Below are 52,706 nucleotides of genomic sequence, written 5' to 3' on the forward strand. Positions count from 1 at the left end.
AGCACGCCCAGCGGCACCCACACCAGCGAGGCCAGTGCAATCAGCAGCATGACGCGCAGCAGGGTGATGGCGCCCAGCACGAAGACGTGGCCGACCTCGGGCAGGCCCACGCCGGTACTTGCAAAAGCGACCACCCGATACAGCAGGTACAGGGTGGCAAGCAGAATGCACAGCACCCAGGCCACGTCGGCCAGTTTCGACGGCGGGCGCGTCTCTGCGGCTGCGGCGGGCGCGCGCCCATGGCGGCCGCCGGCAGCCGCCATGGGCAGGCGGGCCAGCGCGGCCAGCACCCCGCCCAGGGGCTTTAGCAGCAGGGTGATCAGGCGCGTGCGCCGCACCAGATCCAGCAGCCACGATTCGGGGGAACTGGCCGACACGGTGTTTTCCATGCGGAACTTGTCGGCCCAGGCCACCAGCGGGCGGAACAGCAACTGGTCGTAGGCCAGGATGACCAGCGCCATGGTCAGGATGACGTAGCCCACCGCTGGCAGGTCGCGGTGCTGAATGGCCGTGGCCAGATAGGAGCCGACCCCGGGCAGCGTGATGGTCTGGTTGCCCACCGTGATGGCCTCGGAGGCGACCACGAAGAACCAGCCGCCCGACATCGACATCATCATGTTCCAGACCAGGCCGGGCATGGCGTAGGGCACCTCCAGCTTCCAGAAGCGCTGCCAGGGGCTGAGCCGGAAGTTGCGGGCGACTTCCAGCAGGTCGCGCGGCACCGAGCGCATGGACTGGTAGAAGCTGAAGGCCATGTTCCAGGCCTGGCTGGTGAAAATGGCGAAGATGGCGGCACATTCGGCACCGACCACACGACCCGGGAACAGTGCCAGGAAGAAGGTGACGGTGAATGAGATGTAACCCAGCACCGGCACCGACTGCAGGATGTCGAGGATGGGCACCAGCACTTTTTCGGCGCGGCGGCTCTTGGCGGCCAGCGTGCCATAGACCAGGGTGAAGAGCAGCGAGGCGCACATGGCCGCCAGCATGCGCAGGGTGGTGCGCAGGGCATAGTCGGGCAGCGCCGCGGGCGACAGCGAGATCGCCTGGGTCTGCAGCACCGAGATGGGCGCCATGGTCTGGTGGTAGCCCACCACCCCCATGGCGATCAAGCAGATGATCAGCGGAAAGGCGATGAAATCCCAGCGATTGGGCAGTAGCCGCGACGCGGAGGCGCTGAACGCCGGACTGAGAATATTCAAACGCATGGGACGGCTGCGGCGCGGAGTTGCGGGCCAGCGAAATGGAATGACGAGAGTGGCGGTATTGTCGCCGAAGCCGCGACCGTCGTGGGTGAATATCCGGAAAAAATTCGTGAAAGCCGGAACGGCTTCGGTAAAACCGGAGCTGTTCGGGTAAAACCGCCATGTTTTAAAAAAACGGGGCCAGCTTACACGAGAACTGTTACGGTTCTTGTGTAACCCGGCCCCGCTTCAGCGGAAACCAGCCGCAGCGCGGCGGCGCCGCGGGCAAACGCGGCTGATAAGCTATTTCTGCACCAGGTGCAGCGCCTTGACGACCGGGCCGTAGCGCTGCGCCTCCTCGTCTATCATCTTGTGGAACTGCTCCGGCGTGCCGGGCAGCGCCTGGAACGACAGCTCGTGGAAGCGCTGCAGCACTTCGGGGTCGTGCAGCGCCGCGTTGATCGCCTGGTTCAGCCGATCCACGATTTTCTGCGGCGTGCCCTTGGGCACCGCGATTCCCGCCCAGCTGCCGCTGTCGAAACCCTGGTAGCCGAGCTCGGAGATAGTAGGCACGTCGGGCAGCGAAGGTGCGCGCTCCTTGCCGGTGACCGCCATGGCGCGGATCTTGCCGGACTGGATGAAGGGCAGCGCCGGCGCCACGGCGACGATGCCCACGCCGATCTGGCCTCCGGCCAGGTCATTGAGCATATTGCTGCCGCCGCGATAGGGGATCTGCGTGGCCTGGAAGCCGAAGTGCTTGCGAACTTCCTCAAAAGTCAGGTGCATGGAAGTGCCCACGCCCGGGCTGCCGTAGCTGAGTTTGCCCGGATTGGCCTTGGCATAGGCCACCATGTCCTTGAACGTCTTGGCCGGCAGGGACTTGCTGGCCAGGATCACGTGCGGCGCGATGCTGATCGCGCCGACCGGCTCCAGGTCGGCCACCGGGTCATAGGAAAGACCAGGCGACAGGTACTTGGCGATGGCGAAATTGCCGCCGTATTCCAGCAGGGTATAGCCGTCGGGCTTGGAGGCTGCCACCTTGGCGCCGCCCACGTTGCCGCCGGCGCCACCGACGTTTTCCACGATGATGCTCTGGCCGAGATTCTTGCTCATGGGCTTGGCCACCAGGCGGGCCAGGAAGTCGAACTGGCCGCCGGCGCTGAAGGGCACGATCAGGTGGATGGGCCTGGAGGGGAAGGCGTCGTCCGCGGCCAGGGCGGGCGCCGCCGCGCACAGGCCGAGCAGGCCGCACAGCGCCAGTCGCGGGGCGAGGGTTGCGATTTTCATATCAAGGGTCTCCTGTGATGTGGATGCGCATCGACCCGGAGTGTGGATCCGGTGTGGGGTTCGAGCGTACGGCCTCATTTGTAGCCCAGCCGGGCCGTGTGCCTGATTCCGCAACAACCCGACCCGATAACCGCAGGGCATGAGGGGAAAGGTGATAACGGCGGGGCATAGGAATCGCCGAAAGCGTTATCCCGCCCGGCGCGGCCAGGCCGCACCATTGCATCCACATTCCCTAGCTTCGAGGCCTGACTCCATGAATCAAGGACGCTTCATCAGCCGCAATGCGCGGTACTGGCGCGATCACACCGCCATCATCTTCAACGACATACGCATCAGCTACAGCCAGCTCGACACCCGCACGAACCGGCTGGCCAGCGCCTTGCTGGGCCTGGGGCTGGCCAAGGGCGACCGCGTCGCCGTCCAGGCCTGGAACCGGCCCGAGATCATCGAGCTGGAATGCGCGCTGTACAAGGCCGGGCTGGTCAAGGTGGGGCTCAATGCCCGGCTCGCGCCGGCCGAGCTGGTCGAGACCGTGAACAATGCGGATGCGCGGGTGCTGCTGGTGGATCGGGCGCACTGGGACAGCGTGATGGCCGTGGCTGCCGATTTGCCGGGCGTCGAGCATATCGTCGCCATCGGCGCATCATACGGCCAGGAGGACGCCGGTGCGCGATCCCCCGCGCATCCCGCGGGCGGCCGCGCATACTCGTACGAAGGCCTGCTGGCCGCGGCCGCCGACCACAACCCCGATGCCGAGATGCAGGCCAGCGACCTGGCCGTGCTGCATTTCACGTCGGGCTCGACCGGCAAGCTCAAGGCCGCCATGCAGACCGTGGGCAACCGCATGGCCTCGCTGCGCAAGGTGGTCATGGGCCGCATGCGGGCCGACCCGGGCGACGTGCTGGCCCTGGCCGGCCCCATCACCCATGCCAGCGGCATGTTCATGCAGCCCTTCCTGTTCCAGGGGGGCACCATACTGCTGCACGAGCGCTTCGACCCCGAGCGCTTCCTGGCCGCCGCGCAGCAGTACCGCGCCAAGTTCACGTTCATGGTGCCGACCATGGTCAATATGCTGATCACGCACCCATCGCTGCACCGCTACGACCTGAGCGCGCTGCGCCAGATATCTTACGGCGGGGCGCCGATGGCGCCGGCGCGCATCCGCGAGGCCTGGGAAGTGCTGGGGCCGGTGCTGGCCCAGGGCTACGGCGCGGGCGAGACCACCGGCGGCATGATCATGCTAAGTACTGCTGATCACGGCCGCGCCATGCAGGCCAGGCCCGAACTGCTGCTGTCCTGCGGGCGGCCCTTCGGCGAAACCGAGGTGCGCCTGCTGGACGACCAGGGTGTGCCGGTGCCCGCCGGCGAGATCGGCGAGATCGCCGTGCGCGGGCCCGACGTGTTCGCCGGCTATTGGCGCGAACCCGAGCTGAGCGCCAAGGCGCTGCACGGCGAGTGGTGCCACACGGGCGACCTGGCTCGCGCCGACGAGGAAGGCTATATGTACATCGTCGACCGCAAGAAGGACATGATCATTTCGGGCGGCTTCAATGTCTATCCCACGGAAGTCGAGCAGGTCTTGTACCAGCATCCCGAGGTCTTCGAGGCCTGCGTGTTCGGCGTGCCGGACGATCTCTGGGGCGAGTCGGTCAAGGCGGCCGTGGTGCTCAAGCCCGGCGCGGCGGTCGACGCGGCCGCCCTGGCGGCCCATTGCAAGGCGCTGCTGGCAGACTTCAAGAAGCCCCGCTCCATCGAGATTCTGAACGAACTGCCGAAGAATCCGAACGGCAAGATCTCCCGGAAGATGCTCAAGGATCCGTACTGGGCCGGGCAGGATCGGCGCGTGGGCTGAGGCCCGCGCCGTTTACAGCGCGGGCTTGTTCTGGTGCAGCATCTCGATGAAGCGCAGCGCCAGCGGCGACAGGTACGAGCCGCGGCGCGTGGTTATGCCCATGCGCCGCGGCCAAGACGCCTCGCGCAGCGGAATCGCACGCAGCCCGCGGCTTTCGGGGCGCTTCATGGACGATTCGGTGGCCACGGTCAGCATGTCGGTGGCGCGCACCATGCTGACCATCGAGAAGCTGGTCGAGCTGGATTCCACCACCACGTTGGGCGGGGGCAGGCCGTTTTCGGTGAAGCGGGCGTCGATGGTGCGACGCGCCACCACCTTGCGCCCGGGCAGCAGCCACGCGGCCTGCGCCAGGTCGGCCAGTTGCAGCCGCGGCTTCAGGAACAGCGGATGGCCCTCGCGCGCGATCACGTGCAAATTATCCGAGAACAGCGCCTGCTGGTCGAAGTCGGGGGCGGACGGCGTTTGCTGGGCACTGATGCACAAGTCCAGGTCGCCCACGCGCAGGGCCGCGAACAGCCGGTCGTTCAGGCCTATCGTCACCTGCACGCGGGCTGCCGGACGCTGCTGCAGCAGCAGGGCGCAGGTGGTGCCGAAGTAATCGGCGTAATTGGGCGGCACGCCCACCCGCAGCATGCCGACCTTGCCCAGGTGCAGGTCGTTGGCTTCCCTGACCGCCTGATCCATGGCGAACCTGACCTCGCGCGCCCGCTCGAAAAAGGCCTGCCCCACCGTGGTAAGCACCATGCCCTTGGGCGTGCGCTCGAACAACTGCAGGTTCAGTTCCCGTTCCAGCCGCTGCACGCCCTTGGTAAGGGCCGGCTGGGTCTGGCCGAGCTGTTCCGAGGCGCGCCCCACGTGCCCGGTTTCGGCGACGGCCAGAAAATAGTTCAGGTCTTCCAGGCGCACGGCATTCCTCTGCGTTATCGAAATCTTCGCAAGGATAATCCGCCCATCCCGCCGGCGCTGTCAACATGAGGCTGTTCGTACCGATCAATGTCCGAGGCGACTCATGAACCCTACACACGCGGCCGCAAGTGCGGAACTGCAGTCCATCCGGGAAAGACTGCACCAGTACATCACCGAAGAACTCATTCCTTTTGAACGCGCCAGCGGCTTCACCTACGAAGACCGCTACTCCAAGGAAACCGTGCGCGCGGTCTGGCAGCGCTGCCGCGAACTGGGATTCTATGGCCTGCAGGTGCCTCCGGCGCTGGGCGGCAAAGGCCTGGGGGTGCAGGATCTGTGCGTGCTCAAGGACGACGTGGCGGCCTCGGGCGCCATACTCTTTCCGCACATATTGGGCGACTGGGGCGGCCCGTCGCGCATCGGCAATCTCATCAAATACGCCACGCCCGAGCAGGTCGAGCGCTTCATCCTGCCCGTGGTGCGCGGCGAGATGGGCACTTGCTTTGCCATGACCGAACCCGAGTCGGGCTCGGACGCCGGCAGTATCCGCACCCGCGCCGTGCGCGACGGCGACGACTATGTGATCACCGGCCGCAAGCATTACATCAGCGCCTCGGCCTTTGCTGACTATGCAATCACCATGTGCGTGACCGATCCCGACAAGGGCACCGACGGCATATCGGCCATCCTGGTCGAGCTGGATCGGCCCGGCGTGTCGCTGACCTACGATTGCCTGCCCATGACCGGGCAGCACGTCGACGCCGACATCGAGTTCGATCACGTGCGCGTGCCGCGCGCCAATCTGCTAGGCACGGAGGGCGCAGGCTTCAAGACGGCGATGGGCCGCATCAGCGTCAACCGCCTGCTGCATTGCCCCACCATGACCGGGCTGGCGCGCCAGGCCTACGAGATGGCGCTGGACTACGCGGGGCGCCGCCGCCAGTTCGGTGGCCCGATCAGCCGCTTCCAGGCCATCCAGCACATGCTGGCCGACATGGCCACCGGCCTGTATGCCTGCACCAGCATGATCATGGACGCGGCCCGCAAGGCCGATGCGGGACAGGACATCCGCAAGGAAGCCTCGATGTGCAAGCTGTTCGTATCGGAAAAATGCTTCGAGATCGCCGACAAGGCCATGCAGATACACGGCAACGTCGGCGTGACCAAGAACCACCCGGTGGAATTCATCTTCCGCCGCCTGCGGCTATACCGCATCGTGACCGGAACCAGCGAGATCCAGCGCAACACCATCGCCAAGGCGGTGCTGGGGCGGGCATAGTCAGGAGCCGGCGCACGTAGGGGCCGCCTCGATGGGTGGCCGGTATGCGCCAAACCAGGGGTATGCGAGATCGCTGGCTGGTATCCAGCGCGCCGCGATTGCCGGCCCGTTATCAGTTCATGCTATAGCTGCTGTCAGAATTCTCTAATTCCGCGATGGGTACTCGGGCAATAGAATTGATGCATGTATTCGAAAGCAACGCTGCACGCTTGCACTATTGATCTACTTCAGTGCGTTGCGGCGGCGTGTATCAATGGCCTCGGGGGCTGGCGCCACCTTTTTGCTTTGAGCTTCGCGCTGTCGCCGCCGGCATATTCCCATGGAATCGTCCTGGCCCGGCCGGCTGTCACTTTCCGAAGAAAAGGAGCAGGCGATGGATAGACGGACTGTTCTGCAGGGAGGTCTATGCGGATGCGTGGCAGCCATGCTGTCGCACAGTACATGGGCTGCGGCCGCAGATAGCTACCCCGCCCGGTCGGTACACGTGATTCTGCCGTTCCCTCCTGGCGGCGCTATCGATCGAATGGCACGTGTTGCCTCGCAAATGCTCAGCACGCAACTGCATCAATCCTATATTGTCGAAAGCATGCCGGGGGCTGGTGGCACAATTGGCACCTCGTTCGTCGTGCGAGCGCCCGCTGATGGCTATACATTGTTGGCGGCGTCCGCGTCGGCGATTACCATCGCCCCCTATATGCACAAGGTTCTGCCTTATGACCCAGTTACCGACCTGCAGCCCATCGTCATGCTGGGTGACAGCCCGATCGCCGTGGTGGTGCGGCAGGAATCGCCTATCAAGACGCTCCAGCAGTTGATCGACATGGCGAAGGCCGAGCCCGGCAAGCTGTCGTTCGGTTCGGCGGGCTATGGTACCGCCGCCCATCTCGGAGGGGTGCTGTTTGAGTGGCGGGCCGAAGTGAGCCTGCTGCACGTGCCCTACCAGGGTGTTTCTCCGGCGCTGGTCGATCTGCTGGGCGGCCGCGTCGATATGATGTTCGTGAACTATACCGTTGTGGATCCTCAAGTGCGGGCCGGAAAGCTAAGGGTGCTGGCAATCGCCGCCGATGCCCGTATGACTGGCCAGCCGCAATTCCCCACCGCGGAAGAACTTGGCATCCATGGCTATATCGCCGGAAACTGGAACGGATTGATGGCGCCGGCTAAAACCCCGCGCGCGATCGTCGACAAGATCAACAAAGTCGTAGTCCAGGGCTTTAAGGATCCAAAACTGTTGGCGAGGATGTCCGACATGGGTATGATCCCTGTGACCGGCACGCCCGACGACTTTGCTGCCCGTATCCGCAAAGAGGCCGCGCAAATGAAGGAATTGGTTGCCAAGGCCGGCATCAAGCCGATGTGATTGTTCCAGAACCCGCGGTATTACTTCGCTTTGGACTGCGGCACGAGCCGGGGGCGGCAAAAATCGTGCATGGCACCGCGCTCTGCGTCCCGGCAAGATACTTCAGATGATGCCACTGTATTCGGCTTGCTCGAATATTTCTTAGGGAAATCTCCAATACTGTCGCGACTTCCCTGCCTCATACGATGGCCGCTGGAGACGACGCGTGCGGAATAAACCGTTGCGCTCGCACCTCTTTCAAGGCGGCCATCATGATAGATCTAAGGCAATTTCGATATTTCGTACAGATTGTCGAAAGTGGAAGTCTGGCCAAAGCTTCGCGTCAGTTATCCATTGTCCAGCCTGCTCTCAGCCAGCAAATCGCCAAACTGGAGGAGGACATCGGCCGGCCCTTGTTGGTGCGTTCGTCCCGAGGCGTTACACCCACTCCGAACGGCACCGCGCTGTACCATCATGCCAAGTTCGTGCTGAGGCAGGTCGACCAGGCCGTCGTCATTGCCCGAAAAGAAAAATCTGCGTTAAGCGGATGTGTGAAGCTCGGGCTTGCTCCCACCACGAACTGCCAGCTAGGGCTGCCATTGATGCGGCACATCCGGCAATGCATGCCGGGCGTGTCTATCAATGTGATCGAGGGCATGAGCGTCCATTTGCAGCATATGGCCCAGATTGGTGAGCTCGATCTCGCCATCCTGTTCCACCCGAAGGCCGCAAGCGAGATGGAATTCGAGCCGCTGCTGGAAGAGGACTTGTTCGTTATCCTGCCGGCAGACAGCCCGCTGGTGCCGCCCATGAAAAAGTCGTTGTCTCTTGAGGAAATAGCCAGCCTTCCCCTCATCGTCCCCAGTACCGACCGCGGCTTGCGCCGCTGTATCACGGCTGAATTCAGCCATGCGAATGTGCCGCTGAACGCAGTTGCCGAGATCGACTCGCTTCCGCTGCTTATGCGATGCCTGGCCGACGGCATGGGCGTCACAATCAAACCCATGGCTGCCATTCATTCGTGGCGAGAGCCGGAATATTGGCGTGTGTTGCCGATTGCCGATGCGCAGATGAAGCGAACCAGCCTGCTGTACTCCTTACCCGAAAAGAAATTGTCGCCATGCGCTTCGGTGGTGAGAGACGAGTTGTACTTGCTGATACGTGAGCTCATCGGCTCGGGGAGCTGGCAGGGCGCCCGCTTGCTCGGGCCGGAGCCGGCATTCGTGCAGTCTCCGCACTTGGAAGCCGACGAGGTCAACTGATTTCCTGGCGCTGTGTTTCGCCGCGGCCGCTCATATAGCGTCGTACGAGCGCAGCTTGTATGAGCGCACTGCCAGTGCGCTATCAGTTTCCGCTATAGCAGGCGTCAGAATTCTCTAATTTCGCGATATGGGCCAGGACAATAGAATGGTCGCATCCTAATCACTGCGGCAGTCTCTTCCATGTCCAACGGAAACCTGAGGGTAATTCTGGTCGTGCCGGCTAACAACACGACGATGGAGCCCGAAATCCGGGCCTACTGTCCCGCCATTACGGAATTGACCGTCGTGCGCGTTCCGCGCCCGCCCCGGCCGCTCGAAGTCAGCGACCTGCCGCAGTACCGGAAGAACACGATCGACGCCATTGAGCCACTGATCGGCGACGGGGCCGACCTGGCCATCTACGGTTGTACTTCCGCAGGGTTTTTGGCTGGGCCGGCCGGCGACACCGCTTTCGTACAAGCGATTTCCGAATTCGTACAAGCTCCCACCGTGAGTACCTCTACGGCGATTCTGGCGGCGCTGGCGGATGCGGGCATCGATCAGGTCGATGTCGTATCGCCCTATGTGGACTGGAAGAGCGAAATGCTCAGGACTTTCCTTACCAGCTCGGGCATCCGCGTTGGCCGCCTGGAGTCGTTCCATGCACAGAACCCCACCGAACTAGGCCGGATCACGTCCGTACAGGTCACGGAAAAGTGCATAGAAACGGCGTCTTCGGACGGGCATGCCCTTTTCATCGCATGCTCTCAGCTGCCGACCCGTGAAATTATCCCGGGTCTCGCCGAACGCTTGCACCGCCCAGTCTGGTCTTCAGTCAAGGCAGCTGCCTGGCAGGCAATGCAGTGGCTCGGCGCCGAGCCCACACCCCCCGCGGGGCGGTGACCCGTTTGTGGGCGCATATGGTGCCCAGCCATATCGGGATAGCTTCACCACGGGCCGGCGAATGACCATATATCAGGAGGGCGCCTCCTCGCGAGGTGCATCTCTACGCATAACGATGTCGTTCATCGGCACAAGGAGACTAACATGCACACCTTTCCTGACCGCTACAGTGACACCGATTGCCGCTCCACGCAACAGCGCGGTACAAAGCCGGGCCCACGGCTCGCGCGGCGCAGGTTTTCGCTTTCATTACTTGGCTTGACACTGATCGGCCGAAATATAAACGCATGGGCGCAGTCTGACGCCGGCTACCCCAGCCGGCCTGTGGAAATCATCCTGCCGTTCTCTGCCGGGTCGGCCGCGGACGCCATATCCCGACTGTGTGCTCAGGCACTGTCCCAGAAATTCGGGCAATCGTTCATTGTCGAGAATGTCGCTGGTGCGGGAGGTGTCATTGGCACCGGGAAAGTCGCCCATCTGCCCCCCGATGGGTACAACCTCGTTGTTGCGTCGGCAGCAACGGTGGTGATGGCACCGTTCCTGTACCATAAACTTCCCTACGATCCGGCACGCCTGGTGCCGATCGGCACGATGGGCGACAGCCCGGTCGTCGTCACGATTCCCGCAAAATCAAAAATTCACACCCTGGCCGAGTTGGTTGCTGCGGCCAAGGCTGCTCCTGGAAAATTGAGCTTCGGCTCGGGCGGCAGTGGATCGGCTGCGCACATCGCCGGGGAAATGTTCCAGTGGAAGACGGGAACCCACTTTACGCATGTTCCGTATCGGGGTGTCGGGGCCGCCGTGCCCGACTTGGTCGCCGGCCGGATCAACGCGTTGTTCTCCAGTTACCCGTCCGTGCGCGCTATGGTTCAGGCCGGTTCGTTGCGGGTGCTCGCCGTCGCTTCTCACCGGCGTTCGGATTTGGTCGGGATGAATATCCCTACCGCAGCCGAGGCGGGCGTCAAAGGCTATATCCAGAGCGCCTGGAACGGGTTGATGGGGCCGGCGGGCCTGCCGGCCGGCATCGTGAATAAGCTCAACGCGGCCCTGAATGAGATTCTGCACGATCCGGCTACCGTCAAGCGCTTGGCAGGTATGGGCATGGTTCCGATTCCTGGAACACCGGCAGAGCTTGCAAAACGAATCGCTGATGAAACAGCCGAAATGCGGGCTCTGACCAAGATAGTCAAGATCACTAAAAACTGATGTCAAAAAGGACGACCATGACCGAGGCTCGAGCGAGGCTGGGTGCAATCTGCGATACCCACGTTCATATCTTCGAATCACGCGAGCGCTATCCCTTGAAGACTGGCGAATTGCGCTCCGAGCCGCCCGATGCGCCGCTAGCACGGTTACTGGCGGAAAGCGGGCCCGAAGGCGTGAGACGTGTCGTGTTCGACCAGCCGAGCCATTACGGTTACGACAATCGTTGCATACTCGATGCCGTCGAGACGCTTGGCAGGGATCGAGCGAGGGCCATCGTCTCTATCGACGAAAACACAGTTACCGATACCGAACTCGATGCGCTGCATGCCCGCGGGGCTCGTTCTATCCGAGTCAACTATGGGTATCGATCCACCGATCCCGACATCACCCGCAGAGCTGCCGAGCATGCACACAAGCTGGCTTCGCGGGCTGCCGACCGAGGCTGGCATCTGGAATTTCTTGTACCCAACAGAGCGTTACGCGAACTGCTACCGACTCTGGCCGGACTGCCCTGCGATTTCTCGGTGGGGCATATGGGGGTGTTCCCCGCAGAAAAAGGCGTGAGCCAGGAAGGTTTCGCCGATTTCCTGCGCCTGCACGCCATGGGCCGCTGCTGGATCAAGTTTACAGGCGTCTACCGAATTTCCAAGGCGCCCGATTTCACCGACATCGAACCTATGGCACGTGCCTTTGTCCAGAACAACCCTGACCGTATCGTCTGGGGCAGCGACTGGCCATTCCTGTCGCACCTCGATGTGGTTACCTATCCGCAGCTGCTGGGGCTGTTCGAACAGTGGGTGCCCGATGCCGCGACACAAAGAAGAATCCTGGTCGAAAACCCCGCCCGCCTGTTCGATTTCTAAGAGGTACACATTATGCTCATGAAAGAAAACCGCATCCGCCGTGTCCTGCGTGAGGGCGGCAGCCCGCTTGGTATGCAGATCATGGAGGTCGGCACGCGGGGAGTGGCCAAGATTCTTGAATACGGCGACGTCGATTACGTCATCATCGACATGGAGCACAGCGGCTTCGGCATCGAACGCGTTGCGGATCTGATTGCCTGGTTCAAGGCTACCGATATCGCACCAATCGTTCGGGTGCCAGAGAATCTGTACCATTATCTCGCCGGCGTAATGGACGCCGGCGCCGCAGGCGTGCAGGTGGCCAATATCGATACCGCGGATCAGGCGCGCCAGATAGTCCAGGCCGTGAAATATGCTCCGATGGGTAGCCGCGGACTGGGCCTGACGGCGGCGCATAGCGATTTCCGTACGCCCAAAGCAGATGAGTACTTGCCGTCAGTGAACCAGCAGACCCTTGTTATCACGCAAATCGAAACCCTGGAGGGCCTGAAAAACTGCGATGAAATCGCGCAGGTCGAAGGCATAGACGTGCTCGCCGTCGGAGCCAACGACATGACTTTTTCCTTGGGCATACAGGGCCAGTACGATCATCCGTTGCTGCGTGACGCCATGGAAAAGGTCATTGCCGCTTGCCAGAGGCATGGGAAATTCGGCAAGTGCCATCCGCACAACCAGTCGCAAATCGCCGAATTCGCCCGGATGGGCTACCGGCTCTTCATGGGCAACAGCGACGTGTCGCATCTGCGCCAGGGCATCAAGAAGAGCATGGATAATCTGCGTAGCGAGCTTGCGCCTTTCGTCAAAAATAATTGATCCGGCGCTCGAGGGATGCGCGCTTATTGTTTGTTTCTTCGGCCCGATGTCCATCAGGGGCCGCGCCGCGACAGCCGGGCCAGGATGAGCACGGCCAGCAGGTTGCAGGCGGCGCTGGCCAGGATGGGGACGGCATAGCTGTGGGTCAGGTCGTAGGCGTAGCCGGCGGCGCTGGGGCCGATCAGGTTGCCGAACGCGACGCTGGTGTACAGGATGCCTATCAGGCCGCTGATGTTGCGGCCGCCGAATTCGTCCATGACCAGGGCCGGCAGCAGGGCGACGTAGCCGCCGTAGAACAGGCCGAACAGCAGCGCGAATATAAGTAGCGCCCACATCGAGGTCGAGGCCAGCCATATCAGCAAGGCCAGTGCCATGCCCATCAGCATGGCCAGCAGCGCCGGGCGGCGGCCCAGGCGGTCGGCCACCCCGCCCAGGAAGAAGCGGCCGGCGGTGCTGCCCACGCCGATGGCGCCCATCAGCAAGACCGCGACCGGCTGCGCGATGCCGTGATCCTGGGCATAGGGCACCAGGTGCACGAAAGGCACGAACAGCCCGAATGAGCTGAACAGGCCGGCGGCGTACAGGGCGATGAACGGACGCGAACGCAGCGCGTCGCGGATCGTGGCGCCGGTGGCGTCGGCGGGCCTGGCTGTGGCTGCCCGGTGTGCCGCCGGCGCGGGCTGGGGGAAATGCGCGTCGGATGCGGCGGATTCGGGCGCCGCATCGCCGTCGGGCTGCAGGCCGCGCTGCTGCGGCGAGTCTTCTATCAGCAGCGACATGCCGGCACCCACTACCACGGCAATGGCGGCCAGCACGAGATAAGCGCCGCGCCAGCCCATCAATGGAATCAGCAGCGAAACCAGCGGCGGCATCACCAGCGTGCCCACGCCTATGCCGCTGACCGCCAGCCCCGATGCAAAGCCGCGGCGCCGCACGAACCAGCGCTGCACGGTGCCCATGGCGGGCACGTAGGCGCAGCCCACGCCCAGCCCTACTCCCAGGCCGTAGGCCAGGTAGACCTGGGTCAGGCTTTGCGCCATGCCGGCCGCTGCGAGTCCGGCGGCCGTAAGCAGCATGCCCAGCACCGCCAGGCGCCGCGCACCCCAGCGGTCGGCCAGCGGCCCGCTGATCATGCCGAAGCCGAAATACAGGAATCCGGCCAGCGCGAACACCAGCGAGACCGAGCCGCGCGTGGCGTCGAAATCGTGTTGCAGCGCCTCGATGAAGGCGCTGAATGAGTAGGCGCAGCCGAAGCCGACGAAGGTGACGGCGAAGCCGGCGGCGACTACCAGCCAGCCATAGTACAGGCGGGCTTGCGGCTGGGCGGCGGAGGGCAGGGGCTGTGGCATGCGGTGGCGGCTTGACCTTAACATCGTGGGAAGCCTTACAGTACACCAATCATGGATAAAACGCGGGCCTCCGGCCTGCAATGCACCGAGATGACGCAAACCCTGGATATCAATAACAGCCCCCTGGCGAGCCCCGACGGCGCGGCCGCGGGCACTGTCGCCAGCATCCCCGTGCTGGGCATGAGCTGCGCGTCTTGCGTGGGGCGCGTCGAGCGCGCGCTCGCGGCCGTGCCCGGCGTTGCGCGGGCCAGTGTCAATCTGGCGCGGGAACGGGCCGACATAGCCTTGTCGGACGCCGCGCAATTGCCGGCGGCCGTGCAGGCGGTGGAGGCCGCGGGCTACGAGGTGCCGCGGCAGTCGATGGAACTGGCCGTTGCCGACATGAGCTGCGCGTCCTGCGTGGGCCGCGTCGAGCGGGCCTTGTCCGCCGTGCCCGGCGTGGCCTCGGCCGCGGTCAATCTTGCGACCGGGCGGGCGCAATTGCAGGTCTTGCCCGGCGTGGCGTCCGCTGCCTTGCTGCAGGCGGTGGCGCGTGCCGGCTACGAAGCGCAGGTGCTGGGCGATACGGCGTGGCGGCCCGACGGCACACAGGCCCGGCGCGCGCATGAGCAAGCTGGCCTGCGGCGCGCGCTGATCGTCGCGGTGGTGCTTGCCCTGCCGGTCTTCCTGGCCGAGATGGGCGGCCATGTGTTTCCCGCCTGGCATCACTACATCGAGGCCACCATCGGCCGCCAGGCCAGCTGGGTGGCGCAATTCGTGCTGACCGCCCTGGTGCTGTTCGGCCCCGGCTGGCGCTTCTTCCGCCATGGGGTGCCGGCGCTGCTGCGCGGGGCGCCGGACATGAATTCCCTGGTGGCCTCGGGCACCCTGGCGGCGTTCCTGTATTCCGCGGTTGCCACCTTCGCGCCGGGGCTGCTGCCCGCCGGCACGGTGCACGTGTATTACGAGTCGGCCGCCGTCATCGTTGCCCTGATCCTGCTGGGCCGCTATTTCGAGGCGCGCGCCAAGGGGCGCGCTTCGGCGGCGATCGAGCGCCTGCTCGACCTGCAGCCGCGCATGGCCCGTGTGCTGCGCGGCAACGAGGCGCGCGAGATACCTGTGGAAGAAGTGCGCAGCGGCGACCTGGTTCAGGTGCGCCCGGGCGAACGCATTGCCGTCGATGGCGAAGTGGTGGAAGGCGCCAGCTTCGTCGACGAGTCCATGATCAGCGGCGAGTCCATGCCGGTCGAAAAAGGCCCCGGCGCCTCGCTGGTGGGCGGCACGATGAACCAGAACGGCGCGCTGACGTTCCGGGCGACGCAGGTGGGCGGCGCCACGGTGCTGGCGCAGATCATCCGCATGGTCGAACAGGCGCAAGGTTCCAAGCTGCCCATCCAGGCGCTGGTCGACCGCATCACCATGTGGTTCGTGCCGGCGGTGATGTCCGCCGCGCTGCTCACTTGCGTGCTGTGGCTGGTCTTCGGCCCCGCGCCCTCGCTGGGCCTGGCGCTGGTCAATGCGGTGGCGGTGCTGATCGTGGCCTGCCCCTGCGCCATGGGCCTGGCCACGCCCACCTCCATCATGGTCGGTACCGGCAGGGCGGCGCAGCTGGGCGTGCTGTTCCGCAAGGGCGAGGCGCTGCAGTCCCTGGAAAAGACCAGCGTGCTGGCGGTCGACAAGACGGGCACGCTGACCAAGGGCCGGCCCGAACTGACCGACCTGCTGCCCGCCCCCGGCTTCGACCGGCTGCGGGTTCTGGGGCTGCTTGCGGCCGTAGAGGCGAAATCCGAACATCCGATCGCCCGCGCCATCGTCGCCGCGGCCCAGGCCGAAGGCATTGCCGTGGCCGAGGCGCGCGGCTTTGCGGCGGCCACGGGCATGGGCGCCGGCGCCGAGGTGGAGGGCGTTCGGGTGGACGTCGGCGCCGACCGCTATATGGCGCAGCTGGGCCTGGATGTATCGGCCTTTGCCATGGCGGCGCAAGGGCTGGGCGAGCAGGGCAGGACGCCGCTGTATGCCGCCGTCGGCGGCCGGCTGGCCGCGATGCTGGCGGTTGCCGACCCGCTGCGGGACACTACGGCCCAGGCCCTGCGCACGCTGCACGGCCTGGGCCTGAAGGTCGCCATGCTCACCGGCGACAACCGGCGCACCGCGCAGGCGATCGCCTCGCAGCTGGGCATCGACGAGGTCGTTGCCGAAGTGCTGCCCGCCGGCAAGGTAGATGCCGTGCGGCGCCTGCAGGCCCGTTACGGTGTGCTTGCCTATGTGGGCGACGGCATCAACGATGCGCCGGCGCTGGCCGCGGCGGACGTCGGGCTGGCCGTGGGCGGAGGCACCGACATTGCCATCGAGGCGGCGGATGTGGTGCTGATGTCGGGTGATCTGGCCGGCGTGGCGGCGGCCATCGATCTGTCGCGGGCCACGATGCGCAACATCCGGCAGAATCTGTTCTGGGCCTTTGCGTACAACGTGGCGCTGATCCCGGTGGCCGCGGGCGTGCTGTACCTCTTCGGCGGCCCGCTGCTCTCGCCGGTGTTCGCGGCGGCGGCCATGGCCTTGTCCAGCGTGTTCGTGCTGGGCAATGCGCTGCGGCTGCGGCGCTTCCGGCCGCGGGCCTGATCAGCGGGCCAAGGTCACCGCGCGCTTGCCCCCCAGCGCTATGGACAACTGGTTGGCCTTGCCCACCAGGGTTTCCGCAAAGGCCTCGAGCTTTTTTTTCGGCAGGCGGGTAAGGGGGCCCGAGATGCTGATGGCTCCCAGCAGCTGCCAGTTGACCCCGTATACCGGGGCCGACACGCTGGCCACGTCGGCGTCGCGTTCCCCCAGAGAAATGTAGTAGCCCTTGCGCCGGATGCTGTCGAACGCGGGGCCGGGGGCTCCGGTGAAGGCCAGTATCACTTGCCCGGGCGAGCCTTTTTCCAGCGGCAGGACTTGTCCGACACGGATGTGGAAGCGGATCGCCTGCGGCCCCTCGACGCGGTACAGGCATATGCGGGCATTGCCTTCGCGCACGAAGAAGGTCGAGCTTTCTCCCGACAGCTTGGACAGTTCCTGCAGGACGGGTTCGACCGAGGCCGTGACGTCGAACGATGCCTGGTAGCGGGCGCCCAGCCATCCGGAGGCAGGCCCCAGGCGCCATGCGCCGTCTTCGCGATAGACGAGGTATTGATGCGTGGCCAGGGTGCGGGCGATGCGTAATACCGTGGTCTTGTGCAGCCCGGTGCGGCGGCTGAGCTCGGCCAGGGACAGGTAGCCGTCCTGCACGCTGAAGGCTTCCAATAAGCCTATCGCCCTGTTGACCGAGATGACCCCCGTATCGGGTGCTGCGTCTGGTTTCTCTTTCAAAGCCCTCTCCTCGATCTGTCTGGAACGGCTCGCCCCATGGCCTGTCTGGCACGGGCTGTCCGGCATGGGGCGGCATGGCCGCCGCATTACGTGCACCGTATTTCAACAGAAGAAATGGAATTGTGCACTACAAAACATGATTTTATAGTCGTTCGCGGCGGATAAATAAAGCCCCTCAGCCATTTGCAGTGTGCGGCGCATAGATTGAATTTTATTTTCTGCCGGGTTGTCGCAAACCGAAAGTCGTCCCGTTTGGGGCGGCAAAGATATTTCCCTATGGAGGAGTGTTTGATGAAATCGATATCTGCCCTGGCAGCGCTGTCGGCCATGGCATTGGCCGGTACGACGCATGCCAGCAGCGCGAGTTATCCGGTGAATCCGGTAAAGGTCGTGGTCGGATTCAGCGCGGGAGGCCCCACCGATGTGGTGGCGCGCGCTTTCGCCAATTTTGCCAGCCAGAAGGCGGGGCAGAGCTTTATCGTCGAGAACAAGCCGGGAGCCAATTCGACGATTGCCGCCCAATATGTCAGCCAGGAAAAGCCCGACGGCTACACGGTGCTGCTGGCGGCAACGAATCTCACCACCACCCCGGCCCTGTACGGCAACAGGATCCGGTTCAATGTCGAGAAATCGTTTGCGCCGATCTGCGCCTTTGCCAAGAGTCCGACCGTGCTGGTGGTAGGGCCTTCGCTGCCCGTCAAGAGCCTGCAGGACGTCATCGCCAGGGCGAAGAAGAGTCCGGGTAAATATTCGGTCGCGTCCCCCGGAGTCGGCAGTTCGGGGCATTTCGCGATGGCCAAGTTCGAGGAAATCACGGGCACCAAATTCAATCACATTCCCTACAACGGCGCCGCGCCGGCGATTACGGCCCTGATGGGCGGCCAGGTGGACATGTCGTTTGCCACTTTGGGTTCCGTATTGTCCCAGTTGAAGTCCGGCAAGCTCAAGGTGGTGGCGGTCGCGTCGAGCGCGCGCTTGAAGTCCCTGCCCAATGTGCCGACCTTTGCCGAGGACGGCATCAAGAATTATTCCGAGGACGCATGGTACGGCCTGCTGGCCCCGGCAGGCGCCCCGAAGGCGGCCTTGTCGGCGCTGGAGGAATACGCGCGCGGATTCCAGGCCGACGCGCAGATGCGGCAGAAGCTCGACGCGCTGGGGCTGCAGCCCGATGCCACTTGCGGGGCAAGCTTCGCCGCCGAGATCAAGCAGGAAGTCGCCAGCTATGGCAAGCTGGCCAAAAAACTCGGGATCCAGAACTGACGCGGCCGCGGGGCTGCCGGCAAGCGTACCGGCAGCCTGGCCGTGTGCCGCATCGGCATTTGACTTGCAACGCCGCGGCCGCTGCCGGCAGGCAGCCTTTGGCCTATGGCTCAGGACACGTCCACGGCGTAGGTGCGTTGCGCGGTGTCGTGGAACAAGTCGGCGACTTCCTGCTGCGAGCATTCCCGGCAGATTTTCTTGTAGGCATTCCACAGCACGTGGTAGGAGTACATGCCTTTGTCGACCGGGAAGTTGCTTTCGAACATGCAGCGCCGGGTGCCGTACAGCTCTACCAGCGTTTCGATGTAGGGGCGCCAGTCTGCGGTCAGCATATCGGACGACGGCGCGGTGTCGAGCTGGTAATGGCGGTAGCCCGTGAGCTTCATGCCGAAGCCTCCCAGCTTGACGCGGATGTTCGGCAGCGCGGCCAGGCTGCGCATGCCGGATCGCCAGTCTTGGAATACTTCGTCGCGCTTGCCGGCATAGGGGCCGACGCCGAGCGGGCCGCCGATGTGGTCGATGATGATAGAGACGTCGGGGCAGGCCCGCGCCAGTTGCAGGACTTCCGGCAGTTGCGTGTGGTAGGCCCATACGTCCAGGCTCAGCCCGTATTTTGCCAGGCGTCCAGCGCCGGCCTGGAAGCGCGCATCCGCCAGCAGGCCCGGCGGCGGCTGTATGGGGTTGCTTCGGACTTCTGCATCTTCATGCCAGGCGGTCGAGTTGCGTATGCCCCGCAGCCGGCCTCCGCCCGCGGGCAGCAGGCGTTCGATCACGGCGTCCACCGCGGCTCCGAGCGTCAGGTCGGCGCAGGCCACGATGCCGGCGCAGCCGCGCCGCGGGCCATACAGCCCGCTGGCAAAGCACGCCGCCACGCCGTTGGCGAATTCCACTTCGCCCACGGGCCTGTAGCGCTCTTCGCCCGACTGCTTGTACATGCTGCGCGACTGCACGAAGACGGTAGCCGCCACGTTGTGGCCGGAAGAGATGTCCGCGTTCAGTTCGTCCAGCAGATACCTGGATCCGGGCCGATCCCAGAGATGGTGGTGCGGATCGATAATCGGCAGTTCGGGCCAGAGGATGTCTTCGCGGCGCGTTGCGAGCCAGTCGGCCCTGATGGGCAGGTGGGGTGAGTTGCTGCTGGTCATGTTCGTAAACCAAAAAATCCCTGGGTTGGGCCGCCCGTCTTGATCTGGCGCGCCGCCGCGGCCGGCATGCCGTGGCGTACGCATTCTATTTTGCTGCCGTGGCGGCCGTGAAAAAACCGGCAAGGAGCGCAGGCTTCTTGCCGGATTGTTGCAGGAAACTACGATCGTAGTCCGCTGCGGCGGGCAATCACTGCACGGCGATATGGGCCTTCTTCACCACGTTCGCCCATTTCGCGAAGTCCTCCGTCAAATATTTCTGGAAGTCTTCCTGCGTGGAGGCCACGACCTCGTTGCCTACCGAGTTGAATTTGGCCTTGACCTCGGGTTCCTGCAGCACTTCCCGTATCGAGGCCTGCAGTTTTTGCACGATCGCCTTGGGGGTGCCCTTGGGCACCAGCATGCCGTTCCATTCGTATGTTTGAAAACCGGGCAGGCCCGACTCGGCCACTGTCGGGGTATCGGGCAGCAGCGGATTGCGCTTGGGCGAGGTGATGGCCAGGGCCCTGAGCTTGCCTTGCTTGACCAGCGCCAGCGCTGAAGAAATATTGGGGAACATCATGTTCACCTGGCCCGCCACGGTCGCCATGATGGCCGGGCCGCCGCTCTTGTAGGGCACGTGCAGCATATCGATGCCCCAGCCCTGCCGGAAGAGTTCGCCCGCCATGAACTGCTCGGTGCCCGTGCCGCCGGAAGTGAAGGTCAGCTTGCCCGGATCGGCCTTGGCGGCCTTGACCAGGTCGGCAACGCTTTTCAGCTTCGAGTTTTCTGGCACGACCAAAATATTGGGCGTGACCGACACCAGTGTCAGTGGCATCAGATCCTTGGCCGGATCGAAGCTCATTTTACGCAGCGCTGGGTTGATCGCCAGCGGGGTCGCATCGTACAGCACGGTGTAGCCATCGGGCTTGGCGTGAGCCACATAGGCCTCGCCGATCATGCCGCTGGCGCCCGACTTGTTTTCGACTACCACGCTTTGATTCAGCTTCTGCCCGAGATGATGTGCGATCAGCCGCGCCAGTGAATCGGCCGTGCCGCCGGGCGCATAAGGCACGACGAAGTTGATGGGCCGGTCGGGATAGGCGGCGGATGCGGCGGCGGGAAGGATGACGGCGGCGCACAGCGCGCCGATGAGCAGTTTCTTCATGGGTTCTCTCCAATTATTTATGAAATGAATCAGTGGGTCGTTTCGTCGTGCGGCTGTGTCGGCACACGCCCCGGCCGCAAAGTAAATATCAGCGAGCAAGGGGCACCCCGGCATGCTGCATCGGGATCGCCAATATCGATCCGCTGGTCGACTCGGTGCAGTACAGCGTTTTGCCGTCCGGGCCGCCGAAGGCGATGTTGGTCAGCGACTTGCCTCGCGGGCTGCGCCAGACCTCGTCGGGTTCGGCTAGTTCGTTCAATACCCAGACGCGGCCCAGGCCGGGGTTGGCGATGATCAGGCGGCCGGCCTGGTCGACGGCCAGGCCGTCGGGGCCGCTGGGGCCGTGGGATGTGAAGAACTGCCCCACCTTGGCGACGCTGCCGTCGGCCATCAGCGGCGCGCGCCAGATGCAGTTGCCGCGGGTCGCCGCGACATAAAGCACTTTCTCGTCGGGGCTCAGGGCGATGCCGTTGGGGCTGGGCACGTTGTGCAGCAGCAGGTCGAGGCGGCCGTCGCGGGCCAGGCGGTATACCCGGCCGCTGGGGTCGTGCAGGCCCGACTGGCCCTGATCCGTGAAATAAAGATTGCCGGCCGTATCGAATATCAGGTCGTTGACGCCCTTGAATCTTTCGGTGTTCCTGCGGGACAGATAAGGGCGAACCTCGCGCCTTGCCAGATCCAGCCGCATCAGGCCGTTCTTGTAGTCGGCGATGACGAGCTGGCCTTCGCCCAGGAACTTCATGCCGTTGGGCTCGCCGTCGTATTCGACGATCAGCGTCCATTGGCGGTCGGGCGATATCTTGAAAATGCGGCCGAACGGAATGTCGGTAACGTACAAGTTGCCCGCGGTGTCGAAGACGGGGCCTTCCAGGAAGGAGTCGACCGCGGTGCCGCCGCGGTTGGCCTTGGCCCATTCCGAAGCCACGCCGGTGCGCCGGTATTTGTCCGGCATCGAGCTGTATATTTCCGCGTCCCGTATTTCCACTTGATGGCTCAGAAACATGGCGTCTTTTCCTTTCCGGGCGAGTCAGGCCAGCTGGCTCAGCAGGTTGCGCGCGGCCGCCACGCCCATGTTGACGTAGGCGTCTTGCGTGACCCCGCCGATATGCGGGCTGAGCAAGATCTTTTCTTCCTTGAAGAAGGGGTGCGTGGCGGGCGGCGGCTCTTGCTGGAAGCTGTCCAGGGCCGCCGCCCCGACGCGGCCGTTATGCACCGCGGCCAGCAGGGCGTCTTCGTCGATCAGGCCGCCGCGCGCGGTGTTGACGATGATGATCCCTGGCTTGCACTGATCCAGCGTCTGCGCGTTGATCAGATTGCGGTTTTCCGCCGTCAGGGGGCAGTGCAGCGAGATGATGTCGGCGGCACGCCATATTTCGTCCAGGCCCGCCAGGCGCACGTAGTCCGGAGCCTGTTTTGCATAGGGGTCGTAGGCGATGACGTTCAGCTCCATGGCATGGGCGATCAGGGCTGTGCGCGCGCCTATGGCGCCCAGGCCGATCAGGCCCAGGGTGCGTCCGCGCAGTTCTATGCTTTTGTGGCTGGCCTTGTCCCAATGCCCGGCATGCATGCGGCTGTTCATCTTCACTACCGACTTGGCGCAGGCCAGCATCAAGGTTATGGCGTGTTCCGCCACCGCCGCGGCGTTCACGCCCACTGCCGCGCAAACCGCGACCTTGTGCGCTTTGGCCGCCTGGCTGTCGATGGTGTCGATGCCGCTGCCGTGCTTGGAGATGACTTTCAATGAACGGCCCGCATCGATGGCCGCGGCACTGATCCTGCCGTAGCGCACGATGATGCCGACCGGGTCGTGCTTCTTGATCAATGCCAGGATGTCGCTTTCCTGGGGGCGGGGCCCCGCAAACACCACGTCGAAATCCTTGAGCAGATCCAGGGCCTGCGGGGCAAGGTCTGCCGCCGTGACCAGGATCGCCTGCTTGTTGCCATTCATAGTGTTTCGCCGTCCTTCAGCACACCAGCCTGAACCAGCGTGGCGAGCAGCCAGGGCGCGCCCAGGTCGCCGCTCTTGATGGCCGCGATGCGCTTGGCCTCGGCGTCCACCTTCTTCTGCGCGAGCACCAGGATTTCCTCGACATTTTCCTTGGGCACGACGACCACGCCGTCGGCATCGCCGACGATCAGGTCACCGGGGTTCACCGTGGTGCCGGCCAGCGTCACCGGCCAGTTCACGCGGCCGCTCAAGGCCTTGGTCGGCCCATTGGGGTTGGTGCCCACCGAGAAAACGGGAAAGGTGCCTTCGGCGATTTCCGCCGAGTCGCGGGCCGCGGCATCGATCACGAAGCCGGCCAGGCCCTTGGCCTGGGCCTGCGTGGACATGATGGTGCCGCACAGCGCGGACGACGTATCGCCCTTGCCTTCGACGACGATCACGTCGCCGGGTTCGGCCAGGGCCAGGGCCGCATGGAACATCAGGTTGTCGCCTGGCCGCACCTCGACCGTGAAAGCCGGCCCCGCGACCTTCATGGAGGGATGCAGCGGCTTGATGCGCCCGCCCAGCGCGCCGCGGCGTCCGCCCACGTCGGCCAGGATGGCGGCCTGGAATTGGCTGGCGCGCTTGACCAGGTCGGCGGAAACGCGCTCTATGTCTTTGCGTATGAAAGGAAGATTTTTCGTCATGATGGGTGAGGCTCCGGAGGTTTTGAGGGCGGCGCGCCGAGCATCAGTGCACGATGCTGCGGACGGCGCCCGGGGGTTCAGTGGGCAAGCGTGATGTGGGCCTGCTTGATGAGATCGGCCCACATGTCATAGTCGGCATGCAGCCGTTTCGTGAAATCGGCGGAAGAGCCGCCCAGCGTGGCCGCGCCCTGCGCCTGCATCTGTTTCACGAAGGCGGGATCCTGGACGGCTTTGTTGATTGCCTGGTTCAAGGCCGCGCATATGTCGCTGGAGGTTTTGGCGGGCACGAGAATGCCGAACCAGGTCGTGGCGTTGAAGCCCTTGTAGCCGGACTCGTCGATCGTGGGCACGTCGGGCAGCACCGATACACGGCTTTGCGAGGTCACGCCCAGGGCCTTGATCTGCCCTGCCTTGATGGAGCCCAGCAGAGTGGGAATGGACGAGATGTAGGCCTGCAGCTGGTTGCCGATCAAAGCCGGCAGGCCGTCGGATGCGCCTTTGTAGGGAACATTGGTGACCTTGATGTCGGCGGTGCGCTCGAATAGTACGGTGGTCAGGTGCGCTACGGTTCCTATGCCGGGCAGGCCTATGTTCATGCTATTGGCGGGCGCCGTGTGTACGGCCTTGGCGAATTCCGCGACGTTGTCGTACTTGGCCGATTTGGGCGCCACCATCACCAGCGGCGACTCGGCGACCAGGCTGATGGGCGCGAAGCTCTTGAACGGGTCGTAGGGCAGGCCCTTGTGCAGCGTGGGATTGATGGCGAGATTGCTGGTCTGCCCCAGCACCCAGGTGTAGCCGTCGGGAGGTGCCTTGGCGGCGGCCGCCACGCCGATGTCGCCGCCGGCGCCCGCGCGGTTGTCGACGATGATGTTCCAGCCGTTTTGCTGGGACAGCGTTTTGGCCAGTTCGCGGGCGATCAGGTCGGTGCCGCCGCCCGGCGGGAAGGGCACGATCAGCTTGATGGGATGGTTGGGATAGCCCGCCGCCAGCGCCGAGGCGCAGAACAGTGCCGTGGCCAGCGTGCTGGCGCATTTCGTTATGAGTTTCATGTTTCCTCCCGGGGGTATGCGGATTTTGTGTCGAGGGTGTTCAGGTCTGCGCATACTAGCCATAAATTTCATAGTACGCACTAGCGTTGCGTCAAATGAAATTTATTGCAGGATGGAAAACGCGGCAATGAAAGCGGCCGGGCGTGGTGGCGCGGCCGGCATTAAAATGAAAGCTTCCCAGTCTCTTTGAGGATCGCGCCGCATGACTGTCGAAGAGCGCTTGATCGAAATCGAAATCAAGCTCACGCGCCAGGAAGATCTGACGCAAGAGCTGAACCAGCTCGTGTATCAGCAGCAGAAGCAGCTCGACGAACTCAGGGCGTTCTGCGCCAGGCTGGCCAGGCAGGCCGAAGATCTCGCCGATGACGGCTCGGCCCCGTCGGCGAACGAAAAGCCGCCGCATTATTGAGCCACGGCATCGGAACAGGGGATGGGACGCGATGACCAGCGATTTCTCCAGCAACGACAGATGGCCGCCAGCCGGCCCGGTGGCGGTACTTTTCGAGGCTATCGAGGCGCCCGCAATTGGCAATGTGCACCGGCCGGTCAAGCGCGGCGGCTACGCCGATAGCGGCGCCGACATTGCTTTTGCGCTGCGCGCGGCGGACGTGCAGGTGTGCACGCCGGTGCCCCAGCCGGCCCCCGGCGCGGATGCGGACTGGGTCTACCCGGATTCGGCCGAAGGCATACAGGCCGCGCTGGACGCCGGCGCCCGCGTGCTGTGGGCCAATACGGTGCTGTTCAAAGAGCATCCGCTGGAATCCTTTCTGAAACAGGCGCGCATCGTCGGCCAGTTGCCCGAGCGCGTGCAGGCCTACGACGACAAATGGGTCGCCAACGAACTGCTGCGCCGCCATGGCCTGCCGGTGGCGCCTTCGGTATTGGTGGGCAGCGACGATCCGCGCCAGACCTATGCCATAGAGGCCTTATCCGAATCGGAACTGGCCGCGCACGGCTTGCATTTCCCGCTGGTGGTCAAGCCGCTGCGCGGACGCGGCAGCCAGGGGGTGTTCCGGGTCGATACAATGGCTGCACTGCGCGCGCGCTTCGATCAGATCATGAAGGCCAGCGAGATCTTCCACGGCGACCTGGTGCCGGTCTTCGACCGTTCGGTCATTGTCGAGCAGTTCCTGCCCGGCGACGAGCTGGCCGTCGCCGTGATGCCGCCAGGCACCTATCGCATGGGTGAACAACTGCAAAAGATGTCGTCGCACTGGGGCCTGCCGGCGGTGCAGCGCAGCCGCCACGAAGACGGTGTGGCACCCTACGACGACGCCGAGCCGCTGGCCGCCAACAGCAAGCCTCTGGACAAGGACGCGCTGCAGCAGCCGGCCTTGCGCAGGCTGCTGCAGCAATGCGCGCAGGCCGCGGCGCTGGTCGATTCGCGCGCGCCGATACGCATCGACTGCAGGGCCGGCAAGGACGGCAAGTATTATTTGTTCGACCTGAACATGAAGCCCAACCTCACCGGGCCGGGGCGCCCCGACCGCGACAATCGCGACAGCCTGATCGCCATGGCCGCCAGGGCGGCCGGGTGGTCGTACACCGATCTGCTGCTGAATATGCTGGCCCAATCCTGGGCGCCGGGGCAGCGCTAGCCGCGGCGGCGGCGCGCCGCTCTTGGGGCGGCCAGCCCGGCGGCCGCTCCAGGTTTATGGCTTCTTCGCGCCAAAGCAGTTTTCCAGGCCGGGGAACGAGCCGTCGCGCACGCTGTTGGCGTATTGTTCGACCGCCCCGCGTATCACCGCGCCCACGTCGGCGAACTGGCGTGCGAACTTGGGTATGCGCGCGCCGCTCAGGCCCAGCATGTCTTCGGTGACCAGGATCTGCCCGTCGCAGTCGGGCGATGCGCCTATGCCTATGGTCGGTATCTGCAGCGTCTGGGTGATGCGCCGCGCCAGCGCTTCGGCCACGCCCTCGAGCACTATGCCGAAGGCGCCGGCCTGTTCATGCGCGACGGCGTCCTGCAAGATCCGTTCTGCCGCCGCGTCATTCATGCCCTGGGCCTTGAAGCCGCCCATGGTGTGCACATACTGCGGCATGAGCCCGACGTGCGCCAGCACCGGCACGCCGCGCTCCACCAGGAAGCGCGTGGTCTCGGCCATGACCGCGCCGCCCTCCATCTTGACGCCGTCGGCGCCGCTGGCCGCCAGCGCCCGCGCGGCGTTGGCGTAGGCCTGCTGCGGCGATTCCTGGTAGCTGCCGAAAGGCAGGTCGACGATCACGCAGGCCTTGGCGGTCGAACGCACCACCGCCGCGGCGTGCGCGGCCATTTGTTCGAGGGTGATCGACAGGGTGTCGGGCAGGCCGTAGCCCACCATGGCGGTGGAGTCGCCTATCAGGATCATGTCCAGATAATCGTCCAGCAGGCGCGCAAATGGTGCCGTGTAGGCGGTCAGGCAGGCGAGCTTGCGCTGGCCCTTGCAGGCCACCAGCTGCGGCACGCTGGTGCGTTTGATGTCGGTATGTACGCTCATGTTTACCGGTGCTCCTTGTGTGTTTTCGCGAGTGCTTTTTGTGTGTATTGCGGCGCCGCTCTTGCCGTCCGCGGCCATGGATCCGGCCTGGGTATTGTTATTGTGTGAGCAATTGTGCGGGTGCAGCAAATGCTCTTTTAACATACGTATAATCAATTGGTAGCCGTTCAACAGGCCCCAGGGATCGGGAGTTCAGCCATGTCCACTACGCAGAACGCAGTCAAATTCCATGATGGTCGCAGCGCGCCCCAGCTCGGGCTGGGTGTCTGGCAGGTCGCGGACGACATTACCGCCGACGTGGTCGGCACGGCCCTGAAAGAAGGCTATCGCCTGGTCGATACCGCCGCCATCTACGGCAACGAGAAGGGGGTGGGGCGCGGCATTGCCGATTCCGGCGTGGCGCGCGAAGAGCTGTTCATCACCACCAAGCTGTGGAATGACAAGCACGGGCACGACAGCACGCCCCTGGCCTTGCAGGAAAGCCTGGAGCGTCTCGGCCTGGATTACGTGGATCTCTATCTGATCCACTGGCCGGTGCCGGCGCAGAAGCGCTACGTACAGGCTTGGGAAGCCATGCTCGGCCTGCGCGATGAAGGCCGCGCCCGCTCCATCGGCGTGTCCAATTTCACTGTCAGTCATCTGCAGCGCCTGCTGGACGAAACCGGGGTGCTGCCGGTGGTCAACCAGATCGAGCTGCATCCGCGCTTTCAGCAGGCGGAACTGCGCGAGTTCCACGCCGAGCACGGCATCCAGACCCAGGCCTGGAGCCCGCTGGGGCGCGGCGCGCTGTGGGAAGATCCGGTGCTTGCGGGCATCGCGCTCAAGTATGGCCGCTCGGTGGCGCAGGTGATGATCCGCTGGCACATACAACTGGGCAATATGGTAATCCCGAAGTCGGTGACGCCAGCCCGCATCCGCGAGAATTTCCAGGTCTACGATTTTGCGCTGGACGACGCCGATATGGCGGCCATCGCCACGCTGGATCGCGTCGACGGCCGCAGCGGCCCGGATCCCGAAACCTTCGGCATGTCCAAATAACCATGGCCGGGAAGGGGCGCGGCGCTTCGCGCGTGCAGCGCCGCGGGTGGCGGGCAGGGTGGCAGCGGGCTGCGGCTGTGAGTTGAAGCTTCGAGTGGCGATTCTTCATCTATTATTTGTCAACGGCTGGTTCTTTGCCGGCCTACCACGGACGCCCGAAAAATGACTACGCAACGCCAGACCCGCATCCCCGCCCTGTACATGCGCGGCGGCACCAGCAAGGGCGTGTTTTTCCTGCCCGACGACCTGCCGACCGACCCCGCCAGGCGCGATGCGGTGCTGCTGCGCGTAATAGGCAGCCCCGATCCGTACGAAAAGCAGATCGACGGCATGGGAGGCGCCGCGTCCAGCACCAGCAAGGTGGTCATAATCGGCAAGAGCGATCGGCCCGATTGCGACGTCGACTACCTGTTCGGCCAGGTCGCCATCGACCGCCCGCTGGTCGACTGGAGCGGCAACTGCGGCAACCTGACCGCGGCCGTCGGGCCGTTTGCCATACACCGGGGCCTGGTGCAGGCGCCGCGCGACGGCGTGGCCCGCGTCACCATCTGGCAGGCCAACATCGGCAAGAAGATTGTGGCGCACGTGCCCATGCGCGACGGCCAGGTGCAAGAGCTGGGCGACTTCGTGCTGGACGGCGTCACCTTCCCGGCGGCCGAGATCCGGCTCGAATTCCTCGACCCGGGCGCCGATGCCGGCGAAGATGGCGGCGCCGGCGGCTCGGCTACGTTTCCCACCGGCAAGCGTATCGACGAACTGGACGTCCCCGGTGTCGGCAAGCTGCGCGCGACGCTGATCAATGCGGGCAATCCAGGCGTGTTCCTGGCGGCGGCCGATCTGGGCCTGGCCGGCACCGAAGCGCCTGCTGAACTCGCCCGGGACGCGGCGCTGCTGGCGCGCCTGGAGGCCATACGCGCCCATGCCGCAGTGGCCATGGGGCTGGCGGAAAGCGCCGAATACGCCACCAGCCATCGGCAGCACACACCCAAATTGGCGTATTTCGCGGCGGCGGCGCCCTATGTCGCCAGCAGCGGCAAGGCGGTGGGCGCCGAAGACATAGACCTGCTGGCGCGCATCATCTCCATGGGCAAGCCGCACCACGCCATGACGGGCACGGGGGCGGTCGGCATCGCGGCCGCCGCTGCCATTCCCGGCACGATCGTCAGCGAAGTATTGGGTGGAACCCGCGACACCGTCTGCTTCGGCCACCCCTCGGGCGTGCTGCGGGTCGGGGCCGAAGCGCGCGAAGAGGGCGGCAACTGGATCGTGACCAAGGTCTCCATGAGCCGCAGCGCCCGGCGCCTGATGGAAGGCCACGTGTATGTGCCCCAGAAGCTGCTGGACTGACGGCGGCGGGCGGCGCGGCAAGGTGTTGCGAGCCTGTAAGTGTAGGCGCTAGGAAGGATATCCCGGCGATCCTTTGTTGACACCGATGCTCCGAGTATTGTCATTGCTCTGCTATGTTAATAGGTCATAAGTTCAATCTATTTGTTTTTATGCTCCAGAGGCTATAGAATCCGAGGCAAGACTCACTACAACCAGCGGAGGCAAGGTGCTTAACGGTTCTTATTGGAAGCGGACAGGTCAGTCAATGTGGCGGCATGTATTTGCCGTATTTCTGGTGTTGTATATGCCTGCGCTATCTGCGCACCCATGGCCGGATCACCCGATCAAGTACGTGGTGCCGTTCCCGCCTGGCGGGGCTACGGACATCATCAGCCGACAGGTGGCCGCCCAATTGCAGGAAAAACTGCACGAATCAGTTGTCGTGGAAAATGTTGGCGGCGCGGGTGGCGCGATCGGTGTCGGCCGCCTCGCCCGTTCCAGCAACGATGGCTACACGATTGGGTTAGGGAATTCGGGGACGCTGACCATGGCGCCGTACCTGCAAAAGGTTGCGTATGATCCCGCCAAAGACTTCACGCCTATTTCCATGTTGACCGAATATTCGAACGTGTTGGTCGTCGGCAAGGCCTTGAACGTGAAATCATTGGACGAGTTCCTGGCTTTGGCCCGCAGCCGGGAAAAAAGCCTGACTTATGGCTCGGCGGGTAACGGATCCAGCAACCACATGACCAGCTTGTTATTTGCCAAGCGTGCAGGTGTCAAGTTTTTGCATATCCCGTATAAAGGCAATAACCCCGCGCTGATGGCCGTGATCTCCGGAGAGATCGACTGGATGTTCGCTACGATTTCCGAGATCAAGCCATTTTTGCAGTCGGGGCAATTGATTCCTTTGGGGGTTTCCAGCCTAAAGCCTGATCCGCTGTTGCCCGGAGTACCTCCTATCAGCAAGACCTTGTCCGGTTTCGATGTCGTGGGCTTCATGGGCTTGTTCGGGCCCAGAAATGTACCGACCCAGGCCGCTGACAAGCTGACCAAGGCGGTGGCCGAAGTTTTGACGGATCCGAAAACGATCGAAAAATTCGCCTCGATGGGGATGACCGCACGTCCCAGCTCGCAGGCCGAACTCGCCGAGCGCGTCGAGAAAGACGGCCGGCTGTGGAAATCCGTTATCGACGAAAGCCAGATCAAAGTCAATTAGTCTGAACAGGCCCTGATGCAACGCAAGCGGCCCAATTCGTAATCCGGAAGGAAATTATGACGCCAACAGCAAGTTCCCCGACCAAACAGAAGATGGTCAAACGCATATCGCTCCTGACACGCAAAGAAGGCATGTCCAGGGAAGAGTTTCTAACACACTGGAATGACCATTTGCCTATCTCGCACGATGTTCCGGGCCTGCGCCGTTATGTCTTGTGCCACATCATCGAAGAGCCGCAGCGCGCGGATGTGCCCGTGCGTTGGGAACTGGGCGAGGTGGATGGTATTGCGGAAACCTGGTTCGACAGCCAGGAGGCCACTCAGGAAGCCTTCAGCTCTCCGGAAGGGCGGCGTTGGCTGGCCCACGGGGCAACTTTCATCGGCCGGCAAAAAACGTTTGTCGTAGAGGAAGAAGTCGTCATCTAGCCGGCTCGAGCCAGCTTTTGGGGATGTCGTCACGCATCAGGCCGCATCAATCCTGGAAGATTGATGCCCTGCGCCAAGACTTGCCAAAAAAATTCTGAAAATGCATAATTTATATCAATAAATTCTATTTCAGAATAAACCTGCATGGAAATCCGACAGCTCGAAGCGTTCGCCGCGGTGCTCTCTACGGGCAGCGTGACCGCCGCGGGGCGGCTGCTCGACCGCTCTCAGCCGGTCATCAGCCGCCAGGTGCAGGAACTCGAGCACGAGCTGGGGTTCACGCTGTTCGAACGCACGCGCCCGGCCGTTACGCTGACCGAGCAGGGACGCCAGTTCCATGAAGAAATGCAGCATGTGCTGGCCGGCCTGCAGCAGCTCGACCAGCGTTCGCGCGAAATCGCCCTGGGGCGGGCCCGGCCGCTGAAAATCGTTGCCACCTATGCCTTGGGCGCGGGGCTGTTGCCGGGCGCTTTGGCCGAGGCCGAAGCGGCGGCCGGGGCGGCACCGGCAACCTCGCCAACGCAGGCAACCTCGCCAACGCGGGCGGCACGCGCTGCCGTTGCGCCGGGTTTGCTTGCCGGCCGCAAGATCCTCGTCGACAGCCTGGCGCCTGAACACGTGGCCAAGACGATCGCCACCGGCCAGGCGGCGCTGGGCCTGAGTAGCCTGCCCATCGATCTGCGCCGCTGCCGGCTGCACTGGTCGGGCGAGGCGCCCTGCGTGCTGGCGCTGCCCGAATCGCATCCGCTGGCTGCGCGCGCCAGCGTGGCGATTGCGGAATTGCGCGACATGCCCGTCATTACCATGTCCAGCCGCAACCGCTTGCGCCATCGCTTGTCCACCGCCCTGTTCGGGCGCGGCGCGGCGCCGGTGCGGCGCCACATCGAAACCAACTCCACGCTCAATGCCCTGGCGCTGGTGCGCGCCGGCCTGGGGGTGGCGCTGGTCGAACCGTTCACCGGCTACGGCATGCCGCTGTCCGGTGTGGTGCTGCGCCCCATGGATGCCGCCGTGCCGTTCGTCATGGGCGTCATCACACACGAAGACCAGGCGCCGGACGCTGCCGTCTCGGCGCTCATCGAAACACTCAAGCACCAGGCCGAGCTGTACATTCCAGGCTTCCGGCTCAATAGCGCGAACCGCAACCGCGCGCTGCTGAACTCGCATCACGAATCCGCCATCGAGGATATTGCTCTGTTATGACCACCCCACCCGCATTCGACCTGCAGGCGCTCGAAGAGCGCCTGGCCCAGGATCTCGCCTGGCTGGAGCTGCCGGCCAAGCCCTGGGTGCCGCCCGCCGAATTCAATGGCCGTCCCGCGCTGGACGTGGCCATCGTCGGCGGCGGCATGGCGGGGCTGGCGGCCGCCGTGGCCTTGAAGAATCTGGGCATCAGAGTGTGCAACTTCGACCAGTCTCCCGAGGGCTATGAAGGCCCCTGGGCCACCACGGCGCGCATGGAAACCTTGCGCTCGCCCAAGCAGCTCACAGGCCCGGCGATGGGTCTGCCGGCGCTGACCTTCCATGCTTGGTTCGAGGCCCAGTTCGGCAGGCAGGCCTGGGAAGAGCTGGACAAGATCCCGCGCCTGCAATGGATGGATTACCTGCGCTGGTACCGGCGCGTGATGAATGTCGATATCCGCAACCAGCATCGCGTGAACCAGATCCTACCGCATGCCGACTACGTCGAGTTGCGCATCGATGCGCCCGCCGGCCCGCAGACCGTGTACGCGCGCCGCCTGGTGCTAGCCACCGGCCGCGCCGGCCTGGGCGGCGCCTATATTCCGGCATTCATGCGCGATGTGCCGCGGCATTACTGGGCGCATTCTTCCGACGAAATGGACTACGGCCGGCTGCGCGGCCTGCGCGTGGGCGTGGTGGGCGCCGGCGCTTCGGCCATGGACAGCGCCGCCACCGCGCTGGAGCACGGCGCGGCCAGCGTCGACCTGCTGATACGCCGCGCCGACATCCCCCGCATCAACAAGGGCAAGGGCGCGGGCAGTCCGGGCTTCACCCACGGCTATGTCGCGCTGCCCGACGACTGGAAGTGGCGCATCCGCCACTACATCAATGAACAGCAAGTGCCGCCGCCGCGCGGCAGCACGCTGCGCGTCTCGCGCCACGACAATGCCCGCTTCAACCTGGACAGCCCGGTGCTGTCGGTGCAGGAAGCCGATGGCCACTTGCAGGTGCGCACGCCGCGCAAGACCTTCGAGCTGGATTTCCTGATCCTGTCCACGGGCTTCATGATCGACCTGAGCGGGCGGCCCGAATATGCGGCCATCGCCCCGCACATTCGCGTCTGGGGCGACCGCTACCAGCCGGCCGCCGGCCAGGAAGACGCAGAGCTGACGAGTTCGCCGGACGTCGGGCCCGCTTTCGAATTCCAGCCCAAGCCGGGGCACGATCTGCCGGGCCTGTCGCGCGTGCACTGCTTCTGCTATCCGGCTACGCTGGTGCACGGCCAGGTGTCGGGCGACATTCCCGCCATCAGCGATGGCGCCGAACGCCTGGCCCGCGGTATCGTCGGGCTGCTGTACCAGGAAAACATCGAACAGCAGTACGAAGCCATGCAGGCCTTCAGTGAGCCCGAAGTATTCGGCGACGAATGGCAGGCTGCCTGACGCGTTTGCCATCGAGGCGATGATCCGGGGGTCGGCACGGCCCCGTTTGCAAAGAGGAAGAACATGGTGACTACGGAACAAGCCCAGGCTGGCGCCGACGTGATCGATCATATCGTCGGGCTGCGGCCGGGCATGGCGCTGTACGCGACGCGGCATGCGCGCGACAAGGTGGCGGTGGCCACGCAGAAAAGCTATGAGCTGTTCTTCGGGCCCCAGCTCGGCGGCCTGGCGTTGCGGGACAGGCTGGCGGTGGCCTATTGCGCCTGCGTACTGTCCAAGGCCGCGGCCCTGGGCGCGCATTATCGGCAAGCCCTGGCCGCGCAACAGGGCGGCGCTGCGCTGGCCGATGCACTGCAGGCCGGCAGCATCGACACCATCGAACCGGCGCGGCTGCGCGCCATGCTGGCCTTCACCAAAAAGCTGATAGAAAAGCCCGTCGAAGGCGATGCCGCGGCGCTTAAGGCGCTGCAGGCCGCAGGCATCTCTACGCCGGACATCGTGGCCCTGGCGCAGCTGGTGGCCTTTCTTTCGTACCAGCTGCGATCGGTCGCGGGCCTGCAGGCCATGCAGGCCGAAGAGCAGGGCGCCGCAAACAGCGCCGAGGCGGCCGCGGTGCCGCGCCAGGCGGATATCGCGCCAGTGGCGCCGCAGCGCGACGGCACGCCCACGGGCAAGCCCGTCAAGAGCCACGGCTTCACCAATGAAAGCCTGGAATGGAAAGCCTGGCTGGATGTGCTCGACCTGGATCGCGCCACGCCCGAGCAATTGGCGGTGCTGGAGATGAGCCATCCCAAGGCCAAGCAGTCGGACTACTACCGCTTTCTGGCACATCAGCCGGAGGTGCTCAAGCAGCGTTCCGAGGCCTACAACGCCATCATGTATGCGCCCGGCGGCCTGGCGCGCGCCGACCGTGAACTGGGCGCCCTGACGGTATCGCGCATCAACGGCTGCGTCTATTGCGCCTCGGTGCATGCGCAGCGTTTCGAGCAGCTTGCCAAGCGCAACGACACCGTCCAGCAGGTGTTCGACGACCCGCGCAGCGCCGGCACCACCGACCGCGAGCGCGCCGTCGCGCATTTCGCCGTGCAGATGACCGAAGATCCCTCCGGGCTCGGGCCCCAGGCCATACAGGCGCTCAAGACGGTAGGCATGAACGACGCCGAAGTCCTGGATCTGATCCACGCCGTGGCAATCTTCGGCTGGGCCAATCGCCTGATGCTGAACCTGGGCGAGCCGGTGTTTCCGGCGGCCTGATCGGGGGAAATCCAATCCCTATGAACCAAGCCGTTCCCTTGCCGACCGTTGTGCTGCTGGCTTTGCTGGCCCTGGCTGTGGGGGCCGGCGCCGTGGCCTGGTATACGCGCCGCGCCGCGGCTGTCTTGCGTGAGCGCTTGCTGCTCGCGCAGGCCGCGGCCGGCCAGCGCGACGAGCAGTTCGCCGCCCAGCGTGCCGAGCTGGAACAGGCGCGTGGCCGGTACGCCAGCCTGGAGGCCGAGCGCTTGCAGATCGAACGTATGTGCGCCCGTTTCGAGACCGAGGCCGCGGGCTTGCGCCAGCGCCTGGACGAAGCCCAGCTTAGCCTGGCCGCGCGGGAACAAGCCTTGCAGGCCTCGACCGGGCGCGCCGCGGCATTGGACAAAGAACTGGCCGAGCTGCGCATCACGCATCAGGAAAAGCTTGCCGCGCTGGAAGACGGCCGCCGCGCGCTGGAGCAGGCGCGCCAGCAGCTCAAGATCGAATTCCAGAATCTGGCCAACCAGATCCTGGAAGAAAAGGGCCGCAGCTTCGCGGCCACCAGCCAGCAGTCGCTGGACGCGCTGCTCAAGCCCTTTCGCGAGCAGATCCAGGGCTTCCAGCAGCGCGTCAACCAGGTGCACGACGAATCGGTGCGCGGCAATGCTTCATTGGGCGCGCAGATCCGCCAGGTGCTGGACATAGGCGTGCGCATGAGCACCGAAGCCAATACCCTGGCCAGCGCCCTGAAGGGCGACAAGAAGACCGCCGGGAACTGGGGCGAGATCCAGCTGGAAAACGCCCTGCAGCAGGCCGGCCTGGTCGAGGGCGAGCACTACGAGGCCCAGCCGCGCTTCCAGGATCAGCAGGGCCAGGCGCGCCAGCCCGACTTCGTCGTCAAACTGCCCGACCACAAGCACATGGTGCTGGACAGCAAGGTGTCACTGGTCGACTACGACCGCGCCATCGTCGCCGAGACCGAGGCCGAGCGCCAGGCCGCGCTCGAGGCCCACGTGAAGGCGGTGCGCAACCACATCGACGATCTCAGCAAGAAGGACTACAGCAATCTGATCGGCATGCGCAGCCCCAGCTTCGTGCTGATGTTCATGCCGATCGAACCCGCCTACATAGAGGCCTTGAAGCACAACAAGGACTTGTTCAATTACGGCTATCAGAAGAGCGTGATCATGGTGTCGTACACCACGCTGATGCCCATATTGAAGACCGTGGCGAACCTGTGGATGGTGGCGCGCAGCAACGAACAGGCGCAGGAACTCAGCGGCCGCGCCGGCGAGATCTACAACCAGGTTGCCCTGGTGGCCGAGCGCCTGAAGCGCCTGGGCGCCACCCTGGGCACCGCCAGTCAGCACTACAACGACACCGTCACCGCGGTGGCCGGCCAGCAGGGCCTGTACGGCAAGGTGCTGCGCTTCGGCGAACTGTCGGCCAAGGCCAACAAGGCGCTGCCGCAGGTCGAACCGCTGCACCGCGACTACGAGGCCGAGCGCCTGGATCTGGTAGTGGGCGAGCGGCCCGCCATTACCGGAGACAAGAAGGGCTCTTAGACAGAATGGCTTGCATCAAGCCTGGCCGTCAAGAAAAATGCGCGCCAGACCCATGGTGATGGATTCCTTGATCTGCTGCGTGCGTTGGGAAATATGCGCGCGCATGCAGGCCTGCGCCTTGTCCAGATCGTGGTCGCGCAGGGCGGCAAGAATCTGCGCATGTTCGGCCTGGGTCTTGCCGCGCCCGATCTGTTCCATATTGATCCAGCGTACGAAGCGGATGCGCGCGTTCAATTCGCCCAGCATGCGCCGCAATTCATTGTTGCCGGACAGCTCGGCCAGCATGTCGTGGAATTTTTCGTCGAGCGCCACCAGATCCAGCACGGGGTAGTCTTTCGGCACCTTGCGGCTCTGGCCGAGAAAGGCTGCGACCTTATCCAGTTGTTCCGGCGTGGCGCGGCGCGCGGCCAGCCTCAGGCATTCGACCTCGATGGCCTCGCGCGCTTCGTATAAGTCTTGGGTCTCTTTCAGGTTCAGCGAACGGCGCACGTAGCCGCGCCCCGACTCCTCCAGAAAGCCATCGCGTGCCAGCAGATTCAATGCGTCCCGTATCGGCGTGCGGCTCACTTCCAGCCTCTCTGCCAGCGCGACTTCGTTGAGCCTTTCCCCGGGCTTGATTTCATACAGGATCACCATGTCGCGGAGTTTCTCGTAGACCTGGGACGAGGTGTTGCGGGCCCGGCCGCCTGCGGGGCGGGCTGTGGCGGCTATGGTCGATGTAGGCATATATGGATCGCTGTGTGGGTCGGGGCGGCTGCGCTGCGCGCGCGATTGCCTGGCGGCATAGGCATTATCTGCAATAGCCGGCGGGCAAGCGCGCGCCGTGCTTTGTCAGCCCATCCACTGGCTGACGGGAGCGGCGGCATCCTGCAGGGGCTGGGCGATGATGTCCAGCAGCGCCGGCCCGCCATGATCGAGCGCCGCCTTCAGGGCCGCGTCCAGCTGCGTGGGGTCTTCCACCCGCCAGGACTTGACCCCATAGGCCTGCGCCACCAGCGCGTGGTCGGTGCGGTTGAAGTCCACCGAGAAATAGCGCTGCTCGTAGCCGGCCTTCTGGCTGGCCTTGATCCAGCCGTATACGCTGTTGGAAATTACGATCATCAGCAGCGGCACTTTGTAGCGGGTAATGGTTTCCAGCTCGCCCACCGTGAAGCCGAAGCTGCCGTCGCCCATGATGGCCGCCACCCGGGCGCCCGGGCGGCCGATGCTGGCGCCCACGCCGGCCGACATGGCGAAACCCAGGGCGCCGTGGGCCCGGTTGGTGATGAAATGCCGGCCCGGCTGCGACTGGTTGAAGTAGGCCGAGAAATAAGGGCAGGGCGTGCCGGGGTCGGCCACCACGATGGCGTCTGCGGGCAGCAGCCGGTTCAGCGCGTCCACGATGCGCTCGGGCCGGATCGGCGCGTCGGTGCAGTGTGCCAAAGGTTCGAAGGCGGCCAGCTTCGTGCGCCTGGCCTGCGCCGCGGCCTGGTAGCCGTCTGCCGCATCGGCAGGCCGATGCGCCGCGCGCGCCTTGACTTCTTGATTCAGCATGCGCAGCGCCAGCAGCGCGTCGGCCACCATGCCGACTTCGGTGCGATAGTTGGCGCCGACCACCATGGGGTCGGAATCGATGTGCAGGATGGTGGCTGCGGCCGACGGGAAACGCCACTGCTCGGTCGTGGTCGAGCCCGCGCGGCAACCGATGAACAGCACCAGGTCGGCGCCGGACACCACCTCGCGGGTGGCCATGACCCCGCCGTTCGAGCCCACCACTCCGGCGTTCGCCGGATGGCTGTCGGCCAGGCTGCCCTGCCCGCTGACCGTGGTGCATACCGCGGCGCGCAGCGTCTCGGCCAGCTCGGCCAGTTCGGCGCAGGCGCCGGCGATGACGACCCCGCCTCCGCATATGATGACCGGAGCCCGCGCCGCCACCAGCTTGTCCGCGGCCCGCGCCACGTCGGACGGATCGGGCGCCGCGCGCATGGCCGGGAAGCGCCCGTGCTCGGGCTGGGCCCACAAGGCCTGGGCGTCGACCTCGTGCTTCTGCACGTCATAAGGCAGGCATATGTGCGCCGTGCCCGGGCGCCCCGTGGTCATGGCCCGGAACGCCGTGCGCATGGCGCCGGGAATCTGGTCGGCGCGGTCTATGGTGGTGTTCCACTTGGTCAGGGGTTTGTACAGGCTTTGCTGATCCAGCTCGGTCAGTGGATACTTGCCGCGCGCGCCCACGGACACGTCAGAGGTGATGCCCAGCACCGCGATGGAAGACTCGTTGGCCTCGACCAGGCCGGGCAGCAGGTAGGTTGCACCGCCGCCGCTGGGCCCTTCGCAGACCCCGACCTTGTTGGTGACCCGCGCATAGCCGTCGGCCATGTAGGCGGCGCTGCGTTCGTCGCGGGTAAGAATATGCGTCATGCCGTGGTCGAGCCGCGCCAGCGCATCGTAGAACGGCAAACTGGTGTCGCCGCATAGGCCGAATATGTGCTTGACGCCATTCAGCTCGAGCATGCGTACGACCGCTTCCGCACCGGTCAGCTTAGTCATGGTGTGTTCCTTTTTTGTGCGTGGGCCCTGGGTGGGGTTTGTGAACATCAATGTATGCAATGATACATTCAAAACAGGCTTGTGATGAAAATAAAGGGCGGGGGATGACTCGAGAGTGCGGCGAGGGCCGCGCTTGATAAGGCACGGGCAGGCAGGCGTGATGCCGCTCCGGCGCCATGGCGGGCGCGGATGTGCGGGGGTCTGGAACGGGATTGGGGTCGGGCTTGCGGATCAGGCGCGTGGAATGGGCATGCGGAACGGGCGGCACTGGTGCCGCCTGGAAATCGTCCCTTCAGCTCAAACGTGTCGCGGGCAGAACGGCGCGTCGCGCATGATCTTTACTTCCTGGGCCACGAAGGTGCCGCGGTTGATGCGCTTGAACTCGTGCCAGGCGGGGTCGGCGTCCAGCGCGGCGCGGCGCTGCTCGCGGTCAGCCATGTCGTCGTAGACCCAGATGTGCAGCACCTGGTTCAGCGGCCCGATCTCGCTGACGAAGAATCCCAGCAAGCGCCCCAGGTGCTTCATCTGCAGGGGCAGGGCGTATCGCTCGTAGCGGGCCAGGTAGCTGTCCATCTGGCCGTGGGCCACGGTGTAGGTGCGGTGTTCGAAGATCATGGGTAGGGTGCTTCAGGCCGGTGGGGTAAGTACCTTGCCGGTGGTGAAATAGGCTTGCAGGTTGTCCAGTACCAGTTGTTCCATGGCGGCGCGGGTCTCGCGCGTGGTGGCCGCGACGTGCGGTAGCACCACTACGTTGTCGCGGCCCAGCAGCCCGGGCGGAACGTGGGGTTCGTGTTCGTAGACGTCCAGACCGGCCCCGGCGATGTGTTCTTGTGCAATGGCCTCTGCCAGCGCCTGCTCGTCGACTACGCTGCCGCGCGCGATATTGATCAGGAAGCCCTGAGGCCCCAGTGCGCGCAGTACCGGCGTGTTGATCAGGTGATGGGTCTCGGCGCCGCCGCGGCAGGCCACCACCAGGAAGTCGGCCCAGCGCGCCAGTTCGATCAGATCGGGCTCGTAGTCGTACGGTACTTCAGGCCGCGGCTTGCGGCCGTGATAGCGTACCGGCATGTCGAAGCCGCTGCCGCGCCGGGCGATGGCCGCGCCGATGCGTCCGAGGCCGACGATGCCCAGGCGCTTGCCGCTGACGCGTGTGGCCAGGGGAAACGGGCCGGCAGGCCAGCGGCCTTGCTGCACGTGGCGGTCGGCGGCCACCAGGCCGCGGGCGCTGGCCAGTATCAGGCCGAAGGCGCAGTCGGCGACGCAGTCGTTGAGCACGTCGGGGGTCGTGCTGACCTGCACGCCGCAGCGGGCCGCGGCCTGTAGATCCAGGCCTTCGAAGCCGACCCCGAAGCAGGCCACCACCCCTTTGCCCAGCGACTCGAAGATGTCGGCCGTGCATCCGTGGCGCGACATGGTGACTGCGCCGTCGAAGCTGCCGGCCGTGCGCGCCAGGAAGGCGCCGCGCTCGGGCTCCTTCCAGAGCGGGTGCATCTGGTAGCGCTGTTGCAGCACCGCTTCGAGCGCGGAGGGCAGGGGGCCTATTTGCAGGAGGCGGGGTGGGGCAGCTTGCATAGGTCGATATATCGGGTAGGTGTCAGTTGGTATGGATGCCCATTTTCTTCAGCCATGGCAGCCACCGTTCGAAGCTGCTGTCCAGCATGGCCTTGAAGGGGGCGGCTCCCATGGGGTCGTTGAAGCCGGCGGCCGCCAGTTTAGCCGCCACGTCGGGCTGGTGCACGACCTTGGCCAGGGCGTCTTCGATTTTCTTGCGAGTCGCGGCGGGAGTGCCCGCGGGCGCCAGCACGCCGTACCAGTTGCTCATTTGCAGCGAGGGCATGCCGGCCTCGACCGCGTCGGGGATCTCGGGCAGCAGCGGCGAACGCTTGGTGTCGTAGATGACCAGCCCCTTGATGCGGCCCTGCTTGACGTAGGGCAAGAGCACCGGCACGTCGGCATTGACCAAGTCGACCTGGCCGCCCATCAGCGCCACCAGGGCCGGCGCCGCGCCGCGGTAGGGGATATGAACCAGCGGCACATCGGCGGCGTGCCTGAACAGTTCCGCGCCTATCTGCATGGTGCCGCCCACGCCGGTGGAGCCGTAGTTCAGGCCCTTGGGCGTGGCCTTGGCCTTGGCGACCAGCTCGGCCAGTGTGTTCACGCCCAGCGAGGGCCGCACCGCCAGCATGGTCTGCACCTTGCCCAGCAGGTAGATGGGGTCGAAGTCGGTGCGCGGGTTGTAGGGCAGGTTGGGGGTAGTGCCGGCGGTGATCACCAGGCTGGAGGTGGTCAGCAGCAAGGTGTTGCCGTCGGGCGGCGCCTTGGCCGCGAGCGCGTCGCCGATGACGCCGCCGGCACCGCCGCGATTGTCGACGATGACGGTCTTGCCCAGGGCATCGCTTAGCCCCGGCGCGATGATGCGGGCGATCTGGTCGGTGGGGCCGCCGGCCGAGAAGGGCACGATCAGCTTGATGGTGTCGGCGGCGTGTGCGCCGGATGCCATGGCCAGCGCCGTGCAGGCGCTTAATAGAGAGCGCAGGATGAATTTATGCATGATGAGAGGTCTCCGTCTTGTTTTGTGATGGGGGGTGAATAGGCCGGTCGTCAGCCGCCGTAGCGCGGCTCGGGCAGGCCGCGCACACCGACCTGCAGCGCCAGCAAGGCGCCGGCCAGGGGCTCGCGGGCCTGCTGTTCGGCGCTGAAGCGCTGCGAATGGCTGGTGATGTACAGGGTGTCGAGCTGGGGGCCGCCGAACGCCGGGCAGGTGGGATTGGTGACGGGCAGCTGGATGACGCGATCGACGCGGCCGTCCGGCGCCAGGCGCACCAAGTGGCCGGTGGCGACCATGCAGTTCCACACATAGCCTTCGGCATCCACGGTCGCGCCGTCCGGCCGCCCGGCCTGATGCGTCCAGTCCTTGAAGACGCGGCGGTTGTGTATGGCGCCTTCGTCGATGTCATAGTCGAACACCCAGATCACCTGGTTATGGGTGTCGGCGAAATACATGTGGCGATCGTCGGGGCTCCAGCAAATGGCATTGGGTAGCGCGAAGCCATCGAGCATGGCGTGGCAGCCATGGTCGGGGTCGAGACGGTACAGCGTGCCCAGCGGCTCGCGCAGTACGTCGTGCATGCTGCCGACCCAGAATCTGCCGCGTCGGTCGCACTTGCCGTCGTTCAGGCGCATGCCGGGCCTGCCGTCTTCGGGATTGGCGATGCGCAGCGCCGGCTCGTTGCTGGCGGGATCGTACAAATAGATGCCCGTGCCCGTGGCCAGCACGAAGCCGCCGGACTCGCGCAGGGCGATCGAGCCCACGGTCGCCAGATCGGGGTGCAGGCGCTGGGCGGCGTGGCGGCCGCTGGCGGGCTCGTAATATTGCAGCGCCGGGCGGCGCACGTCCACCCACCACAGGCGCTGGCTGCGTTCGCACCACAGGGGCACTTCGCCCAGAATGTCGGCGCTGTGCACGACGCACTCTATGGGGACGTGGGTTTCTATCTGCATGGCGGGTGTTTCCTGAGCTGGGTATGTCGGATTTGGAATTGCGTTTTGGGGGAGCGTATTTGGCCGGGCTGTTCGCAGGCTCACTTGTAGCGGGTCGCGGCGAGCGTGGCGAGATCCACGCCCGAGGCGATGTCGGCCTTCTGGCGCCGGTCGCCCGAGTCGATTTTCTCGGCCTCGGCCAGCACGGCCTCGGCGTGGGCGTAGGGCACGAACACGACGCCGGCCTCGTCGGCGGCGACGATGTCGCCCGCGTCTACCGACACCCCGGCGATGCGCACGCGGCCGTTGATTTCGACGGTTTGCAGGCGCCATTTGCCGGTAATGGGCGTGACCCCGCGCGACCAGATGGGAAAGCCCAGCCCGCGCGAGGCGTCGGGGTCGCGGAACGAGCCGTCGATGACGGCCCCCGCGCAGCCGCTGCGATGCGCCAGCGTAGCGGACTGGCCGCCCATGTTCGAGATGCCCGCCAGGCCTTCGATGACGACGACGTCGCCGGGCTCGGACAGGTTGTAGGCCTCGTGTTCGCCCATGCGGCCCTTGCCCGTGGCGGCGGCGCGCATGGGGTTGTCGCCGCGTTCGACGTTGCGTACGGTGACGGCCTGGCCGAGCAGGCGCTTGCCGGGCAGGGTGGGAGCCAGCACCAGGGCGGGGATGGCGCCGCACAGGCCGAGATTGTCCATGGCGTCGGACAGCGCGCCGGTCAGGTCGTCGATGCGGGCGTAGCGCTGCAGCAGTTCCGGCGCCAGGCGCGGCAGATCCATGCGACGGATGGCCTCGCGCGGTACCCGGCCAGTGAGTTTTTTATCGGTCATGATGTGCCCGGCGGCCGGAGCTGGCGGCTGGTAAGCGAAAATCGGAGTAAAGCGGTCTGAATAATTTCAAATAATATCCCATTATTTAAATTATGTAAATAATCTCACTTAATGGGATTATTAATTTACAATTGACGCAAGAGGCTATGTATCCGTGGCCGCGCAGTGTACGGATCACGCTGTCACCCTATACAATTCCTGTGGTAGCTTCACAATCGCTGTTCATGACGCCAGCCCCCAGAGAATCTTCTTCCACTCTAAGCCGCGCGCTGGACATCCTCGGGATGTTCTCCACCGCCGTGCCACTGGTGGCCGTCGAAGACATCATGGCGCACATGGGCTACACGCGCTCCACCGCCTATCGCTACATCAAGGAGCTGAGCGACGCCGGCCTGGTGGCGCCGGCGTCGGCGGGCAGCTACAGCCTGGGGCCGCGCATCGTCGAACTCGAACGCCTCATGGAACTGACCGACCCGCTATACCGGGCCGGGCGCAAGGTGCTCGAAGGCCAGCACTGCGAGAACAATGCGCTGCTGCTGCACAATGTCTACGATGACAAGGTCTTGTGTATCTACAAAGTGGGGCCAGACGTGCTGCAGCAGGGCAACCAGCACATGACCATACGGCGCGCGCGCGGCATTCCGTTTTCCCTGTTCCAGGGTGCCGCCTCGCTGGCGATGCTGCCCTATCTGTCGGCGCACCGCATCCGCCAGACCTATCTGCGTTCGGCCGCGGCCATTCAGGCCGCCGGACTGGGGGCGAGCTGGGACGAGTTCCGCCGCAAGATGGCGGCGATACGGCGCGTGGGCTACGCCACCAGCCGCGGCCAGATCACGCCCTTCGTCATGGGCGTGGGCGTGCCGATCCTGCTGCCGGAAGACAAGCGCCTCATCGGCAGCCTGGCGCGGGCCTGTCCCGCGGCGGCCATGCCCGAAGAGCGCGAGGCCGAGTGCGCCGCCGAGCTGCGCGTGCTGGCTGCGCGCATCGCCGATGAATACGCCGTGGCGGCGCATCGCTGAGCCGGCCGGGCCGGGACTACAATAAATTCGCGGCCGCGGCGCCCCGGCACGACCGCCTCATTTCTTTCCGGGCGTTTCCAGGGAAACAGCCATGCAGCGCATACTCGTACTCGGCGCCGGCTTTGCCGGCTTATGGAGCGCCCTGGGGGCTGCCCGCGAACTGGACGAGCTGGGGGCCGCCGGGCGGGCCGAGGTCATGGTCGTCAACGCCACGGGCTACCACTCCATCCGCGTGCGCAATTACGAAGCCGATCTCGACGTGACCCGCGTGCCATTGGGCGAAGTGCTGGATCCGGCGGGTGTGCGCTGGGTCGTCGGCACGGTGCAGGACATCGATACCGGCGCCCGCGCGGTCGAAGTCGACGAGCAAGGCGCGCGGCGCAAGCTGCAATACGACCGCCTGGTGCTGGCACTGGGCAGCCGCCTGGTGCATCCGCCCATACCGGGGTTGGCGCGCTGCGCCTTCGATGTCGATACTTATGCGGGCGCGCGCCGCCTGGAGCAGCATCTGGCCGGGCTGGCGCAACGCGCCGACGCGCCCGGCAACTGGACGGTGCTGGTGGTGGGGGCGGGCCTGACCGGCATAGAGCTGGCCTGCGAACTGCCGGGCCGCCTGCGCAAGATTGCCGGTGCGGCACATGCCGGCCAGGTGCGTGTGCTGCTGGCCGACCGCAGCCCCGTCATCGCCCAGGCCATGGGCGGCGCCCAGCCGGTCATCGCGCAGGCGCTTGCCGACCTGGGGGTGGAAACGCTGCCGGGCGTCAGCGTGCTCGAGGCCGATGAACATGGCGCGCGGCTTACCGACGGCACCCGCATCGAGGCCGCGACCTTGGTGTGGTGCGGCGGCATGAGGGCGCACCCGCTGATGGAAAAAATCCCCGCGCCGCGCGATGCGCTGGGCCGCGTGCCGGTGGACGAGTTCTTGCGGGTGCAGGGCGTGCCCGGCGTGTATGCGGCGGGCGATTGCGCCCGCGCACTGGTCGACGGCACGCACGAGTCCGTCATGTCGTGCCAGTACGGCAGGCCCATGGGCCGTTATGCCGGCCACAACGTGGCCGCCGAACTGATGGGGGCGCCGCTGCTGCCCATGTACATCGATTGGTACACCACGATCCTGGATCTGGGGCCCTGGGGCGCGGTGTACACCGAGGGGCGGGATCGCAAGCTGGCCGACCAGGGCGCATCGGCCAAGCGCACCAAGCGGCTCATCAACGGCCAGCGCATTTATCCGCCGCGCAGCGGCAAGCGCGCCGACCTTTATGCCGCGGCCGCGCCGGTCGTGCAGGCGCCGCCGCCCATGCTGGCCGGCACGGGCGCGGCGGCTAGGGCCTGTTAGGGTGAACAGGCCCTAGAACGGATACTGGCGCGGCGCAGTCTGCAGCGTGATCCAGCGCAGCTCGGTGAAGGCCTCGATGCCGGCCTTGCCGCCGAAGCGGCCGAAGCCGCTGTCCTTGACGCCGCCGAAGGGCATTTGCGGCTCGTCGTGCACCGTGGGGCCGTTGACGTGGCAGATGCCCGATTCGATGCGGCGCGCCACTTGCAGCGCGCGCGCCAGGTCGCGGCCGAACACCGCGGCCGCCAGCCCGTAAGAATTGTCATTGGCGCAGGCCACCGCCTCGTCCACGCCGTCGACACGCACGATACCCTTGACTGGGCCGAAAGATTCTTCGCCGTAGATCTTCATGGCGGGGGTGACGCCGTCCAGCAGCGTGGCGGGCATCAGCGTGTTCTCGGCCTTGCCGCCGCAGGCCAGCCGCGCCCCGTGCGCCAGCGCGTCGTCGATCAAGGCATTGCAGCGCTCGACGGTGGCCTGATCTACGACCGAACCCAGCACCACCGGGCCCTTGCGCGGGTCGCCCAGCGGCAGGGCGGCCGCGCGCTTGGCCAGGCGCGCGACGAATTCGTCGGCGATGCGCTGGTCGACGATGATGCGCTCGGTGGACATGCAGATCTGGCCCGAATTGGCAAAGGCGCCGAAGGCCGCGGCGTCGACGGCGGCGTCGATATCGGCGTCGTCCAGCACGACCAGGGGCGCCTTGCCGCCCAGTTCCAGAACCACGGGCTTGAGGTGTTCGGCGCAGAGGCCGGCAATGATCCTGCCCACGCGCGTCGAGCCGGTGAAGTTGACGCGCCGCACGGCCGGGTGCGCGATCATGGCTTGCACGACTGCCGACGCATCTTCAGGCGCGTTGGTCACGAAATTCACCACCCCCTTGGGCAGGCCCGCTTCCTGCAGCGCCTCGATGATCAACCCGTGGGTGGCAGGACACAGCTCCGAGCCCTTGAGCACCACGGTGTTGCCGCAGGCCAGCGGCGTGGCGATGGCGCGCACGCCCAGGATCACGGGCGCGTTCCAGGGCGCCATGCCCAGCACTACGCCGGCGGCCTGGCGCACGCCCATGGCCAGGCTGCCGGGCACGTCGGACGGAATCAGCTCGCCGCCGACCTGCGTGGTCAGCGCCGCGGCTTCGAGCAGAATGCCGGCGGCCAGATGCACATTGAAGCCGGCCCAGATGGCCGAGGAGCCGGTCTCCGCCGCCATCGCCGCGGTGAAGTCGTCGGCCCGGGCTTCGAGTGCTTGCGCCGCCTTCAGCAGCAGTGCGCGGCGTTCGGAAGGCCCGCTGGCCGACCAGGCGGGAAAGGCCGCGGCGGCGGCCTGCACGGCCCGCAGCGCGTCTGCGGCGGTGGCGGCCGGTGCGAGGGTGGCGACGCTGCCGTCCAGCGGGTTGCGGCGCTCGAAGGTGGCGCCGCCCGTGGCCTGGGCCCGTTCGCCGTCGATCAGCAGGGATATGCGGTTCATGGTGGATCTCCGAAAACAAGTGCCGCGGAATCGGGCGGCGCGAATGAAAGTATGGCGGATCGGGCTGGCCCGGGGCTCGTGGGCCGCGCCGGCGGGTCTTGCGGCGGCGGCCGCGGTTTTCAGGCGATATCGACCTCTACGAGTATCGGCCGCGGCGCGGCCAGCGCCTCGCGCAGCGTCTGCTCGAGGCGCGCCGGCTCGTGCACGTTGACGGCGTCGCAGCCCTGCCCCCTGGCCAGGGCCACGAAGTCGATGCCCGGCAGCTCGGAGCCTTCCAGCTTGTCGCCGCTGCCGAAGCCGAAGGTCGGAGCGAAATCCTGCAAGGCGGCATAGCGCCGGTTCTTCAGAATGATGAAGGTGATCGGCAGTTGCAGCTGCGCGGCGTTCCACAAGGCCTGGATGGAATACAGGCTGGAGCCGTCGCCGATCAGCCCGATGACCTTGCTGCCGGGCTTGGCCAGCGCCACGCCTATGGATGCCGGCAGCGAGTAGCCCAGGCCGCCGCTGCACATGGTGTAGAAGGTTTCCGAGCGCAATATGGGCAGATAGCCGTGCATGATGGGCCGGGCGCTGGGCGCCTCTTCGACGATGATGGAGTCGGGCGCGCGCACCTCGGCCAGGGTTTGCAGCACGTAGGCGGCCGACATGGGCGACGAGGGCTGGGCGCGCGGGCGCGGCGCGCGCGGCGCGGGCGGTTCGCGCCGCGGCGGCGCGGGGCGGGCAAGCAGATCCAGCAGCCCCAGGCGTATGCCGCCCACCGCCGCGGTGCCCAGCGGCGCCCAGGCGGCGATGGTCGGGTCGTCGATCAATTGCACCAGCCGGCTGCCCGGCCGCAGGTGCGGGCCTGCGCCTTCGACGTGGTAAGTGAAGGCCGGCGCACCCAGCGCGAACACCAGGTCGTGGCCGGCAAGCAGCGAAACAATCTGTTCGCGGTGGGCGGGCAGGAAGCCCGCGAACAGCGGGTGGTCTTCGGGAAAGCCGCAGCGCCCCGACATCGGCGCCGCCCACACCGCGGCGTTGTGGCGCTGCGCCAGCTGCAGGGTCTGTTCCCAGGCGCCGTCGCGGTCGACGGCGGCGCCCACCACCAGCGCCGGGCGGGCGGCACCGTCGAGCGCATCGCCGATGGCCTGCAGCACCTCGGGCTGCGGCCGCGACTCGGTGCTGACCGTGCGCGGCTGCACCGGCTCGCAGAGCCGCGCCCAGTCGTCGGCGGGTACGGATACCAGCACCGGGCCGCGCGGCTGTTGCATTGCCAGGTAGTAGGCGCGGGCAATGGCCAGCGGCACGTCTTCGGCGCGCGCCGGCTCCACGCTCCATTTGACGTAGGGCTTGGGCAGTTCGGTGGCCTGGGCGGAAAACAGGAAGGGGTCGAAGGGCAGGATGGAGCGCGCCTGCTGGCCGGCGGTGATGACCAGCGGCGTGCGGTTCTTGTAGGCGGTGAATATATTGCCCATGGCGTGGCCCACGCCCACTGCCGAGTGCAGGTTGACGAAGGCGGCATTGCGGGTGGCCTGGGCGTAGCCGTCGGCCATGCCGACCACCACTGATTCCTGCAGCCCCAGCACATAGCGGAAATCGGCGGGGAAATCGCGAAACAGCGACAGCTCGGTAGAACCCGGGTTGCCGAAGATCGTCGTCATGCCGAAGTCGCGCAGCAGTTGCAGAACGGCCTGGCGCACGGTGACGCGGCCGTCAGCGACGTCCGACGGCGCTGTTGCGCAAGATGGAGAGGTAGTGGATTGCGATGTTTGCATAGGGTCTCTGTTGCGGCTGCGGCGCGGCCTGCGCCGCATGGAAAAGCGCGCGCCGCGTCGCGTTGTGCGGATGCCCGGCGGGTTCAATACGTGAACGCAGTGTGCAGGAAACGACGGGGCCACGGGGCGCCAGACGCCATCATCGGCCACGCAGTGCCATAAATCAATAAAATGAGCCAACTATGTATTATTAATCTAATGCATATTGAAATATAGGCATGCGGGCATATCGTGCCCGCGATGCGTACAGCCGCCATAGCCAGCCATAGTCTCGGGGCGACAGCCACCATGCATATCAAAGATATAGACCTCAACCTGCTGCGCCTGTTCGATGCCGTCTACCGTACGCGCAATGTGAGCCGTGCCGCGCTCAGCCTCGATTTGACACAGCCGGCGGCCAGCCAGGGCCTGACCCGCTTGCGCAGGCTGGTCGGCGACCCGCTGTTCGTGCGGGCCGCCGGCGGTGTGCAGCCGACGGCGCGGGCGCAGCGCCTGGCCGCGGCCGTTGGCGACGCCCTGGCAAGCCTCGAGGCGGCGCTGGCCGAATCGGCGCATTTCGATCCTTTGCTGTCGCAGCGCACCTTCCGCCTGCACATGACCGACGTGGGCGAAGGCAGCTTTTTGCCGGGGCTCATGATCGCGCTGCGCGAGCGCGCACCGAACGTGCGCCTTGCCAGCGAGCCCGTGGCGCCTGAGCAGATCGGCCCCGCCATGGATCGCGGCCGTATCGACTGCGCCTTCGGCTTTCTGCCCACGGTCAAGGAAACGCGCCGCGTGCTGCTGTTCCAGGATCGCTACGTGGTGCTGCTGCGCTCCGGGCATCCCCATGTGGGCCGGCGCCGCGGCGCACGCGCGCTACTCGAAGGGCTGCGCGAGCTGGAATTCGTGTCGGTGCGCACCCACGAGAACACGCTGCGCATCCTGCAGGTGCTCAATCTGGAAGACCGGCTGCGCCTGACCACCGAGCACTTCATGGCGCTGCCGGCTGTCATCAAGGCCAGCGATCTGGCGGTGGTCATGCCGCGCAACATCGCCCGCAGCTTCGCCGCCGAAGGCGGCTACACCATCCTGGAGCCCGAGTTTCCGCTGCGCGATTTCGACGTGTCGCTGCACTGGAGCCGGCGCTACGAGGCCGATCCGGGCAATCGCTGGCTGCGCGAACTGATCGTCGAGCTGTTCGGCAGTGCCTGATGCGGATCCGTGTGATGGCTCGTGCGCCGTGCGCCGTGCGCTTATTGCGCCATCTTCGGCACGTACTCGTATTCCTGTGTGTTCAGGTACGACAGGCGGTATTCCACCGGCTGGTGGTGATAGGAAAACGCGATGCGGTGTATTTGCAGCAGGGCGGTGCCGGGCTGCACGCGCAGCAGGCCGGCCAGGCGCGAGTCGGCCAGGCAGGCGCGCACGCGCTCTTCGATGTGGATGACGTTCAGGCCGAAGGCGGTCTGGTACAGGCTGTAGATGGTGCTGGGGCGGTTGCGCAGCTGGGCTTCCGTCAGGCCCGCGAACAGCGCCTCGGGCACGGTGATCTCGTCGACCTCGACCGGCGCGCCGTGCAGGCTGAGCAGGTTGGTGTAGGTGAAGACCTTGGCGCTGTGGGCGATGCCGAGCTTTTCGCAGACCCTCTTGTCGGCGCGGGTCTTGGCGAACCGTTCCAGCGTGATGGCCGGTTCGGTGCGCTCGCCGTCGTGGCGGATCACATTGAAGAAGTGGAACAGGTGATGGTCGCGGCTGTGCATGGCGACGAAGGTGCCGCGGCCCTGGTGGCGGATCAGGATGTTTTCCGCGGCGAGTTCGTCGATGGCCTTGCGCAAGGTGCCTATGGACACCTTGAAGCGCTGGCTGAGCTGCTTTTCGGCGGGAATGACCTCGCCGGGCTTCCATTCGCCAGAGGCCAGCCCGGCGAGCATCTGGCGCTTGACCTGCTTGTACAAAGTCAGGCCGACGCTGGGAGTAGAAGTGGTTTCGCGCATGATTGCTGCAGTCTTGTCGTTGTAATTCATGGTGGTCGACGGCCATTTTAGCGGCACGAAACCGGGCGCCGGCCGCTTGCCTAATTATAGGCAGTAATCCTCAATTGATACACATCATATAGTTGACATCGATATTTTCAACACCTATGATGGGCCGCATATATGCCGTGGATGTGGCCGCAGCCCTGCGCCATTCCTTGTTTCCGGCGCCTCGAATTCTCTGTATATTGATTGTCCGGGCCTGATCCGTTTCGGGATAAGTGCGCATCGCGGCACGTATCAGGCCTGGTTGCCCTCCCGCGCCGCGGGACGGCTTGCAACTGGGGTGTGTCAAGCGCCTTTCTGAAAATCAAAACAGGAGACAACATTGAAATTCAAGAAAACCGGATGGCCCGTCTGGGCCGCGGCGGCGCTGCTGGCCGCCACCAGCGTCAGCGCGACGGCGGAAATAAAGGTGGTGCACGTAGCCCAGCAATATGGCATTGCCTATCTGCCGCTCATGGTCATGCAAGACCAGCATCTGCTGCAGAAACAGGCCAAGGCCGAGGGGCTGGGCGATATCGAGGTGAAATGGGCCAAGTTCGCGGGCGGCAACGTCATGAACGACGCGATTCTGTCGGGCGACCTGCAGTTCGCGTCGGGCGGCGTGGGGCCCTTCGTCACGCTGTGGGCCAAGACCCGCGGCAATATGGACGTGAAAGCGGTGTGCGCCATGGATTCCATGCCGCTGATGCTGACCACCCGCAACCCGGCCGTGAAGACCATCAAAGACTTCACCGACAAAGACCGCATTGCACTGCCGGCGGTCAAGGTGTCGATCCAGGCGATCACGCTGCAAATGGCGGCCCAGCAGGCTTTCGGCAAGGGCCAGGAGGGGCGCCTGGACAAGCTTACCGTGACGCAGTCGCACCCCGACGGCATGGCCGCGATGCTTTCGGGCAAGGGGGCCATAGACGCCCACTTCACGTCGCCGCCGTACCAGTACATGGAGCTTGCCCGGCCCGGCATCCATACGGTGCTGAATTCCTACGACGTCACGGGCGGCCCGCACACCTTCAATGTCATCTGGACCACGTCCAAATTCGCCAAGGAAAACCCCAAGACCTACACCGCCTTCCTCAAGGCTTTCACGCACGCCATCGACTACATCAACCAGGACAAGAAGCGCGCGGCCGAGCTCTACGTGCGGCTCAACAAGTCCAAGGAACCGATCAGCTTCTTTGAAAAGATCCTCAACGATCCCCAGGTGAAGTTCACCACCACGCCCGAGAACATGATGAAGTACGTCGACTTCATGTACAGCATAGGCCGCATCAAGGTCAAGCCGGCATCATGGAGCGAAATGTTCTTCCCCAACATGAAGGGTGCCAACGGCAGCTGATCGGGCGGCCGTACGTAATCCGGCCCGCGCAACGCGGGCCGGGGCGGCTTTTCCCGCGGGCGTTTCGTCACGTTGTGCCGGCGGGTTGGCCGCCGGTATACAGGGCCGGCTATTTCGCGCCAGCCGCATCGCGGCCGGCGCCGCGCATTTCCGCGCCTTCGTCGGGAGACAGGCGGTAGAAGTAGAACAGCGAGCACCAGGTCAGGGCCCCCACCACGATGAATGCCGGCGAGAAGTCCGTGGCGCCCAGGG

Annotated in this window: 46 protein-coding genes (1 of these 46 running past the window's edge); 24 read left to right on the forward strand and 22 right to left on the reverse strand. The window is 65.2% G+C overall.

The genetic code is table 11. The annotated features are described in order from the left end of the window. Positions 1 to 1,208, reverse strand: the 5' portion of a protein-coding gene (locus tag CEY11_RS07285; protein WP_088602666.1) for an ABC transporter permease. It extends 547 nt beyond the left edge of the window; 1,208 of the gene's 1,755 nt are visible here — the first part of the coding sequence; it begins with the start codon at positions 1,206 to 1,208; the stop codon falls past the left edge of the window. A gap of 279 nt (positions 1,209 to 1,487) precedes the next feature. Next, positions 1,488 to 2,471 carry a Bug family tripartite tricarboxylate transporter substrate binding protein gene (locus CEY11_RS07290; protein WP_158215225.1) on the reverse strand — a complete coding sequence of 328 codons (984 nt, stop codon included), beginning with the start codon at positions 2,469 to 2,471 and terminating at the stop codon, positions 1,488 to 1,490. A gap of 253 nt (positions 2,472 to 2,724) precedes the next feature. Between CEY11_RS07290 and CEY11_RS07295 the strand changes: the two genes are divergently transcribed. Next, positions 2,725 to 4,323: an AMP-binding protein gene (locus CEY11_RS07295; protein WP_088602668.1), complete on the forward strand. Its 1,599-nt coding sequence runs from the start codon at positions 2,725 to 2,727 to the stop codon at positions 4,321 to 4,323. Positions 4,324 to 4,335: 12 nt separating this feature from the next. Here CEY11_RS07295 and CEY11_RS07300 read toward each other — a convergent pair whose 3' ends face one another. Next, complete coding sequence (locus CEY11_RS07300) at positions 4,336 to 5,229, reverse strand: LysR family transcriptional regulator (RefSeq protein WP_088602669.1); 894 nt, start codon at positions 5,227 to 5,229, stop codon at positions 4,336 to 4,338. Positions 5,230 to 5,332: 103 nt separating this feature from the next. Here CEY11_RS07300 and CEY11_RS07305 point away from each other — a divergent pair, with 103 nt between their 5' ends. From CEY11_RS07305 to CEY11_RS07335, 7 genes are all read left to right on the forward strand, one after another. Beyond that, positions 5,333 to 6,508, forward strand: coding sequence for an acyl-CoA dehydrogenase family protein (locus CEY11_RS07305; RefSeq protein WP_088602670.1), 1,176 nt, complete (start codon positions 5,333 to 5,335; stop codon positions 6,506 to 6,508). A 319-nt stretch (positions 6,509 to 6,827) separates the two neighbouring features. After that, positions 6,828 to 7,868, forward strand: a complete 1,041-nt coding sequence (locus CEY11_RS07310; RefSeq protein WP_088602671.1) for a Bug family tripartite tricarboxylate transporter substrate binding protein — start codon at positions 6,828 to 6,830, stop codon at positions 7,866 to 7,868. Positions 7,869 to 8,119: 251 nt separating this feature from the next. Further along, positions 8,120 to 9,109, forward strand: a complete 990-nt coding sequence (locus CEY11_RS07315; protein WP_233154751.1) for a LysR substrate-binding domain-containing protein — start codon at positions 8,120 to 8,122, stop codon at positions 9,107 to 9,109. A 180-nt stretch (positions 9,110 to 9,289) separates the two neighbouring features. After that, positions 9,290 to 9,991, forward strand: coding sequence for a maleate cis-trans isomerase family protein (locus CEY11_RS07320; RefSeq protein WP_088602672.1), 702 nt, complete (start codon positions 9,290 to 9,292; stop codon positions 9,989 to 9,991). Positions 9,992 to 10,135: 144 nt separating this feature from the next. Further along, positions 10,136 to 11,197 (forward strand): Bug family tripartite tricarboxylate transporter substrate binding protein, encoded by a 1,062-nt coding sequence (locus CEY11_RS07325; protein WP_088602673.1) that lies wholly within the window; start codon positions 10,136 to 10,138, stop codon positions 11,195 to 11,197. 17 nt (positions 11,198 to 11,214) lie between these two features. Continuing rightward, the gene (locus CEY11_RS07330) at positions 11,215 to 12,060 is read left to right on the forward strand and encodes an amidohydrolase family protein (RefSeq protein ID WP_158215226.1); all 846 of its coding nucleotides are present in this window, start codon (positions 11,215 to 11,217) and stop codon (positions 12,058 to 12,060) included. A 12-nt stretch (positions 12,061 to 12,072) separates the two neighbouring features. After that, a complete protein-coding gene (locus tag CEY11_RS07335; protein ID WP_088602675.1) occupies positions 12,073 to 12,873 on the forward strand; it encodes an HpcH/HpaI aldolase family protein in 801 nt (266 codons plus the stop codon). Positions 12,874 to 12,926: 53 nt separating this feature from the next. On the opposite strand, the gene CEY11_RS07340 is transcribed toward CEY11_RS07335, so the two are convergent. Beyond that, entirely contained in the window at positions 12,927 to 14,222 is a 1,296-nt protein-coding gene (locus tag CEY11_RS07340; RefSeq protein ID WP_088602676.1) for an MFS transporter, read from the reverse strand. A 90-nt stretch (positions 14,223 to 14,312) separates the two neighbouring features. Here CEY11_RS07340 and CEY11_RS07345 point away from each other — a divergent pair, with 90 nt between their 5' ends. Further along, complete coding sequence (locus CEY11_RS07345) at positions 14,313 to 16,820, forward strand: heavy metal translocating P-type ATPase (RefSeq protein ID WP_143322724.1); 2,508 nt, start codon at positions 14,313 to 14,315, stop codon at positions 16,818 to 16,820. Here the strand turns inward: CEY11_RS07345 and CEY11_RS07350 are convergent, their stop codons facing one another. Beyond that, positions 16,821 to 17,546, reverse strand: coding sequence for an IclR family transcriptional regulator (locus CEY11_RS07350; protein WP_233154752.1), 726 nt, complete (start codon positions 17,544 to 17,546; stop codon positions 16,821 to 16,823). A 291-nt stretch (positions 17,547 to 17,837) separates the two neighbouring features. Between CEY11_RS07350 and CEY11_RS07355 the strand changes: the two genes are divergently transcribed. Next, entirely contained in the window at positions 17,838 to 18,806 is a 969-nt protein-coding gene (locus CEY11_RS07355) for a Bug family tripartite tricarboxylate transporter substrate binding protein (protein WP_088602678.1), read from the forward strand. Between the two features lie 110 nt (positions 18,807 to 18,916). Here the strand turns inward: CEY11_RS07355 and CEY11_RS07360 are convergent, their stop codons facing one another. From CEY11_RS07360 to CEY11_RS07385, 6 genes are all read right to left on the reverse strand, one after another. After that, a complete protein-coding gene (locus tag CEY11_RS07360) occupies positions 18,917 to 19,951 on the reverse strand; it encodes an amidohydrolase family protein (protein WP_088602776.1) in 1,035 nt (344 codons plus the stop codon). A 187-nt stretch (positions 19,952 to 20,138) separates the two neighbouring features. Beyond that, the gene (locus tag CEY11_RS07365; protein ID WP_088602679.1) at positions 20,139 to 21,095 is read right to left on the reverse strand and encodes a Bug family tripartite tricarboxylate transporter substrate binding protein; all 957 of its coding nucleotides are present in this window, start codon (positions 21,093 to 21,095) and stop codon (positions 20,139 to 20,141) included. Between the two features lie 88 nt (positions 21,096 to 21,183). Next, entirely contained in the window at positions 21,184 to 22,098 is a 915-nt protein-coding gene (locus tag CEY11_RS07370) for an SMP-30/gluconolactonase/LRE family protein (RefSeq protein WP_088602680.1), read from the reverse strand. A 24-nt stretch (positions 22,099 to 22,122) separates the two neighbouring features. After that, a complete protein-coding gene (locus tag CEY11_RS07375) occupies positions 22,123 to 23,043 on the reverse strand; it encodes a hydroxyacid dehydrogenase (protein ID WP_088602681.1) in 921 nt (306 codons plus the stop codon). Next, positions 23,040 to 23,729 (reverse strand): RraA family protein, encoded by a 690-nt coding sequence (locus CEY11_RS07380; RefSeq protein WP_088602682.1) that lies wholly within the window; start codon positions 23,727 to 23,729, stop codon positions 23,040 to 23,042. Before CEY11_RS07380 ends, CEY11_RS07375 begins: the two co-directional genes overlap by 4 nt. A 77-nt stretch (positions 23,730 to 23,806) precedes the next feature. Beyond that, complete coding sequence (locus tag CEY11_RS07385; protein WP_158215227.1) at positions 23,807 to 24,781, reverse strand: Bug family tripartite tricarboxylate transporter substrate binding protein; 975 nt, start codon at positions 24,779 to 24,781, stop codon at positions 23,807 to 23,809. 202 nt (positions 24,782 to 24,983) lie between these two features. Between CEY11_RS07385 and CEY11_RS07390 the strand changes: the two genes are divergently transcribed. Next, positions 24,984 to 25,190, forward strand: a complete 207-nt coding sequence (locus tag CEY11_RS07390) for a SlyX family protein (protein ID WP_088602684.1) — start codon at positions 24,984 to 24,986, stop codon at positions 25,188 to 25,190. Between the two features lie 31 nt (positions 25,191 to 25,221). Continuing rightward, positions 25,222 to 26,379, forward strand: a complete 1,158-nt coding sequence (locus CEY11_RS07395; protein ID WP_088602685.1) for an ATP-grasp domain-containing protein — start codon at positions 25,222 to 25,224, stop codon at positions 26,377 to 26,379. Between the two features lie 54 nt (positions 26,380 to 26,433). Here CEY11_RS07395 and panB read toward each other — a convergent pair whose 3' ends face one another. After that, on the reverse strand, positions 26,434 to 27,258 hold the full coding sequence (panB, locus tag CEY11_RS07400) for a 3-methyl-2-oxobutanoate hydroxymethyltransferase (protein WP_088602686.1): 825 nt from the start codon (positions 27,256 to 27,258) through the stop codon (positions 26,434 to 26,436). A gap of 198 nt (positions 27,259 to 27,456) precedes the next feature. On the opposite strand from panB, the gene CEY11_RS07405 reads away from it, so the two are divergent. The 8 genes from CEY11_RS07405 to rmuC all read left to right on the forward strand — a co-directional run bounded on the left by CEY11_RS07405 (position 27,457) and on the right by rmuC (position 36,688). Then, complete coding sequence (locus CEY11_RS07405; RefSeq protein WP_088602687.1) at positions 27,457 to 28,296, forward strand: aldo/keto reductase; 840 nt, start codon at positions 27,457 to 27,459, stop codon at positions 28,294 to 28,296. A gap of 162 nt (positions 28,297 to 28,458) precedes the next feature. Then, positions 28,459 to 29,643, forward strand: coding sequence for a 2-methylaconitate cis-trans isomerase PrpF (gene prpF, locus CEY11_RS07410; RefSeq protein ID WP_088602688.1), 1,185 nt, complete (start codon positions 28,459 to 28,461; stop codon positions 29,641 to 29,643). Between the two features lie 244 nt (positions 29,644 to 29,887). Beyond that, positions 29,888 to 30,841 (forward strand): Bug family tripartite tricarboxylate transporter substrate binding protein, encoded by a 954-nt coding sequence (locus tag CEY11_RS07415; RefSeq protein WP_088602689.1) that lies wholly within the window; start codon positions 29,888 to 29,890, stop codon positions 30,839 to 30,841. Positions 30,842 to 30,933: 92 nt separating this feature from the next. Beyond that, positions 30,934 to 31,266 carry an EthD family reductase gene (locus CEY11_RS07420; protein WP_158215228.1) on the forward strand — a complete coding sequence of 111 codons (333 nt, stop codon included), beginning with the start codon at positions 30,934 to 30,936 and terminating at the stop codon, positions 31,264 to 31,266. Positions 31,267 to 31,410: 144 nt separating this feature from the next. Then, positions 31,411 to 32,469: a LysR family transcriptional regulator gene (locus CEY11_RS07425; protein ID WP_088602691.1), complete on the forward strand. Its 1,059-nt coding sequence runs from the start codon at positions 31,411 to 31,413 to the stop codon at positions 32,467 to 32,469. After that, entirely contained in the window at positions 32,466 to 33,890 is a 1,425-nt protein-coding gene (locus CEY11_RS07430) for a flavin-containing monooxygenase (protein ID WP_088602692.1), read from the forward strand. The genes CEY11_RS07425 and CEY11_RS07430 overlap by 4 nt, the downstream gene beginning before the upstream one ends. A gap of 63 nt (positions 33,891 to 33,953) precedes the next feature. Next, complete coding sequence (locus tag CEY11_RS07435) at positions 33,954 to 35,144, forward strand: CMD domain-containing protein (RefSeq protein ID WP_088602693.1); 1,191 nt, start codon at positions 33,954 to 33,956, stop codon at positions 35,142 to 35,144. Between the two features lie 20 nt (positions 35,145 to 35,164). Next, on the forward strand, positions 35,165 to 36,688 hold the full coding sequence (rmuC, locus tag CEY11_RS07440) for a DNA recombination protein RmuC (RefSeq protein ID WP_088602694.1): 1,524 nt from the start codon (positions 35,165 to 35,167) through the stop codon (positions 36,686 to 36,688). Between the two features lie 15 nt (positions 36,689 to 36,703). Here the strand turns inward: rmuC and CEY11_RS07445 are convergent, their stop codons facing one another. From CEY11_RS07445 to CEY11_RS07475, 7 genes are all read right to left on the reverse strand, one after another. After that, positions 36,704 to 37,414: a GntR family transcriptional regulator gene (locus tag CEY11_RS07445; RefSeq protein ID WP_088602695.1), complete on the reverse strand. Its 711-nt coding sequence runs from the start codon at positions 37,412 to 37,414 to the stop codon at positions 36,704 to 36,706. Between the two features lie 105 nt (positions 37,415 to 37,519). Then, positions 37,520 to 39,214 (reverse strand): thiamine pyrophosphate-binding protein, encoded by a 1,695-nt coding sequence (locus CEY11_RS07450; protein ID WP_088602696.1) that lies wholly within the window; start codon positions 39,212 to 39,214, stop codon positions 37,520 to 37,522. A 297-nt stretch (positions 39,215 to 39,511) separates the two neighbouring features. Continuing rightward, complete coding sequence (locus tag CEY11_RS07455) at positions 39,512 to 39,829, reverse strand: NIPSNAP family protein (protein ID WP_088602697.1); 318 nt, start codon at positions 39,827 to 39,829, stop codon at positions 39,512 to 39,514. Between the two features lie 12 nt (positions 39,830 to 39,841). Then, the gene (locus tag CEY11_RS07460; protein WP_088602698.1) at positions 39,842 to 40,786 is read right to left on the reverse strand and encodes a 2-hydroxyacid dehydrogenase; all 945 of its coding nucleotides are present in this window, start codon (positions 40,784 to 40,786) and stop codon (positions 39,842 to 39,844) included. Positions 40,787 to 40,808: 22 nt separating this feature from the next. Continuing rightward, positions 40,809 to 41,765 carry a Bug family tripartite tricarboxylate transporter substrate binding protein gene (locus CEY11_RS07465; protein ID WP_088602699.1) on the reverse strand — a complete coding sequence of 319 codons (957 nt, stop codon included), beginning with the start codon at positions 41,763 to 41,765 and terminating at the stop codon, positions 40,809 to 40,811. 50 nt (positions 41,766 to 41,815) lie between these two features. Next, on the reverse strand, positions 41,816 to 42,715 hold the full coding sequence (locus CEY11_RS07470; RefSeq protein ID WP_088602700.1) for an SMP-30/gluconolactonase/LRE family protein: 900 nt from the start codon (positions 42,713 to 42,715) through the stop codon (positions 41,816 to 41,818). Positions 42,716 to 42,795: 80 nt separating this feature from the next. After that, the gene (locus CEY11_RS07475; RefSeq protein WP_088602701.1) at positions 42,796 to 43,527 is read right to left on the reverse strand and encodes an RraA family protein; all 732 of its coding nucleotides are present in this window, start codon (positions 43,525 to 43,527) and stop codon (positions 42,796 to 42,798) included. Between the two features lie 224 nt (positions 43,528 to 43,751). Between CEY11_RS07475 and CEY11_RS07480 the strand changes: the two genes are divergently transcribed. Then, positions 43,752 to 44,546 carry an IclR family transcriptional regulator gene (locus tag CEY11_RS07480; RefSeq protein WP_158215229.1) on the forward strand — a complete coding sequence of 265 codons (795 nt, stop codon included), beginning with the start codon at positions 43,752 to 43,754 and terminating at the stop codon, positions 44,544 to 44,546. Positions 44,547 to 44,637: 91 nt separating this feature from the next. Continuing rightward, the gene (locus CEY11_RS07485) at positions 44,638 to 45,882 is read left to right on the forward strand and encodes an NAD(P)/FAD-dependent oxidoreductase (RefSeq protein ID WP_088602703.1); all 1,245 of its coding nucleotides are present in this window, start codon (positions 44,638 to 44,640) and stop codon (positions 45,880 to 45,882) included. Positions 45,883 to 45,894: 12 nt separating this feature from the next. Here CEY11_RS07485 and CEY11_RS07490 read toward each other — a convergent pair whose 3' ends face one another. Next, entirely contained in the window at positions 45,895 to 47,346 is a 1,452-nt protein-coding gene (locus tag CEY11_RS07490; RefSeq protein ID WP_088602704.1) for an aldehyde dehydrogenase, read from the reverse strand. Positions 47,347 to 47,465: 119 nt separating this feature from the next. Beyond that, a complete protein-coding gene (gene mdlC, locus CEY11_RS07495; protein ID WP_088602705.1) occupies positions 47,466 to 49,100 on the reverse strand; it encodes a benzoylformate decarboxylase in 1,635 nt (544 codons plus the stop codon). A 288-nt stretch (positions 49,101 to 49,388) separates the two neighbouring features. On the opposite strand from mdlC, the gene CEY11_RS07500 reads away from it, so the two are divergent. Then, a complete protein-coding gene (locus CEY11_RS07500; RefSeq protein ID WP_088602706.1) occupies positions 49,389 to 50,291 on the forward strand; it encodes a LysR family transcriptional regulator in 903 nt (300 codons plus the stop codon). Between the two features lie 41 nt (positions 50,292 to 50,332). On the opposite strand, the gene CEY11_RS07505 is transcribed toward CEY11_RS07500, so the two are convergent. After that, positions 50,333 to 51,103, reverse strand: coding sequence for a GntR family transcriptional regulator (locus CEY11_RS07505; RefSeq protein ID WP_233154753.1), 771 nt, complete (start codon positions 51,101 to 51,103; stop codon positions 50,333 to 50,335). Positions 51,104 to 51,440: 337 nt separating this feature from the next. Between CEY11_RS07505 and CEY11_RS07510 the strand changes: the two genes are divergently transcribed. Continuing rightward, entirely contained in the window at positions 51,441 to 52,454 is a 1,014-nt protein-coding gene (locus CEY11_RS07510; RefSeq protein ID WP_088602707.1) for an ABC transporter substrate-binding protein, read from the forward strand. Positions 52,455 to 52,706: the final 252 nt, after the last annotated feature.

It is taken from the genome of Candidimonas nitroreducens (assembly GCF_002209565.1).
Lineage (GTDB): Bacteria > Pseudomonadota > Gammaproteobacteria > Burkholderiales > Burkholderiaceae_B > Candidimonas > Candidimonas nitroreducens.

What these genes read in the sequence shown, in the direction of transcription:
- CEY11_RS07390 (WP_088602684.1), top strand. Translation starts at nt 24,984, where the DNA reads ATGACTGTCGAAGAGCGCTTGATCGAAATCGAAATCAAGCTCACGCGC.
- mdlC (WP_088602705.1), bottom strand. Translation starts at nt 49,100, where the DNA reads ATGCAAACATCGCAATCCACTACCTCTCCATCTTGCGCAACAGCGCCG.
- CEY11_RS07500 (WP_088602706.1), top strand. Translation starts at nt 49,389, where the DNA reads ATGCATATCAAAGATATAGACCTCAACCTGCTGCGCCTGTTCGATGCC.
- CEY11_RS07475 (WP_088602701.1), bottom strand. Translation starts at nt 43,527, where the DNA reads ATGACCGATAAAAAACTCACTGGCCGGGTACCGCGCGAGGCCATCCGT.
- CEY11_RS07345 (WP_143322724.1), top strand. Translation starts at nt 14,313, where the DNA reads ATGACGCAAACCCTGGATATCAATAACAGCCCCCTGGCGAGCCCCGAC.
- CEY11_RS07365 (WP_088602679.1), bottom strand. Translation starts at nt 21,095, where the DNA reads ATGAAGAAACTGCTCATCGGCGCGCTGTGCGCCGCCGTCATCCTTCCC.
- CEY11_RS07405 (WP_088602687.1), top strand. Translation starts at nt 27,457, where the DNA reads ATGTCCACTACGCAGAACGCAGTCAAATTCCATGATGGTCGCAGCGCG.
- CEY11_RS07325 (WP_088602673.1), top strand. Translation starts at nt 10,136, where the DNA reads ATGCACACCTTTCCTGACCGCTACAGTGACACCGATTGCCGCTCCACG.
- CEY11_RS07445 (WP_088602695.1), bottom strand. Translation starts at nt 37,414, where the DNA reads ATGCCTACATCGACCATAGCCGCCACAGCCCGCCCCGCAGGCGGCCGG.
- CEY11_RS07415 (WP_088602689.1), top strand. Translation starts at nt 29,888, where the DNA reads ATGTGGCGGCATGTATTTGCCGTATTTCTGGTGTTGTATATGCCTGCG.
- CEY11_RS07435 (WP_088602693.1), top strand. Translation starts at nt 33,954, where the DNA reads ATGGTGACTACGGAACAAGCCCAGGCTGGCGCCGACGTGATCGATCAT.
- CEY11_RS07455 (WP_088602697.1), bottom strand. Translation starts at nt 39,829, where the DNA reads ATGATCTTCGAACACCGCACCTACACCGTGGCCCACGGCCAGATGGAC.
- CEY11_RS07375 (WP_088602681.1), bottom strand. Translation starts at nt 23,043, where the DNA reads ATGAATGGCAACAAGCAGGCGATCCTGGTCACGGCGGCAGACCTTGCC.
- CEY11_RS07290 (WP_158215225.1), bottom strand. Translation starts at nt 2,471, where the DNA reads ATGAAAATCGCAACCCTCGCCCCGCGACTGGCGCTGTGCGGCCTGCTC.
- CEY11_RS07295 (WP_088602668.1), top strand. Translation starts at nt 2,725, where the DNA reads ATGAATCAAGGACGCTTCATCAGCCGCAATGCGCGGTACTGGCGCGAT.
- CEY11_RS07305 (WP_088602670.1), top strand. Translation starts at nt 5,333, where the DNA reads ATGAACCCTACACACGCGGCCGCAAGTGCGGAACTGCAGTCCATCCGG.
- CEY11_RS07490 (WP_088602704.1), bottom strand. Translation starts at nt 47,346, where the DNA reads ATGAACCGCATATCCCTGCTGATCGACGGCGAACGGGCCCAGGCCACG.
- CEY11_RS07330 (WP_158215226.1), top strand. Translation starts at nt 11,215, where the DNA reads ATGACCGAGGCTCGAGCGAGGCTGGGTGCAATCTGCGATACCCACGTT.
- CEY11_RS07485 (WP_088602703.1), top strand. Translation starts at nt 44,638, where the DNA reads ATGCAGCGCATACTCGTACTCGGCGCCGGCTTTGCCGGCTTATGGAGC.
- CEY11_RS07450 (WP_088602696.1), bottom strand. Translation starts at nt 39,214, where the DNA reads ATGACTAAGCTGACCGGTGCGGAAGCGGTCGTACGCATGCTCGAGCTG.
- CEY11_RS07465 (WP_088602699.1), bottom strand. Translation starts at nt 41,765, where the DNA reads ATGCATAAATTCATCCTGCGCTCTCTATTAAGCGCCTGCACGGCGCTG.
- rmuC (WP_088602694.1), top strand. Translation starts at nt 35,165, where the DNA reads ATGAACCAAGCCGTTCCCTTGCCGACCGTTGTGCTGCTGGCTTTGCTG.
- CEY11_RS07320 (WP_088602672.1), top strand. Translation starts at nt 9,290, where the DNA reads ATGTCCAACGGAAACCTGAGGGTAATTCTGGTCGTGCCGGCTAACAAC.
- CEY11_RS07470 (WP_088602700.1), bottom strand. Translation starts at nt 42,715, where the DNA reads ATGCAGATAGAAACCCACGTCCCCATAGAGTGCGTCGTGCACAGCGCC.
- CEY11_RS07430 (WP_088602692.1), top strand. Translation starts at nt 32,466, where the DNA reads ATGACCACCCCACCCGCATTCGACCTGCAGGCGCTCGAAGAGCGCCTG.
- panB (WP_088602686.1), bottom strand. Translation starts at nt 27,258, where the DNA reads ATGAGCGTACATACCGACATCAAACGCACCAGCGTGCCGCAGCTGGTG.
- CEY11_RS07360 (WP_088602776.1), bottom strand. Translation starts at nt 19,951, where the DNA reads ATGACCAGCAGCAACTCACCCCACCTGCCCATCAGGGCCGACTGGCTC.
- CEY11_RS07420 (WP_158215228.1), top strand. Translation starts at nt 30,934, where the DNA reads ATGGTCAAACGCATATCGCTCCTGACACGCAAAGAAGGCATGTCCAGG.
- CEY11_RS07370 (WP_088602680.1), bottom strand. Translation starts at nt 22,098, where the DNA reads ATGTTTCTGAGCCATCAAGTGGAAATACGGGACGCGGAAATATACAGC.
- CEY11_RS07335 (WP_088602675.1), top strand. Translation starts at nt 12,073, where the DNA reads ATGCTCATGAAAGAAAACCGCATCCGCCGTGTCCTGCGTGAGGGCGGC.
- CEY11_RS07425 (WP_088602691.1), top strand. Translation starts at nt 31,411, where the DNA reads ATGGAAATCCGACAGCTCGAAGCGTTCGCCGCGGTGCTCTCTACGGGC.
- CEY11_RS07505 (WP_233154753.1), bottom strand. Translation starts at nt 51,103, where the DNA reads ATGAATTACAACGACAAGACTGCAGCAATCATGCGCGAAACCACTTCT.
- CEY11_RS07340 (WP_088602676.1), bottom strand. Translation starts at nt 14,222, where the DNA reads ATGCCACAGCCCCTGCCCTCCGCCGCCCAGCCGCAAGCCCGCCTGTAC.
- CEY11_RS07310 (WP_088602671.1), top strand. Translation starts at nt 6,828, where the DNA reads ATGGAATCGTCCTGGCCCGGCCGGCTGTCACTTTCCGAAGAAAAGGAG.
- CEY11_RS07355 (WP_088602678.1), top strand. Translation starts at nt 17,838, where the DNA reads ATGAAATCGATATCTGCCCTGGCAGCGCTGTCGGCCATGGCATTGGCC.
- CEY11_RS07315 (WP_233154751.1), top strand. Translation starts at nt 8,120, where the DNA reads ATGATAGATCTAAGGCAATTTCGATATTTCGTACAGATTGTCGAAAGT.
- CEY11_RS07480 (WP_158215229.1), top strand. Translation starts at nt 43,752, where the DNA reads ATGACGCCAGCCCCCAGAGAATCTTCTTCCACTCTAAGCCGCGCGCTG.
- CEY11_RS07395 (WP_088602685.1), top strand. Translation starts at nt 25,222, where the DNA reads ATGACCAGCGATTTCTCCAGCAACGACAGATGGCCGCCAGCCGGCCCG.
- CEY11_RS07380 (WP_088602682.1), bottom strand. Translation starts at nt 23,729, where the DNA reads ATGACGAAAAATCTTCCTTTCATACGCAAAGACATAGAGCGCGTTTCC.
- prpF (WP_088602688.1), top strand. Translation starts at nt 28,459, where the DNA reads ATGACTACGCAACGCCAGACCCGCATCCCCGCCCTGTACATGCGCGGC.
- CEY11_RS07385 (WP_158215227.1), bottom strand. Translation starts at nt 24,781, where the DNA reads ATGAAACTCATAACGAAATGCGCCAGCACGCTGGCCACGGCACTGTTC.
- CEY11_RS07460 (WP_088602698.1), bottom strand. Translation starts at nt 40,786, where the DNA reads ATGCAAGCTGCCCCACCCCGCCTCCTGCAAATAGGCCCCCTGCCCTCC.